Here is a 49,326-nt window from a genome sequence, read left to right as displayed (position 1 = left end):
CGCAGGCCCCCGTTTTTCGACAGAACAAAAGACCGACCTCACCGTAGCATCTGGTCTACTACATAGTTGATTGCGAAGGCGGGGGAACATTTTTCCTGCCACCTATACATGACTATCTTACATACTTATTTAGGTGGCTTGTGCTGACCGTAACTGTAGGCTTAGGTATGGACAAGAAAAACATATGGGCAATTTAAATGAGTTGTTATTGACTGTGAGGAAGCCCGCCAGATATATCGGTGGGGAGTGGAACTCCGTTAAGAAGGAGTGGACGCCTGATAAGGTGAAGGTGCTGCTCGCGTTCCCGGAAGTTTATGAAGTCGGGATGAGCTACCTGGGTTTGAAGATCTTGTACGGTATTCTGAATAAACGCGATGACTGTCTCGCCGAAAGAGTGTTTTCTCCGTGGCCGGATTTCGAAAAGGTCCTGCGCGATAACAATATAAGCCTCTTCAGCCTCGAATCGAGAAGGCCGATAAAGGAATTTGATATTATCGGATTCAGCCTTGCCTATGAACTTAATTATACAAATGTATTGAACCTTATAGGTCTCGGCAATATCCCTTTAAGATCCTCGGAAAGGTCAGATGGCGATCCGCTGATAATTGCCGGAGGCCCTGCATCTTTCAATCCTGAACCGATGGCGGAATTTATTGACGCGTTTGTGATAGGTGACGGCGAAGGGGCAATAGGCGAGATTGTAGAAGCGTACAAAGCAGGAGCCGGAGGCCGTAAGCAAATATTGCGTGAGCTCGCAAAAATACAGGGTGTTTATGTGCCGTCACTATACGAAGTTAAATATAACGATGACTGTACAATAAAAAGTTTTTTACCTAAGCATGAAGGCGTGCCCCAGAAAGTTCGCAAAGCCCTTATAGAAGATTTGGATGATTCTTTTTATCCCACGGATCAGATAGTTCCGCATATACAGATAGTTCATGACCGTATAATGCTCGAGATAATGCGCGGATGCAAGCATGTATGCAAGTTTTGCCAGGCCGGCACAACATACAGGCCCCGCCGTGAAAGATCGAAAGAGAAGGTTCTTGAGCTTGCGCGCGAAACATACGCTAATACAGGCTACGAGGAGATATCACTTTTATCTCTATCGAGTGGTGACCATTCCGGGATTAAAGAGATAATCGAAGGCTTAAATGAAATATTTAAAGATAAGGCTGTGTCGATATCCGTACCATCCCTAAGGATAGAAGACACGCTGAATAAGCTGCCCGTCCTGATAGCGCAGGTGAAAAAGTCGGGCCTCACATTCGCCCCGGAGGCCGGAAGCGAATGTTTAAGAAAAGCCATAAATAAAAATATAGATATAGAAAAACTATTATCAGCGCTTAGAGAATCTTTTAAAGCGGGTTGGCGAAAAGTGAAACTGTATTTTATGATAGGGCTGCCCACAGAAAAAGAAGAGGACCTTGTCGCGATGACAGAGCTTCTTTACAAAATTTCTAATTCAAGGCGTGAAATAGATAAGAAAGACGCTCATGTTACCGCAAGTATTAACGCGTTCGTGCCGCGGCCACATACACCTTTTCAATGGCAGGCCATGGAAAGCATAGACTCCCTGAATAAAAAGAAATACCAGTTAAGGAAGCAGATGAAATCCAGGATGATTGAACTGGATTTTCACTCATTTCAGATGGGATACCTTGAAGCGGTCTTCGCAAGAGGAGACAGGAGGTTGTCGGAGGCCATATATGAAGCATGGAAGTCGGGGCTTAAGTTTGACGGATGGAATGAATACTTCAATTTTGATTTATGGCTGCAATCTTTTAAGAAAACCGGTGTGGACCCGGATTTTTACGCCATCCGTACAAGAAGCCACGATGAGACGCTACCCTGGAGTTTTATAGACATAGGCGCGGGTTTGACAACTGTGCATTCGTAATGTATACTTAGCATAAATATAAAGTAGATTATAATATAATATTGTTATTTAAATTAATATAAGGAGGCTTAAAGATGATGGGTCTCTTCAAGAAGATGTCCCTTGCGCCAAAAGGTTTAAGATATAAACTGATAATGGCCTTCAGCCTGATGTCTATAATCCCAATATTAGCCTGCGCGTATATAATATTCTCCTACTCATTCCCCACAGCGACAGAACTTATAAGCATAGCGGCAGTTATCGCGATATCAATTGTTATAGCGATGTTGGGCCTTATTCTTGCCAGGGGCCTTGTGGATCCCGTAATAGACATGGCCATAGAAGCAAAGATGATAGCAAACGGCGAATTCGGCAGAGAGATATCCGTGTCGAGTCCGGATGAAATAGGCATACTTGGAGAGTCCATCAATTCGATGACGCAGAAGATACGGCTTAATCTCGACGAGCTGAAGAGTTTCGGCCAGAGAACCAAAGAATTAAATATTGAAATACATAAAAAAGTGCTGGCGCTGTCCAGCCTGCTTCAGATAGGCGACCTCGTCGCGTCCGGATCCACGGAGTTGGACGCTATACTGGAACTTTCGGCTCAGAAGGTATCGATGCTCTTCGACGGCGGCTTCTGCGTATTTTATATGATGCCCAAAGAGGAGAGCAGCGAGTTTTTACCTAAAGCGCACTCCAGCGTACGCGAAGAAGCCTTGCTTGATATAATCGTAAGAAAAGGAGAGGGGCTGCTGGGCAAGATAGTCCAGAATAGGACATTTCTAATAGTGGATAAATCCACCAAAATGAATAACGATATAGAAGAATTCAGGCAATCGCACAATGTAAAAAATATGGTAGTTGTGCCGATATATTCCGGGAATAAAGATTACGGCCTTTTTATTGTGGGCAATAGGCTTGATGATTACCGTTACAAGACCGACGATATAGATCTTATTAAGATATTCTCAAAGCAGGTTACTATAGCCATAGAGAATGATATCTGGATAAAGAAGACGGAGGAATTTTCGATAAAAGATGACCTTACGGATCTTTATAATAAGAATTATGTTTTGTCCAGGCTCGACGAAGAGATCCGGCGTTCCATATTTTATCAGAGGCCATGTTCCTTCCTCGTGTTCAACATAGATAATTTTAAAACTCTGCGTGACGTCAAAGGAGAGCTGGTCGCGGAGGATATTATCAAGAAAGTCGCGAAGGTGATAAAAGATAATACAACGCCTGTCGGAAAAGCGGCAAGGATAGGCGGGGATGAATTCGCGATGCTGCTGCCCGAAAAGAACAAGCGCCAGGCCGCCGAAATAGCGGAAGACTTAAGAAAGAAAATAGAGGCTACCAACTTTTCGCGTGACGGGAAATTTACGATAACGGTTTCAGGCGGAGTAAGCGAAAACCCCATAGATGGTTCAACTCAGGAAGAACTGTTTAAGAAAGCTATGGAAGCCCTGCAGAATGCCAAGTCTTTAGGCAAGAACAGGGTTGTTGCCTAAATAAGAGATAAGGAGATGATTGTATGCCCAAGGATATGAATTCCCTGCTGAAGCTGATGGTGGAAAAAGGCGCGTCGGACCTGCATATTACCGTAAAGTGGCCGGCCCAGATAAGAATAGATGAGAAACTGGTAGCTGTGGACGATCATATTCTATCGCCCGAAGAGGTAAAGAGCCTTATATACAGCATGTTGACTAAACAGCAGATAGAGAAATTTGAGAGGGATTTTGAGCTGGACATATCCTTTGAGTTGGCCGAAATAAGCCGGTTCAGGGTAAATATTTTTAAACAAAGAGGCACTGTCGGCGCCTCGATAAGGCTGATACCCTATAAGATCTGGTCTTTTGAGGAATGCGGTTTGCCGGAGAATATAGCGGTTAATTTTTGCAAAAGACCGAAAGGGTTGGTGCTTTTTACCGGAGCCACCGGAAGCGGCAAGTCAACATCTTTAGCTTCTATGATAGACTGGATAAATAATGACAGGCCGTGCCACATAGTAACGATAGAAGACCCGATAGAATTTGTCCACCAGAATAAGAAGGCCCTGGTGGATCAGAGAGAAGTTTACAGCGATACGCATACGTTTCCCGCGGCGTTAAAACATGTCTTAAGGCAGGATCCCGACGTTATACTTATAGGGGAAATGCGCGATCTGGAGACGATAGAATCAGCGTTAATAATCGCGGAGACCGGACATCTTGTATTCGCTACGCTTCATACTTCAGATTGCGTCCAGACTATAAACAGGATTGTGGATGTCTTTCCGGCGCACCAGCAGCAGCAGATAAGGACACAGCTGTCATTTGTGCTGCTTGGCGTCATATCGCAGCAGCTTATACCGAAACAGGGAGGTAAGGGGCGCGTGCTCGCGGCCGAGGTTTTAATGGTAAATCCCGCCGTCAGGAGCTTGATAAGGGAGTCGAAGGTGCACCAGATATATTCAGCAATACAGACTTCTCAAAAAGAAGGCATGAAGACGATGAACCAGGCGCTGTATGAACTTTATCAGAAGAAGTTCATAACTTACGAACAGGCAGTCGCGAGAAGTACCGATCCGGAAGATTTAGCGAGGCTATTTAAAAGGTGATTACGAATGCCGCCAACTAGACGCATCATATCAAAACAGCTGGGAGAATTGCTCTGCGAGAAGGGCATAATAAACGAGGCCCAACTCGATAAAGCCATCAAGATACAGAGTGAAAAAGGCGGGCTGATAGGCCAGATCCTTGTGATGCTTGGATACGCCAAAGAAGAAGAGATAGCCCAAGTCTTGACGGTACAATACGGATATCCGTACCTGCCGCTTCAAAGTTATGAAATAAGCGATGACATAATAAAGCTCGTGCCGGAAAATGTATGCAAGCAGTATAACCTTATAGCCATAGACAGGATAGGGAACCTTCTCACCATAACCATGTCAAACCCTCTGAACACACAGGCGGTGGAAGACGTCGAGATGCTAACCGCCTGCAAGGTTCAGATCTTCATAAGCACAATGACCGATATAAATAACGCCATAAGCAAGTATTATGGGAAAACCCAGAAATGATACTTTCGCTAAAAGAAAAGATCCTTAAGATATTCTTCGAGAAGAAGCTTATAAAAGAGGCTGACCTCGAAAAAGCGCTGAAGATACAGCGTGAAAAAGGAGGATCTTTAAGCGATATCTTAGTCGATCTCGGCCATATATCCAAAAGCGAACTTATGGTGGCATTGAGCCACGAGCTTGGCATCCCACCGATAAATCTTTCAAGATATAAGATAGACCCCAATGTTATAAAATTGATCCCGAAAAAGATCGCCAAACGGTATCAAATAATACCTATATCAAAGATGGGCAATACCCTGGTCGTGGCTATGGTCGATCCATTGAACATATTTGCGATAGACGACATAAAAGCCATTACCGGATACAATATAAGCCCTATTATAACTGCCGACGGTGATATAAAGGACGCGATAGGACAGTATTATGAAGAGAGCGCTTATACGGCTATAGAGAAGATAGTCGGCGATATGAAAGACGCTGCTGATATAAGCATGATCGAGGAGCGCTCCGCCCAGGAGGCGCAGGATTCGACGGATCTTTTTAGAATCACGCAAGATGCGCCCGTAGTCAAGATCACAAACCTGATTCTCGCGGAAGGCGTCAATGCCAGGGCGAGCGATATTTTAATAGAGCCTCTTGAGCAGGAAGTGCGTGTAAGATACAGGGTGGACGGTGTGCTTCAGGAGGCAAAGCGTCCGCCAAAGGCTCTTCACAACGCCATAATATCCAGAATAAAGGTTATGTCAAACCTTGACATAGCGGAACGCAGGCTTCCACAGGACGGAAGGTTCAAGGTCAGGCTTCATAACCGCGAAGTAGATTTCAGAATATCAGTTATACCCTCAAGTAAGGGCGAGAAGGCGGCATTAAGAGTTCTCGATAAGTCGCAGGCTATGCTGGATCTTGAAAAGCTGGGGTTTGATAAAAAGTCGATGGAAGAGATAAGGCAGGGCGCGATGAAGCCGCACGGTATGATTCTCGTGTGTGGCCCCACAGGGTGCGGCAAGACGACGACGTTATATTCGGTATTAGAATACATAAACTCTCCCGAAGATAATGTTATAACGGTTGAAGATCCTGTCGAATATGTTATAGGGGGCATAAATCAAGTTACCGCAAGGCCGGATATAGGCTTAACATTTGCGGGTGCGCTAAGATCAATATTAAGACAGGACCCCGATATAATAATGATAGGCGAGATACGCGATTTCGAAACTGTAGATATTGCGATAAAAGCGGCGCTCACAGGACATCTGGTATTAAGTACGCTGCATACTACGACAGCCGCCGGGTCGGTCACAAGACTCTTGAATATGGGCGTTGAGCCTTTCCTGATAACATCTTCGGTGATATTAGTGGCCGCCCAAAGGCTTGTAAGGAAAATATGCAATAATTGCAAGGAGCCGTATGAGCTGGATGCGGATATCGCGGGAAAATATAATATCAATAAGGATGGCAAGAAAGTTACTTTATATCACGGCAAAGGCTGTGATATTTGCCGCAAAACAGGATATAGGGGCAGGGTCGGATTGATAGAAGTGCTGACTTTAACACCTAAAATAAAGACTCTTATACTTGAAAGGGCGCAGGAGTATAAGATAATGGAGCAGGCCAGGGCGGAAGGCATGATAACGCTAAGAGAAAACGGGATCGCGCTGGCTCTGGACGGCGTTACTACGTTAGATGAAATTGTTCGCGTTACAGTCGGCGACCAGGACCTGGAAGTGGACTAATTTTATGGCAGAATCACTAAAAGACAAGCTTACAGATATACTTATAAAAGGCAACCTTCTCAAAAAGAAGGACCTTGATAAGGCGCTTGAAATCCAAAAGACGTCGGGCGGGAGCCTGGGGAAGATACTTGTAGACAAAGGGTTTGTATCTCAAAAGAGCCTCGTTGTCGCTATGAGCAGCCACCTTGATATTCCGCCGATAGATCTTGCGAAATATAAGATAGACAAAGAACTGCTTCGGCTTATACCCGAAAAGGTCGCGCGTCAGTACACGCTTTTACCTCTTTCCAAGATAGGCAATGTACTGACAGTAGTAATATCGGATCCTCTGAATGTTTTTGCCATCGATGATGTAAAGATGATGACGCATTTTAAGATAGATCTTGTTATCGCTCAGGAAAGCGAAATAAAAGACGCGATAAATTCGTATTATGGCACAACTGCGCAGACTCAGGAGATATCTAAAATACTTGAAGAGGTAAAGCCGGGTGATGACGTGGAGATCGTTGAGGAGGAGAGGATAGATGTCAGCGAGGTAACGGAAGAGAGCCAAAAGGCGCCGATAGTAAAAGTGGTGAGCCTTATTCTTAACGAAGCTATAAAGAAGAGAGCCAGTGATATACATATCGAACCAAACGAAAAATTCTTAAAGGTCAGATACAGGATAGACGGAAGCCTTCACGACGTCTTTACTTTACCTAAAAAAAACCAGAACGCGGTACTCGCGCGCCTTAAGATAATGTCTAAGCTTGACATCACTGAAACACGCCTGCCGCAGGACGGACGCTTTAAGATAAGCTTTGAAGGCAAAGAGATAGACTTCAGAGTATCGGTGCTGCCGATAACTTTTGGCGGCAAGGTGGTATTGAGGATACTGGACAAGTCGAGCATAAATATAGGGTTGGAAAAATTAGGATTTTTACCGCAGCCTTTAGAAACTTTTAAAACAGCCCTCGCCAGGCCTTATGGAATGATACTGGTTACCGGCCCGACCGGAAGCGGCAAATCTACAACGCTGTATTCAATAATAAGCCAGCTTAATGTGGCGGAGCGCAATATAATAACATTGGAAGATCCCGTCGAGTATGAAACCGAAGGGATTACACAGATACCCGCCAGGCCCGAGATAGGCCTGACGTTCGCGACGGGCTTAAAGAGCGTGTTAAGACAAAGCCCGGATATAATAATGGTGGGAGAAATACGTGATTTTGAAACAGCCGATATAGCCATTAAAGCGTCTCTTACGGGTCAACTTATATTGAGCACTTTGCATACAAATGATTCTGCCGGAGCCATAACCAGGTTGATAGATATGGGAGTAGAGCCGTTTCTTGTGGCGTCAAGCTTAATACTCGCGTCAGCGCAGCGTCTTATGAGAAAGATTTGCGAAAATTGCAAAGAGGAGATGGCGATACCCCAGGACGTTTTAGAAAGGCTGGGCCTGGAATCAGGGGAAATGAAGACCAGATCCGTAAAGACTTTTTACAAAGGCAGGGGATGTCCGCGATGTAACGACACCGGTTACTATGGGAGAATAGCCATACTCGAGGCGCTGTTAATAGATGATCCTGTAAGAAGCATGATAATGAAGAAGGCGTCGAGCGATGAAATAAAGGATTACGCGGTCAAAGAAAAAGGGATGATGACCTTGAGAGATAACGCCGTTGAAAACTGCATCATGGGTGTTACAACATTGGAAGAGGTTTTAAGAGTCACGTCGGAGGATTAAGAGGATGCCCAATTTTAAATATGCAGCTAAAGATAATTCCGGAAAAACCGTAAACGGTTCCTTTGAGGCTCCGGACCGCGCGCAGGCAGTGGATACTCTGCGTAAAAAAGGCCTTATAATAGTTTCTGTAGATGAAGCCCTCCCGAAATTTTCCAAGTCTTTTTCGCTATTCAAGGGCAAGAAGATAAAGATAGACGATCTCGTGGTCTTCTCAAGACAGCTTGCCACGATGGTCGACGCAGGTATACCTTTAGTCGGGGCGCTTGATATACTGGGCGAGCAGATGGAAAACAAAACATTTGGCGCCATGATACTTAAGATACGAAATGACATCGAAACCGGCTCCAGCTTATCGGACGCTTTATCTAAACATAAGAAAGCATTCTCGCCATTATTTGTAAGCATGGTAAAGGCGGGTGAGTCCAGCGGTATGCTTGATGAGATATTGGATAGGTTAGCCGCATATCTTGAAAAGACCAGCGCTCTGCAAAAAAAGATAGGATCGGCCCTTGTATATCCGGCTGTTGTAAGCGGCATGGCAGTAGCCATAACATTGGTTTTGCTTCTTAAGGTCATACCGATATTCAAAGAGATATTCGCGGGATTCGGCGCGGCATTGCCAAAACCAACCATGATAATGATAGGCATAAGCGATGCCATAAGATATTACTTTCCGGCTATCGTAGGTGCGGTTGTTATTATAGCTTTCTTCGCCATTAGATTCGTCAGGACCGAAAAAGGAAGGCTCGTATATGATTCGTTGCTGCTGAAAATGCCGATATTTGGCGTGTTATTTAAGAAAGTCGCGATAAGTAAGTTTACAAGAACCCTTTCCACACTGATAAAAAGCGGCGTTCCCATACTGAATTCCCTGGATATAGTGGGTAAAACAGCGGGAAATAGAGCCATAGAAATGGCCGTTGATACTGTGAAGAACAATGTTCGCGAGGGGGAAAGCGTGGCAGAGCCGTTAGCCAGGTCGAAATTATTCCCTCCCATGGTTGTCAGGATGATCTCTGTCGGAGAACAGTCGGGCCAGCTTGAGAAGATGTTGACAAAAATAGCCGATTTTTACGATGAGCAGGTTGACGCGGCTGTAAGCGGGCTTACCAGCCTGATAGAGCCTCTCATAATAGCGTTCTTAGGCATCGTAATAGGGACCGTGGTTATATGTATGTTTCTGCCTATATTTAAGGTTACATCCATAATGGGCGGCGGATAGGCATTTATTGCCTATCTTGACAAAGCGGCATTTATAGGGTATACTTCTTGTGTAAGGTCTTGAAGGGGATATTATCTTTAAAATGCCATTATATATAGTTTAATGGGAATATAAGTTCTCCAACTAGGCCTAAGTTAACAAAAAGGAAGCTTTGAAATTGGGTCTTTTTGGAGTTTTTTTTATTTATATATACTCCAAGTGCATCCTTATAAAAAGTGAAGAAGGGGGGTGAGTGACATGTTAAGAAGAAAAGGCTTTACATTAGTGGAAATAATGATAGTAGTTGCAATTATAGGTCTATTGGCGGCAATAGCCATTCCGAACTTCGTGAACGCGAGAACAACCGCACAGAGAAACGCTTGTATAGCGAACCTGAAGCAGATTCAGGGGGGCATACAGGTTGCTGCGCTTGATCTTGGTTTGGCGGTTCCTCCAACCCAGGCCCAGCTCGTGCCTGGCTATATAAGAGTATGGCCGGCATGCAACGGCGTTGCTTATGCTATTCCAGCTGCCTTAAATGCGGATCCCGTTTGTCCTAACGGAACAGCCGGGCATACGTTGTAATTTATAGACAGTTTGGAAGTTAGTACTTAAAAACCCCGTGCTTTTAAGCGCGGGGTTTTTATTTTGTTGCGTCGCCTTGACTTTTATCTTCTATCATGATAATATTGTTTTATTATTTATGCGTATTAACCCAAATAAAGGCTTCACTCTCGTAGAGATATTGTGCGTCGTGGCAATTATCGCGCTTATACTCGCCATAGCCATCCCAACCTTCATCACAATAAGAATTAACTCACAGAAGACCATATGCATAGCCAATCTCGATAAGATAAGCGGCGCAATAGACCAATGGGCACTCGAAAGACAGATACCGGCCGGAACCGCGATATCAGGTGTGGACGAAGACGATATATACAATAATTTTACGCAAGGCGGAAAAAAGGAATGCCCTGCTGGCGGGGCATATACTTTACATACCGTGGGAGAAACACCGCAAGTTTCCTGCAGCCTTGAAAGTGAAGGCCATAAATTGGCTAATTAATATGTTTAGTTTTGATTTTAAAAAAAGCTTCCAGACCAAGCCTAAGAATAGGATAGGCCTTGATATCGGAAGTTCCGCGGTAAAGATAGTCGAGATAGAAAACCTCGAAGGTAAGTCTATCTTGGCGCATATAGGCCTGAAGAAACTTCCCAACCCATCAAAAGAGACTCTCGTAGAATCCATCAAATCACTGATTGAAGAATCAAAGATATCATCTAAAGAAGTCAGTGTGTCCGTATCGGGACCTTCGACAATAGTACGGTTTGTTTCGATGCCAAAGATGAGAGAGGACGAATTAAAAGGGGCGATAAAATTCGAGGCGGAAAAGTATATCCCGTTTGCGATAGACGACTGCATAATAGATTACCAGGTTTTGAAGAAGGATGAAAAAGAGAATAAGCTTGATATGCTGCTTGTCGCTGTCAAAAAAGAACTCGTTATGGGCAAGATAGCAATTGCCGAGGCCGGTGGCCTGGACGTAAGGATCGTAGATGTGGATACATTCGCCATCGCGAATTCGTTTTTAAAAAATTTCAATAATCACGATACGAACAAGACGGCGGCGCTTCTCAACATAGGCTCGGGCCTGACAAATGTCAGTATAGTTCGAGACGGTGTGCTGCACTTCTCCAGAGACGTCGCTATAGGCGGCGCGGATTTTAATAATGTTATTTCCAAGGGCCTTAACCTTGATCCGGCAGGCGCGGAAAACATAAAGATAGCGCCCAAAGATAAGGCGCCGGATGTGGTGAGTTGCACTAAAAGCATGCTTAATAATCTTCTTGATGAGATGAGGCTCTCATTCAGTTATTATGAGAACCAGTCCGGCATGGGCATTGATGAGATATATCTTTCCGGCGGCACTTCCGATCTTGTGGGCCTGGAAGGCGCTTTCCATGAAGCATTCGAGTCAAAACCATTCTTGTGGGATCCGACGCAATTTCTCGACACATCCAGAGTAACACAGAACGCGGATCTTATAAAAAAGATGAGCAGGTCTTTTGCGGTGGCCGTCGGCCTCGCGATAAGGTAAAAATATATGATAGAGATAAATTTATTGCCGGAAGAGTTAAAAAAGAAGAAACGTTCGGCATCTAAAATAGATGTTATGAATATAGATCTCCAGAAGATCCTTTTTGTCAGGATAGCTATAGTCGCGGCGGTCATATTTGTCGCTATACAGGTGCTGGTATTCGGCTTGGGATTTCTCGGCAGTATCATTTTTAACTCAATGGAGAAGGGTTACAACAAGATGCTGCCCCAGAAGCAAGAGGCGGACAAGCTGCAGGCGCAGATATCCAAGATGAGCAGGAAAGTGTCGGCAATAGATGAATTGATGGTAAAGCGATTCAGTTGGACGAAAAAGCTGAATGACTTAAGTGATTCAACAACGCCCGGTGTATGGATCACGCAGCTGGAATACGACGAAAAGTTGGTAGAAAGGCCCAGGGCCTCCGGTAATAACACGTCGAAAGGCAAAGACGGCGCGGAAGGCAGGCAGGCTATGGAAAAAGTCGTTGAAAGATATCTCATTATATCCGGGGCGGCTTCCAGCATGGGAGAGGAAGGCACGGCCCTTATAGGGCGCTTCATAAAGAATCTCAAGGAGAACCCCTCGTTTTATTCCGATTTTAGCGATATAGAACTTGGCAGCATAAAAAGAGAGCAGGTATCCGGACAGGAAGTCATGAGTTTTAAGATAACATGCCTCTTTAAAATAAGGTAGCAGATATGGCTTTTAATATAAAAAATATAGATTTCAAAAATATCGACTTTAAGGACAAAAAGACGCAGACCACCACACTGATCATATTGCTGTCCGCCACTGTATTCATTCTTTATATATACTATGTTTTTCTACCCAGGGTTACGAATGATGTAGTTGTAATAGGAAAGACCATTGGTATGAGGACGGATCTGAAGGAAGCAAAGTCTTTGATAGCCCAAAAAGATATACTGAGAAAGAAAGTGGGGGAATACAACGAGAAGATAGAGTTATACGAAAAGAAGCTTCCTGCCCAGCAAGAGATACCGAGCCTGCTGGAAGACCTCTCGAAGATGGCCAGGAACGCCAATATAACGATTATAGGTATAACGCCCATAACTATGAAGCTTCAAAAAGAAAAGAAGATCTCCGTATATCAGGAGATACCGATTTTAATTACCGCGAAATCAGGTTATCATGAACTCGGCCGTTTCCTGAATAATCTTGAAAATGGCGACAGATTCATGAAAATAGTGGATATCAGCATAAAGGCAAACTCCGCGATGCCGAAGAGGCATGATGTGGAGTTGATGGTATATACCTATGTACTGCCTGCTGAATAATAAAGTGTGCAATGTATAAGACAATAGTGTATACTCTCTTGGTAATAGTATTTTTATCCATTCCGGCGCCATATATCTGGTGCGCGGATAGCTTAAGCGATGGATTTATTTATGATTCCAGAGGCAAGAGAGATCCGTTCGTTCCTCTAATAGGACAGGAGAGAAGCGCCGGTGCAGGCCTCGAGACTGTGGTATCCTTTGACGATTTGAGGCTCGAGGGTATAGCTACCGGTATCGGCGGTAGACAGGTGGCTATAATAAACGGCCAGATGGTCAAAGAGAAAGACAAATTTGGCGCCCTTTTGATAAAAAAGATATCCCGTAAGCAGGTGGACCTTTCGATAGAAGGCCGGGATTATGCTTTAACTTTGCAGGAACCCGAGAAAGAGAATGCGGGCAATAAAAAATAAAATATTTTTAGTTGTTTTTACATTTGTTTTAACTGTAGCCGTGCATGGCTTATTAGCGGAAGAAACCGCTAAAAATACGCCTGCTGAAGTTAAGCCTCAAGCAGAACCTGCCTCATCGGAAAAACCTAAAGATGCAGTTGCTACCGCCGCCATACCCGCGCAAGAATCTGAAGCCGAAGAAGAAGCGCTTGACGAGTCTGTTAAGATAGAACCGGGCAATGTAACCGTTAATTTCAAAGGCGCGGATATAAAGACAGTGCTGTCCTACATATCCGAAGTTGCGGGTATTGATATAGTCGCCGCTCCGGATGTCAAAGGAATTATAGATCTAAAACTTTCGAACAAACCCTGGAAGGTGGCACTCGATATAATAGTGAGAAATTACGGCTTCGCTTACGAAAGAGAAGGCGATATAATACGCGTTGTGACGATAGATAAATTAAAGCAGGAGGAAGTTACAACCCAGGCCTTTAAGGTAAATTATGGAAAGGCGAAAGATATAGTAAGTTCCGTGGAGGATATCGTAGGAGACAGAGGCAGTGTAATGCATGACGACAGGACCAATATGGTCATCGTCACCGATATACCGACGAATGTTTACAAGATAGGCCAGATAGTGCAAAGGCTCGATAAAGAGACGAGCCAGGTGCTTATAGAGGCCAGGGTTCTTGAGACTGTTTTGGGCGACAGCGAAAAGCTCGGAATAGACTGGAACATAAAGATTACCGCGAGCGGCGCCAAGAGGCCGATAACAGCGCCGTTTAATTATTATGGTGCAGACAGCCGCCTTATCGAGAATTTTTATCCTCTGACCCAGTCTGGCACAACAAATACAGTTACTACCACTACGGGCGCAAGCGGCGCTAATACCACTCCTCCATATCCAATAGACGCTTTGGGCACGGTAGGGACTCCGGGCACCGCCGGGTCTAAAGGATTCCCATACATTGATTACACCCAGGATATATTCAAGGATACTTTTACATTTGGGACGCTCGATTTTTCACAATTCAAAGCCGTGCTGGAGATGATAAAATCCAGGTCTGATACGAATATAGTTTCAAATCCGCGCATAGCGACATTAAATAATAATCCGGCAAATATTATAGTTGGACAGACGATAAATCTTCCTAAGTATGAGAGAAATTCTACGACGGGTAAAATGGAGATATCGGGTTATGACGCGAAGGATCTGGGGATAAAATTAAAAGTCGTGCCTCACATAAATGAGAAGGATGAGATAGTTGTAGAGCTCGCTCCCGAGATAAGCGATTTTGTAAGATATGATACGCTCGACGCCTCAAGCGGCATAGTTGCTCCCGTATTTTCATCGCGTCAGGCAAATACAAAGGTCATGATAAGGGACGGCGACACTATATTCATAGGCGGCATGATAAAAGAGAATATAATCGACTCAAAGAAGAAGCTTCCTTTTGTCGGAGACCTTCTCGGGGATGTTCCTTACCTGGGATTACTCTTCACGAAAAAAGATAAGATAAGGCAGAAAGTTGAATTGATATTCTTCATAACCGTAAGGCTGATGAAGCCGGGGCAAGAATTAAGTGAAGTTCCGAATCCGGAAAAAGCGTATAAACCCACTTATGAGCTTAGTCAGGACAAGAAGAGGGTTCTCTCCAAAAAGAGAAAGATTAAATAGAAGATGAAGAAGACGGCTTCAATTGTTTTAATCGCGTTATTTATTGTCAATATTTCCCTGGCAGAGGATAAGGTCCTGTCTACACAGGAGTCTGCTGTAAAGGCCCAGCAGCAGCCGCAGGCGCCGGTTGAGCAGCCCAAGGCCCAAGCGCAGTCACAAAGTGATGCTGTGCAGAAGCCTGTTGTCGAAGAAGTCAAGCCTGCCGTGCCGGCACAGGAGGAGCAGGCCATCATCGATCCCGGTAACGTGACGGTGAATTTTAAAGGCGCCGATGTAAGGACTGTGCTTGCCTACATCTCCGAAGTATCTGGTGTTGATATAGTAGCCGCTCCCGACGTCAAAGGCATAATAGATTTGAAGCTTACCAATAAGCCCTGGAAGGTGGCGCTTGATATAATAACCAGAAATTACGGCTTCGCTTACGAAAGAGAAGGCGATATAATACGCGTGGTAACGCTCGATAAATTGAAACAGGAAGAGGTTGTGACGCAGACATTCGCTTTGAATTACGGCAAAGCAAAAGATGTGGTAGCTGCTATAAAAAAGATTGTCGGCAGTAAGGGCAAGGTAAAATATGACGACAGGACAAACATAATAGTAGTTACAGATATTCCTACAAACGTTTACAAGATAGGTGAGATAATCCAGAAGTTGGATAAAGAGACCGATCAGGTTTTGATAGAAGCGCGTGTTATTGAAACCGTTTTGGGCGATGATGAAAAACTTGGCATAGACTGGAATATAAAGTTTGAAGTCAGCGGAGCCAAAAGGCCTATTACCGCTCCGTTTAATTATTTTGGCGCGGGGACAGGGCTTAAATGGCTTGACCAATATTCGCCTTTAGTGCAGACCGGAAATACAGCTACTGCCGTGACAGCGGGTGGCACCACGACCACAACCACACCTGCGGCCTATCCGGGCGGGCCGGGGTCTCTTACTCCTCCGCCAGCTACCGGCTATGCCAAAGGGTTCCCATTTGTGGACTATTCCCAGGATCTATTTAAGGACACATTCAGGTTCGGCACGCTCGATTTTTCACAATTTCAGGCCGTGCTGGAATTATTAAAACAGCGCTCCGATACCGAGGTCGTTTCAAACCCGCGCATAGCCACTCTCGACAATACCGAGGCCAATATTCTCGTCGGGCAGACTTTGAATATGCCAAAGTATGAAAGAAACGCGATAACAGGCAAGATGGAGATTACCGGTTATGAAGCGAAAGATCTCGGGGTAAAATTAAAAGTCACGCCGCATATAAACGAAAATGGTCAGATAGTCGTGGATGTCATTCCGGAAATAAGCGACCTTGTTAAGTATGACACTATAGACGCGGCAAATGGTATTGTCGCGCCGGTCTTCGCTTCGAGACAGGCGAATACAAAGGTCATGATAAGAAATAATGATACGATATTTATCGGCGGCCTTATAAAAGAGAATGTAGTTGACGTTAAAAAGCCGATCCCGTTTTTAGGGGATATGCTCGGCGATGTGCCTTTTATAGGTTTGCTTGTATGCAAGAAAGAGAAAACAAAGCAGAAGACAGAATTGATATTTTTCGTGACGGTCCGGCTCATTAAAAGAGGCGTCGACCTGCCGGATGTCCCATTGGCAAGCAGGACGTATGTGCCTAACTATAACCTGACACAGGAAGAGTGGCAGAAGACCGTCAAGAAGAGAAGAGTAAATTAGGTTTTGGCGGTTTTTGGTTTGGCAGGATAAGATTTTAAGTGCCGGTGCCGGACAAGATGGTACCGGCGATAGTATTTTCCCGCCTGTAGTATGATATCTGTATGGCGGCGGGACCCCGCCGCAAATCAAGCAGTGCATTATAGGCGGGGATGATCATGACAGGTAAATTACATGAAATTGAACGCGATATTTTCGAAGACCGGCGACATGCGCTTTATTTCTCATCTGGACCTGATGAGATTATTCGGTAGAGCGTTGCGCAGGGCCGGCCTTCCAGTGGCGATAACGCAAGGTTTTAGCCCGCATTTAAAGATAAGCATTTCAAGGGCGTTGAAATTAGGAGTAGAGAGTGAGTCCGAAGAATTGGTAGTAGATATGTCCGAAAGAATCCCCGCGGATATAATCAGGCAGTCCCTGAATAATAAATTGCCGGCAGGGGTCAGGATAAAAGAGATTAAGGAGTTTTAAGAAAATATATGCCAAAAGAAATATATATTAATGTCGACCACAATGAAAAGAGGCTGGTCGTCATCGACAACAAAAAGGTAGAAGATTACAACGTCGAGGGGCAGAATTCGGTAAACCTCGTCGGTAATATTTATAAAGGTAAAGTCGAGTCCGTGCTTCCGGGCATAGACGCGGCGTTTGTTAATATCGGTCTTGAGAAGAACGGCTTTCTCTATGTTTCGGATGTTGAAAAAGACGCTTCGAATTTTGACAGGCTTCTCGACGAAGAGGCCGGCATATTCCCGGAGAAGAAAGAAGAGAAGAAGCAGTCCATAGCCGCGGTATTAAAAAAAGGCGACGAAGTGCTCGTTCAGATAGTAAAAGAGCCCATAAGCACAAAGGGCGCGCGTCTTACCACTCATATATCTATTCCCGGCAGATTCCTTGTATTGATGCCGTTCGATAACCGTATAGGCATATCGAAGAGGATAGAGGACCACAAGGAACGTGACAGGATCCGCAAGATCATAGAAGAGCTGAAGCTGCCCCAGGACGTAGGCTTTATCGTAAGGACGGCCGCTATAGGCGCGAGTCAGAAGGATTTTTTCCGCGAGACCCGCTATTTGATAAGGCTATGGCAGAATATAAAGCATAGGGCAAAAAAAGCAAAGCCGATGCAGATAATACATGCGGAGTATGACATGGTCTTAAGGGTTGCCCGCGATATGTTTACCGAAGATGTTATAAAGCTTGAGATAGACTCGAAGAATGATTTCAGGAGAATATCGAGATTTCTCGCGATGACGTCACCCCAGCTAAGATCTCGCCTGAAATTTTATAAGGAGAGAGTCCCTCTATTCGAAAAGTATGACATAGAGAAGCATATAGAGAAGATATATTCAAGAATAGTCCATCTTAAAAGCGGCGGATATTTGGTGTTTGATGAGACCGAAAGCCTGGTGGCGATAGATGTAAACTCCGGAAAGTCCGTAGGGCATAAGAATCTGGAAGAGACCGCTTTTAAGACAAATCTTGAGGCGGCCAACGAGGTTCCCAGGCAGCTAAAACTGCGTGACATAGGCGGCATCATAATAATAGATTTTATTGATATGGAATTTTCAGGCCACAGGAAAGCTATATCCAAGGCCCTGGAGGCAGCTCTTGAGAACGACAAGGCAAAGACCAAAATACTTAATATTTCAAGCATAGGTTTGGTTGAAATGACCAGGCAGCGCGCAAGGCGCAGCGTGGAGGGCAAGAGCTATCAGAAGTGCCCATATTGTAGTGGCCGCGGCACGATAAAATCCGCGGCAACGGTTGCGGCCAACCTGACAAGGCAGCTGGCGCGCGTCTTAGCGCAGACAAGGGCAAGGGAGATATTCGTATCGCTTCACCCCACCGTGGCCTCATATGTATCCACACCCGATAAGAACATGATAAAACCGCTTGAAAGGCGTTTCCACAAGTATATCCGTATAATCGAGGACCCAAACCAGCACATGGAAGAAGTGCGTATCGACGAGAAGAGGTAAGCTCGCAGCGGCCCCTGAGGAATGGGTTACCTTGCGGGATCCAAACCTAAGCCTACAGTTACGGTCAGCACAAGCCACCTAAATAAGTATGTAAGATAGTCATGTATAGGTGGCAGGAAAAATGTTACCCTTCACTTCGTTCCGGGTCGGTCTTTTGTTCAGGATAAAAACGGGGGCCTGCGGAACTCGGCCCCTAAACGGGGCCTCGGACATCCTCGGCCCTTTTTAACCGTTTTTCGTCATCACAAAAGACCTAACATTTTTATTGTGCTTCCCATAACCGCAGGCTTAGGTTTATTATCAACTCGTACCGCATAAAACTTCCCTGTCTCATTATGGATATCAATTGCGGGTGACGCTTTGAGGATTTTTGGATATTAGGCGAGCATGGTGTATAGGGAATAGGCCGCCGCTTAGCCTGCCTACCGGCAGGCACTCGCCGCTTTATTGAACCCACCCTCAAGGCTTATCCCTCGCCACCCGTAAAGATTTTCAGCTCAATACCCCATCCCTCGGGGACCATATAGATATGGGAGAAAATTTTATTACTACATGTCGCAGGCGGAACTTTGGCGGTCTAGCCTGGAGCGACTGTTAAAAATTTTGATACCTTAGGGCGATTTAGAACGGCCGGACAAACTGCGCCAGCGTTCAAATGTTGGCAGGTTGGACGGCCATCAAAATTTTTCCACAGTCCCGCCATATGCCTAATATGGCGGGACGGCAAGCGGAAGGCGACCGCCAAAGTAACCGCCTGCATGAGAAGGAGAAATCTTTTAGTTGGCTTGTACTGACCGTAACTGTAGGCTTGGGTTAAAAAGAGGGGCCCCCTTGAAACGCTTGACGAATTAGGGCGGTTGTGATATAGTATACCGCCTAACTACAAGGAGAAATGCAATGTACGCTGTAATTGAGACAGGTTCAAAACAATACAAAGTAGCCAAAGATGACATAATTTTGGTAGAGAAACTTGATGTTAAGCAAGGTAGCCCGGTAAAGCTTGACAAGGTACTGATTGCCAAGGAAGGCAACACTGTTCACGTCGGGACGCCGTACCTAAAAGGTGCGCATGTTACCTGTGAATTTCTTGGCTTTGTCAGAGGCGACAAGTTGATCGCTTTTAAGTACAAGAAGCGTAAATCAGAAAAGAAGAAGATAGGCCATCGCCAGGATCTTTTGAGGCTTAGGGTAAAATCGATAGATATAAAGGAAGGGTGAGGATACAATGGCACATGTAGTTAATGGCCGCGACGGCCAGCCAAAGAAACTTGGTGTTAAAAAATTCAAAGGCCAGACGGTCAAAGCCGGCAATATAATTCTTAAGCAGAGGGGTATGAGTTTCAAAGCAGGCGCGAACGTTGGCGTTGCGACAGATCACACACTTTTTGCTCTTGTTGACGGCCGTGTTGAGTTCGATCCCAGAAGGATCGTAAGCGTTATATTATCGAAGAAGTCTTGATCTAAAAGCGGATAGGAACAAGTGTTCGTAGACGAGGCCAAAATCTATATCAAAGCCGGAGACGGCGGCGATGGATGTAATTCTCTGTTTCGCGACAGGTCATGCAGATATGGCCGGCCTGACGGCGGAGAAGGCGGCAAGGGCGCAGATATCGTCTTCGTGGCAGACCAGAATATTCACACACTCTTAGATTTTCAGTACCGTCAGCACTTCCAGGCCGATTCCGGCCTTCACGGAAGCTCCAATCATAAAAAAGGAAGATACGGCGAGGACCTTCGCATAAAAGTGCCGCCAGGGACGATAATAAAGGACGCTCCAAGCGGCCTTGTAATGCGTGAACTGGTGCACGTCGGCGACCATGTAATTATCGCTAAAGGCGGGTCTGGCGGCAGGGGCAACTCCCGCCATAGGGAAGCCTCCCCCGGCGCTTTAGGTGAAGAAAAGACGGTAATTCTCGAGTTAAAACTTATCGCGGACGCAGGTATCGTAGGTTACCCAAACGCGGGGAAGTCCACGCTCATATCAAAAATATCAAGCGCCAGGCCAAAGATAGCCAATTACCCATTTACAACTAAAGCCCCTGTATTAGGTGTTGTAAAAATTCATGAAGACGCCAGCCTCGTAGTCGCGGAGATCCCGGGATTGATAGAAGGCGCTCACCTGGGCAAGGGGTTGGGTGACAGATTTCTAAGACATGTGGAAAGAACGAAAGTGCTGATACGCCTGATCGATGTAGCCGGAAGCGAATGCAGGGATCCGTATAAGGATTATATAAATTTAAACAAAGAACTTAGGTTGTACAGCAAAGAACTTATAAAGAAACCGCAATTTATAGCGTTAAATAAATCAGATATTGAAGGGGCGGCGGATAATATAAAGAAGTTCAAAAAACATATACGCGGCGTTAAGGTATTCCCGATATCCGCGGTTACCGGTGAAGGCGTCAAGGAATTGTTGGCTGCCGTGTATAAAAAGGTTAAATCGTTAAAAAAAGATGGCTAAAGATAAGATAGTAGTGATAAAGATAGGCACAAAAGTCATAGCCTCGTCGGACAAGACTCTGGACAAGGATAAGCTGAAAGATGTTATCGGCCAGATCTCCGATATTCTTGATAAGGGCTTTCGCGTGATAGTTGTGACTTCCGGAGCCATAGGCGCGGGCATGGGTCTTTTAGGTTTAAAGAAGAGGCCTGTAAAATTATCCCAACTGCAGGCTACGGCTTCCATCGGCCAGGGCCACCTTATGCAATTATACAGCGGATATTTCAAAGAGCGAGGATATCTCGTAGGACAAATTCTGCTTACACAGGAAGATTTTAACGATAGAGTCAGATACCTCAACATAAAATACACCATACAGACTCTTCTTGATCACAAAGCAGTCCCTGTCATAAATGAAAATGATACTATATCCACCGAAGAGATAAAGTGCGGAGACAATGACAGGCTGTCGAGCCTGGTCGGCGATCTTTGCCATGCGAATATGCTCATACTTTTGACCGATGTGGGCGGACTGCTGGACGAGAAGTGCAATGTTATAAACTTTGTGGATGAGATCACGCCAAGAATATTGAAGCTTACCAGGTCGAGCCAGTGCGAGCTTGGCACAGGCGGCATGGCGTCGAAGCTTGACGCGATAAGAAAGGCGGCCGCGTCCGGCATAGAGTGTGTCATTGCTAACGGCAAAACCAAAAATATACTTGTGGATATAATCGACGGCAAGAGTGTCGGGACAAAATTTAAGGCCTCGGTCTCCAAATTGCTCGCGAAGAAGCGATGGATAGCTTTTTCTTCTAAGGCCAAGGGCGCAATAGTTGTTGATTCAGGCGCCAAAGAGGCGTTGTTGCATAAAGACAAGAGCCTTCTGGCTTCCGGTATAGTCGAAGTCGACGGGAATTTTACCGCCGGAGATGTGGTAAAGGTGACTGATAAGACATTCAGAGAATTTGCCAAAGGGCTGGCCAACTATTCGTCGTCGGAGCTTTTAAAGATAAAGGGATTGAAGACCGGCGAAATAAAGAGCGTATTAGGGTATAAAGGCGCGGATGAAGTTATACACAAGGACAATCTGGCGATAATATGATAGCGGACATAAAAAATATATGCATTAAAGCTAAAGACGCTTCCCGTAAGCTTGCCTTGATGGACTCCGTATCGAAAGAAAAGATCCTGCGGTCGATGGCGGGCGCTTTAAAGAAAAATATCCATTACATTATAGAAGAAAATGAAAAAGATATCAGGGCAGCCGAAAAGTCCGGACTTTCCGATGCGATGATAGACAGGCTGGAACTTGACGAAAAACGTCTGAAGAACATATCGGATTCGCTTATCGAGATATCCAGGCTTGAAGATCCCGTAGCCGAAGTATTTGAGACGAGGAAGAGGCCGAATGGTCTTTTGATAAAAAAAGTAAGAGTCCCGATAGGTGTCGTATTGATAATATACGAATCCCGTCCTAATGTAACGAGTGACTGCGTGGGTCTGTGCCTTAAGTCGGGCAATGCCTGCGTATTAAGAGGCGGAAGCGAAGCTATAAATTCGAATACCGCCATCTTTGATATTTTAAACAAAGAGGGACTTGCGCAGGGTATGCCCGAAGGCGCGATAACGATGATAAAGGATACGGACAGAAGTATTATCAATGACCTGCTTGTCCAGGAAGGGCTGATAGACCTTGTAATACCCAGGGGAGGCGAGTCGCTTATAAGAGAAGTTACCAAGAATTCAAAGATCCCGGTCATGAAACATTATAAAGGCGTGTGTCATACATATGTCGATGATTCCGCTAATCTGGAGATGGCCTATGATATATGTTTTAACGCGAAAGTGCAGCGGCCCGGTGTATGCAACTCCATGGAGACTATGCTCGTCAGTAAAAAGATAGCGGCAAAATTTTTGCCGGAGATGATACGAAGATTTAGGGATGCCGGCGTAGAGATACGCGGATGCGATGAAACAAAGAAGATATCCGGTGATGTAAAGAAAGCGACCGAAGAGGACTGGCATACAGAGTATTCGGATCTGATACTATCGGTCAGGATCGTTGGGGGCGTGGACGAAGCGATAGCGCATATAATGAAGTACGGCTCATACCATTCCGACGCGATAGTTACCAAAACCAAGCAGAATGCCGAAAAGTTCTTGAGCCAGGTTGATTCGGCCTGTGTGTATGTAAATGCATCCACGCGTTTTACCGACGGAGGCGAGTTTGGCAAGGGCGCCGAGATAGGCATATCTACGGATAAGATACACGCACGCGGGCCCGTAGGCGTCGAAGAGCTGACTTCGTATAAATATATAATATACGGCAAGGGGCAGGTAAGGAGTTAGGTGCGGATATGCGAATAGGAATACTTGGCGGGACGTTCAATCCGATACATATAGGGCATCTGATATTGGCCGAAGAGGCCTATTTTAAGCTTAAGCTCGACAAGCTGATATTCGTGCCGGCGTTTATCCCTCCGCATAAAGATACGAATGAAGTGATAAGCGCCAGGGATAGGCTGGCGATGGTAAAGCTCGCCATAGAGGATAATCCGGCGTTTGACGTGTCAACATATGAGGTGGATTCAAAGAAAAAATCATATTCTATAGATACTCTTAAAGAGTTCCGCTCTATCTATGGAGACGAGGCCCAACTATGCTTTATTACCGGCTCCGATTCGCTTAAGGACCTTTTTTCATGGAAGAATATAAATGATATATTCAAAATATCAAAGTTTATAGTGGCCAATAGGCCCGGTTATCCCATTAAAGATATACCGAAGGAGGCGGATACCGTGGTAATAACGCCTATAGAGGTATCCAGCGAGGATATAAGAAAACGCCTAAAGGAGCACAGATCTATAAGGTATCTTGTTCCGGATAAAGTAAGAAAATATATACTCGATAACAAACTTTATCGGTAATGCCCTTGACCGGGCACATTTTGTAGTGTATAATTTTAAGCAAATTATAATATATGGGGAGGTGATTTGAATGGCAGAGATAGGGTATTGCGTAAAGTGCAAGTCCAAGAAAGAGATGAAGGACACATCTAAGGTTGTAATGAAGAACAAGCGTCAGGCAATGAAGGGCAAATGCACCACTTGCGGCACCGGAATGTATAAGATAATGAAGTAAGTAGTACCTTCATTGTAGAAAGAGGTGAAGTTTTATAGAATCCAAGTCTAAGGCCTTGGCCATTGCCCGGGCCGCTTCGGACAAGAAGGCGCTCGATATATTGATGTTGGACATGAGGAAGATACCGAGCGTCTGTGACTATTTTGTAATCGCAAGCGGTACATCCACCACGCAGGTCAGGGCTATATCAGATAGCATAATCGAGAAGCTGAAGCTGGAGGGCGAACGTGTATGGCATACAGAAGGAGAGCGCGAAGCCCTCTGGATACTCCTTGATTACGGCGATGTTGTAGTCCATATATTTCAGGAAGATACCAGGCGTTTCTATGAGCTTGAGAAGTTATGGGGCGATGTTCCCGTAAAGAAGTTTAAGGAAAAGACTCATAAGGTCAGGCGCTCTCGCAAGAAGACCCGCACTACTACCAGAGTCACCAGTAAGAAGAAAAAGAAGCGCTAAAACAAATTTTAAGACGAGATTGTTCCTTAAATAGCTTGGGAGCAATCTCGTCTTTTAGAATCGATAGTGGGTATACTATGTATTACGGCGGTATCGAAAGAGAGATAATATCTTTTATAGAGTCATCGGTTAAGAGTGTCTTAAAAGACGCTGGCAAGCCTTTAAGCCGCCCCGAAGACGTTATCCCCCAGCTGGAAATCCCCAAGGAAAAATCGCACGGCGATATATCCACAAATATCGCGATGAAGTCATCAAAACTCGCGGCAATGCCTCCGATAAAATTCGCCCAGCTTATTTCAGATAAGATGAATGAAACTATTTCCGGATCGTCTCTTAAAGACAGCGTTGAGAAGATAGAGGTGAAAGCTCCGGGATTTATAAATTTATTCCTTAGCAAAGCATATTTATATAAAGTGGTTCTTGATATACAGCGCGAGAAGAATAGTTACGGCAGAATAAGCCTGTGCCGCAGTAAAAAGATGCAGGTGGAATTTGTAAGCGCCAATCCTACGGGCCCTCTTACCATAGCGCATGGCAGGCAGGCGGCGATAGGTGACTCTCTTGCCAGGATACTTGCGTTCGTCGGGTGCAATGTAAAAAAAGAGTATTACGTCAATGACGAAGGCACGCAGATGAATATTCTGGGGAATTCGATAAGGGTAAGATATCGTGAACTATTGGGCAAGATCGAGGAATTTCCGCAGGATGGATACAAAGGGGCTTATGTAACCGATATAGCGAAAGATTTCAGAAAAAGATATGGCGATAAATTTTCAGACGAAACCGACATAGCGCCATTTCGCGAATTTGGCCTTAAATGGATATTGAACGGCATAAAAAAGGACCTAAAAGATTTTGGCGTGGAGTTTGATCTTTGGTATAGTCAGAAATCCTTGAGAAAGTCAGGCAAGATAGATAAGGCGCTTAAGGCTATAGAGGGCAAGGGTTATATATTTAAGCAGGAAGGCGCTACGTGGTTCCGTTCCACCGATTTTGGCGATGATAAGGATAGAGTGGTAGTAAAATCGGATGGGTCGTACACCTATCTGGCGCCCGACATATCCTATCATCTTGATAAGTACAGAAGGGGCTTTAAGAAGATAATAGATATATGGGGGCCGGACCACCATGGCTATATACCGCGTATAACTGCCGCGGTGCAGGCGCTTGGATATGAAAAGAGCTCTCTTTCGGTGCTGATAGCTCAGCTCGCGACATTATACAGGGCAGGCAAAGTCGTGCCGATGTCTACGAGGGCCGGAGAATTCATAACATTGCGCGAAGTGATGGACGAAGTAGGCAAGGACGCGGGACGGTTCTGTTTTATAATGAGGCGGATTTCGAGCCATCTGGATTTTGACCTGGAAAAGGCAAAAGAGCAGTCGATGGAAAACCCTGTCTATTATATACAATACGCGCACGCCAGGATATGGTCCATACTGGACTTTAGTAAAAGCGCGAAGCTGGCTTCAAGATACGATTCCAGCGCCCTGAAAGAGGAAGAAGAGCTCGATCTGTTAAGGATGCTGCGGCAGTTTCCCCTTATAGTATCTTTAAGCGCGGACGCGCTTGAGCCGTATATAGTTTTGCAGTATCTGCAGGATCTCGCTAAAGCATTTCATTCTTTTTATACCAAGCACAGAGTGGTCTGTGATGACCCGGTGTTATCAAAGGCGCGGCTCGTGCTTATCGATTGCGTCAGAATGATACTGGCGAACGGCCTTAATCTTTTAGGAGTGTCCCTACCCAAAAAGATGTAATTAATGTTCGATACCATAAGGATATACCTCAAAGAAGAAGTAGATCTTGAGAAGCTCTCGCTTAATCTTGTCGAATATGGATATCGCGCATGTAAACGCGTTTCAGAAGAAGGCGACTTCGCTCTTCTGGGCGATACAATTTCGATATACCCGCTCACTTTCGCCTATCCGCTAAGAATAGAACTCGAAGGCTCATCGGTAAAAAGAATCCGCTCGCTCGATCCCGTTACATATGACCCCATAGAAGACCATCAAGCCGCGATAATACTTCCTATAAAAGGAATAGCGAAGAAGAAGCTGCAGAAAAGGCTCATCGAATCCGGTGAAGAGAGCCCTATAGATAATTTTGTCGATATAGAATCGGGTGATTACGTCGTCCATATAGATCATGGCGTCGGCGTATACAAAGGCATCGAAAGGGTAAAGATAGATAAGAAATACGTCGAGCATTATGTTGTGGAGTACGCCGACGGTGATAAATTATATGTTCCTTATGAAGATCTTAATAAAATACAGAAGTATGTAGGCTTTGAAAGAAAACCGCCGAAGCTTTATAAGCTGGGTTCGAAGCTGTGGAAGAGCGTAAAAGAGCGCGCGAAGGAGGGCGTAAACAAAGTCGCGCTGGAACTTTTGGAGTTGCAGGTAAAGCGTTCCGAAGCCGTAGGCTTTAAATATTCACCGGATAAGGAATGGCAGAAGGATTTTGAGAAAGAATTTCCTTATAAAGAGACGCCGGACCAGGCTCGATCCGCCGCGGAAGTTAAGCGGGATATGGAATCCTCGAAGCCTATGGACCGCTTATTGTGCGGCGACGTCGGATACGGGAAGACAGAGGTGGCGCTGCGCGCGGCATTTAAAGCGGTGATGGACAATAAGCAGGTCGCTATACTCGTCCCGACGACAATTTTAGCGGAACAGCACTATAATACATTTTCTACCAGAATGAAAAAATATCCGGTGAGAGTCGAGATGCTCTCCCGTTTCAAGACGAAGTCGCAGCAGGAAGAGATAATAGAGGGCATCGCCAAGGGCGCCGTAGATGTAGTTATAGGCACGCACCGTCTTGTGTCGGGAGATATTAAGTTTAAGGACCTCGGTCTTGTGGTTATAGACGAGGAGCAGCGTTTCGGCGTGCGGCACAAAGAGTATTTAAAGAGCCTGCGCTTAAGCACAGATGTGCTTACGTTGACGGCAACGCCTATACCCAGGACATTATATCTGGCTCTTATGGGAGGCCGTGATATATCCATTATAAATACGCCGCCTTCGGACAGGCTCCCGGTAGAGACCTACGTAACTTATTATGACGATAATTTGATAAAGAACGCCATGCTGAAAGAAAAGAACAGGTCGGGTCAGATATTTTTTGTGCATAACAGGATAGAGGATATTGAGAAGATAGCGAAAAAAATATCCGAACTTGTGCCTCAGATAAAGATAGCCGTGGCGCACGGAAGGATGCATGAGAAGTCACTCGAAGAGACGATGATGAAATTTATGACAGGCCAGATAGACTGCCTTATTTCCACCACGATAATAGAGTCCGGCATAGACATTCCCAACGCTAATACCCTTATAATAAACAGGGCAGATATGTTCGGCCTGGCGGACCTATACCAATTAAGAGGCCGCGTCGGACGTTTTTCACGCGGGGCATACGCGTACCTTCTAATACCCAAACAATTTGTTCTCACATCCGATTCCCAGAAGAGGCTGCAGGCTATAATGAAGTTTAAAGAGCTGGGTTCCGGTTTTAAACTCGCCATGGAGGATCTCGAATTAAGAGGTGCCGGCAACCTTTTGGGAATGGAACAGAGCGGATACATCTATTCTGTGGGATTCGATCTCTATTGCAGGTTATTGAAAAGCGCGATAGAAAGCTATAGGTCAAAGAAAAGTTGAAAAGAACTCTTTTTATATGATACAATATATCAAAATTATGAATACGAAAATTTTTATAGTACTCTTGATAGTATTCTCGCCGGCATTTCTGGCAGGATGTGATTCAAGGCCTTCGGGGCAGGATAAGATTCTGGTCACTGTAGGAAATAAATTCATCACTTTAAACGATTTTAAGCAGAAGCTCTCCAAGCTCCCTTCTTATTACCAGGGCATGGCCCAAAAGAATAAAAAGACTTTGCTCGATGATATGGTGGTGGAGTCCCTCTTTCTTGAAGACGCCGTAAGAAAAGGCGTGGATAAAGACAAGGAAGTGCGTGAGATACTTGAAGAAGCCAGGAAGAAGATAGTCATAGCGAAATTTGTTAAGATGGAAGTAGATGACAAGATAAAGATTTCCGAAGAGGAAATGAAGAATTATTACGAAGATCATAAGGATGAATTTAAGAAGCCCGAGATGTGGCGAGCGTCGCATATCCTCGTGGCAAGCGAAGGTGAGGCAAAGAATATTTTATCGGCGCTTTCAGGCGGCAAAGGTTTTCAGGAACTCGCTATGGAAAAATCCATTGACGCGACAGCTTCCAGGGGGGGCGATGTAGGATATTTTAGAAAAGGGCAGGTTACGCCGGAGTTTGAGAGCGCGTGCCTTGAGCTTAAAGTCGGACAGATAAGCCCCATAATCCGCACGCAGTTCGGTTATCATATAATAAAACTGACGGATATAAAGCCCGAAACTATCCAGTCTTTCGAAGAGGCGAGGCCGGTGATCGAAAATGAGCTTAAGATGGGCAAACGCAACGAAACCTTCGATAAATTGGTGATAGACCTTAAGAATAAATATCGCGTCCGAGTAGAGGACGACGCGGTGAAGGCCATGGAAGCTATCAACTCGAAAAAAGAAGATCAGCGGAAATAATTAAATTATGAAAAGATATCTACAGATAGCGGCCTTAATTTTAGCATGCACGTTTTTTATAAATCTGCCGGACAGCGCGAAAGCCGCGGTTGTGGATAAAATTGTCGTAGTTGTCAATAGTGAGATCATAACGCAGCGCGAAATAGACATAATGCTTTCGCCGGTATACGCGCAGTACAGGACGATGTATAAAGGCGAAGAACTTATAAGAAGGCTCGAAGAAGTCCGCGAAGGTATTATAAAACAGCTTATAGAAGACAGGCTTATCTTTAGCGAGGCAAAAAAAGCCAATATAACTGTCGAAGAAAAAGAGATTAATGTCAGAATAGAAGAGATACAGAGAAAAATAGGCAGCGAAAAAGAGCTCGAAGATATGCTGAATCAGCAGAATCTTACATTAAACGAGCTTCGCGCGAGATATAAAGAAAAGATAATGATTCGAAAATTGATAGACCAGAAAGTGGGAGCCAGGATCATAATCACCCCGCTGGAGGTAAAGAACTATTATAGTGAAAATAAGGATCAATTTTTGCAGTCGGAAGAGATACAGTTAAGGCAGATATTGATAAAACCCAAACAACAGGATAAAGCCAGCCAGGACGAGGCGTTGAGAATTACCCGCGAAATCGTGAAGAGAATTCAAGATGGATGCGATTTTGCCGGGTTAGCCAAGGAGTATTCCAGCGGGCCCGCTACGGAATCGGGCGGGCTAATGGGGTATGTGAAAAAAGGCGATCTGATGCCGCAGATAGAAGAGATAGCGTTCAACCTTAAAGACGGCGAAACGTCCGGTATCATCCAGACGCCGCTGGGATATCATCTCTTTAAAGTCGAACAGAGAAAATTTCGCAGAACCAAAGAATTGTCCGAGGTCCGTCAGGAAATCGAAGAATATCTTTATCGCCAGAAAGCCGACCAGAGGCTTAGAGGCTGGATAGACTCGCTCGCCAAGAATGCCTACATTGAGTTCAAATAAGAGCCGCGTCATCATAACTATGGGTGATCCCTCCGGCGTAGGGCCGGAAGTCCTGGTCAAAGCCCTTTGCGACAAAGAACTGTGCCGCGCGGCGCATATCACGGTAATAGGCGATTATTTCATAATAAACAGAGTAAAAAAAGATCTGAAACTGAATCCTGAATTTTCCCTCGTGGACCTTTCCAATGTTCCCCAAAATAATTTCTGTTACGGCAAAGAGTCTCCGTCTTTTGGTAAGGCATCGATAGAATATGTGGATAGAGCGCTGGATATTTTGAAAAAAGGCGACGCCGACTGTCTGGTCACAGCGCCGGTAAACAAATCATCCGTCCGCGATGGAGGTATAAAAAATTTTGAAGGGCACACAGAGTATATAGCGCAAAAGACATCTTCAAAAGATTTCTCGATGATGTTTGTGGGGAAAAAATTAAAAGTCTCGCTGGTTACAAGGCACGTGGCGCTGAAGGATGTCGCAGGCTCCGTCAATATCGACAATGTATATAGAACCATAATTCTTACCGCGGATTGCCTAAGAAGATTTTTTGGCGTGGAAAATCCGAGAATAGGCGTAGCGGGCTTGAATCCGCATGCCGGAGATAATGGCTTATTCGGCGACGAAGAGGCTAAAAAAATAGTTCCCGCGATAAAGAAGGCTTTAGAATATGTCAAAGCTCTTTACGGGCCAATACCCGCCGACGCGATATTCCATGAAGCGTTGAATGGAAAGTTCGACGCGGTCATTTCGATGTACCATGATCAGGCATTGGCGCCGTTCAAGATGCTATATTTTAATGACGGTGTCAACCTGACTTTAGGGCTTCCATTTGTGAGGACATCTCCCGACCACGGCACCGCATTTGATATAGCCGGTAAAGGTATCGCCGAAGCCACATCCATGCGGGAAGCGATAAAGCTGGCCGATATCCTTTCCAAGAAGAAATAAGATGCTTACACAATCCCAACTAAAAACTATCTTTTTAAAATATAACTTCGCGCCCCTAAAGAGGCTGGGCGAGAACTATCTTATAGACGCTAATGTGAAGGATAAGATAGTGGCGCAGGCAGGTGTCGGCAAGGATGATATTGTTTTAGAAATAGGCCCCGGTTTTGGCGCGCTTACTATAGATTTAGCGGCGACAGGCGCCAGGGTATTTGCGGTAGAAAAAGACAAAAAAGCGTATTCTATTTTTTCGGATATGGTCCGCGACGAATTTCCGAATATTAAATTGTTCAATGAAGATATATTGGATTTTGACATAAAGCAAAAAATAGCGCCCGCAAAACACATGAAAGTCATTGGTAATCTCCCATATTACGTGACAACCCCTATAATAGAATACCTGATAGAAAATAGAATGTTTATGGAATCCGCGTTGATCGTTGTGCAGAAGGAAGTGGCCAACCGGTTTATCGCGTCCGCCGGCACCCAGGGTTATGGCTCGATAAGCTGTTTCGTCCAATATTACATGAAAGTTTCATATATTCACACAATAAAAAGCAGCGCTTTTTATCCTGAGCCGGAAGTCGATTCGAGCCTTGTGCGGTTCGATATTTTGGATGAGCCTTCGGTAAAAGTGGCCGACGAAGGGCTGCTTTTCAAGATAATAAGAGGCGCCTTCAATCAAAGGCGGAAGACTATCATGAATTCACTCTCCAGAGAAGCTGTTTTAGACATCTCTAAAGAGGATTTGGCCAAGATTTTAGATAAAGTCGGCATAGATCCGCTATCACGGCCGGAAGACTTGAGTCTAAGCGCATTCGCGAATTTGACAAACGCTATATAGTGTGATAACTTATATCATAATAGGGACTTACATTAAATGAGTATAGATAAAAAAGACGTATTGCATGTCGCGCTTCTTTCCCGCCTGAAATTAGACGAGAAGGACCTGGATATCTATTCTAAACAGCTCGCCTCAATATTATCATATATAAGCAAATTAAATGAAATAGATACTAATAATGTCCACCCTACAAGCCATCCGTTGACCACGCTCAAAAATGTCTTCAGAAGCGATGTATTAAAAAAGTCTCTTGAGGCAGAAGAAGCGCTTAAAAACGCGCCTTCTAAAGAGGGAGATTCTTTTAAGGTTCCCCAAGTCATAGAGGGTAAATAGATGAGCGACCTCTTTCGTCTGACAGCCCACGAATTGGCCGAGAAGAGTATCAAATCGGCGGATATCCTCAATTCCGTATTTGAAAGAATAGACAGTATAGACAAAGATGTCAAAGCGTTTGTTCTGGTGAATAAAAATGCGGATCCTAAGAACAAAACCGGTAAATTGGCGGGAATACCAGTCCTTGTAAAAGATAATATCTGCGTTAAGGACGAAGATATGACATGCGGTTCGAAAATATTAAAAGGTTTTAAGCCGCCATACGACGCCACAGTCACAAAAAAACTTAAGTCCGAAGGCGCGGTGCTTATAGGCAAAGCCAATATGGATGAATTCGCGTTCGGCTCGTCCTGTGAAACCTCATGTTATGGCGCCACAAAGAACCCATGGGATCTTAAAAGAATACCCGGTGGTTCGAGCGGAGGCTCCGCCGCCGCGATAGCGGCTGACGAGACGATATTGGCGCTTGGGTCAGATACCGGCGGGTCTATAAGACAGCCCGCAAGTCTGTGCGGTGTAGTAGGGCTCAAGCCCACATATGGCAGGGTTTCGAGATATGGATTGATAGCATTCGCGTCCAGTCTTGATCAGATAGGCCCCATTACCAAGGATGTTTTGGACGCCGCGCTTATGCTTAACGTAATAGCCGGATATGACGAAATGGATTCCACGTCTGTCGACATGCCCGTGCCTGACTACACGAAATTTTTAACAAAAGATGTAAAGGGGCTGCGCATAGGTGTTCCGAAGGAATATTTTATAGAGGGTATCGACAAAGAGGTGGAGGCGAGCGTAAGGAAATCCATAGATCTTTTAAAGGACCTGGGCGCAGAAGTCGTGCAGATATCATTGCCCCATACCCAGTATGCCGTAAGCACATACTATATCGTCGCGCCGGCTGAAGCCAGTTCCAACCTCGCGCGCTTCGACGGAGTCCAGTATGGTTTAAGAGCCGAAGGCGCGAATGACCTTATAGACATGTATATAAAGACCCGGTCAGAAGGATTCGGCAATGAGGCAAAGAGAAGGATACTCTTAGGCACTTATTGTCTTTCAACCGGTTACTATGACGCTTACTATCTAAAAGCCCAGAAGGTCAGGACGAAGATAAAAGAGGACTTTGATAACGCGTTTAAAATTTGTGACTGTATAATAACTCCGACATCTCCTACGCCCGCCTTTAAGATAGGCGAGAAGACTGACGACCCCTTGAGCATGTATTTATCTGACATATTTACGATATCCGCGAATCTCGCGGGCCTTCCCGCGATATCTATTCCCTGCGGGTTTTCAAAAAATAATCTGCCCATAGGGCTTCACATCTTAGCGAAGCCGTTTGACGAGGAGACTATATTCAGGGTTGCCTATACTTTTGAGCAGAATACAGACTATCATACCAAGAGGCCAAAGATATGAGCGCGGCATACGAAACAGTGGTAGGGCTGGAGGTCCATCTGCAGCTTGCTACCGAGACAAAGGCGTTTTGCGGATGTTCTACAAAGTTTGGCCAGAGGCCGAATAGCCAGACGTGCCCCGTATGCCTTGGATTTCCGGGCTCGCTGCCCGTCTTAAATGAAAAGGCTTTCTTTTACGCGATAAAAGTAGCTCTCGCGCTTAATTGCAAAATACAGAATATTATAAAGTTCGACAGAAAAAACTATTATTATCCGGATCTACCGAAAAATTTCCAGATATCTCAATATGATATGCCTTTATCGTATGACGGCTTTGTCGATATAAACTCCGGCGGCGCCAGAAAAAGGATAAAGATAAAAAGGGTCCATCTTGAAGAAGACGCGGGCAAGCTTGTTCATCCGGCCAAGGCAAATTACAGCCTCGTGGATTTTAACAGGTCCGGAATGCCGCTGCTGGAAATAGTTACCGAGCCGGATATAAGCTCCCCGCAGGAAGCGTATGACTATTTAACCGCGCTAAAGGCCATATTGCAGTATCTTAAAGTAAGCGATTGCGATATGGAGAAAGGCAGCCTGCGCTGCGACGCCAATATATCGTTAAAGAAAAAAGAAGACGAAAAACTCGGCGTAAAGGTCGAGATAAAGAATATGAACTCTTTCAGGTGGGTAAGAGAGGGGCTGCAATACGAAGTCCAGAGGCAGACATCCGCGCTGGGAGCTAAAGAAAGAATATTCCAGGAGACGAGGTTGTGGGACGCCCAGAAGCTCGTCACCATCTCGATGCGTTCCAAGGAAGAGGCGCAGGATTACAGATATTTTCCCGAACCTGACTTGGTCCCATTTGTGGTAGATAAGAAGGTCATCGAAGATATGCGCAACTCGCTTCCGGAGCTTCCGCAGGCAAGGGCGAAAAGGTTTGTAGAATCCTACGGCATGACAGAGTACGACGCAGGTGTGCTTACCAGTGACAGCTCTATAGCCGATTATTTCGAAGAGTGTGTGAAAAACTACGCAAATAAAAAAGCGGTTGCCAATTGGATAATAGGGGATATCATGGCAGCGATGAACCTTAAAAATGTATCTATTTCGGAATTGGCCGTGGCGCCGGCTGCTTTGGTGGAGTTGCTAAAGATGATCGATAGCCAGGCGATAAGCGGCAAAATGGCCAAGGATGTTTTACTTGAGATGATCGAGACCAAGTCGATGCCGCAGGATATAGTCAGGTCGAAAGGCCTGTCGCAGATAAGCGACAAAGGGTCCCTGGAGAATGCGATAAAAGAGGTGCTCACCACCAACGAGAAGTCGGTGAATGACTACAAGGGCGGCAAAAAGACCGCGTTAACGTATCTTGTCGGGCAAGTCATGAAACAGACTAAGGGCAAGGCAAATCCGGCACTTGTCAATCAAATGCTGAAAGAACATTTGGGGGAATAGACATGTTAAAAAGACTGAAGATCCCTTTATTGGCGCTGGCGCTTATTTTAACAACTTCCCTGGTTATGGGAGGTTATGATGCCCAGAAGGCAGGCAAAGCGCAGTCCAAAGACGATCTCTATAGCCAGATAGAGCTGTTTAGCGACGCGATAAGCGCGATCCGCAGTGACTATGTCACAGAAGTAGATTCCAAAAAAATGATATACGGCTCGTTGAAAGGGATGCTCTCTTCGCTGGATGACTTCAGCGCGTTTCTTGATCCGGATGAATATAAAGAGATATCTGTCGAGACTAAAGGAGAGTTTGGAGGCATAGGAGTTGAAATAGTCCTAAGAGACGGCATCATCACTATAATAACTCCGATAGCCGGAACACCCGCTGACAGCGCTGGCCTGAAACCCCAGGATAAGATTGTCAGGATAAATGGCAAGACTACGAAGAATATAACATTGAACGACGCGGTAAAGATGATGCGCGGAGAGCCGGGGACCTCGCTTACACTGACGATATGGAGGGAAAAAGAAGAGAAGGTCCTGGATGTCCCGATAAAACGCGCAGTGATAAACGTGACGAGCGTCAAAGACGCGTATTTATTGGAGGACAAAATAGGCTATATAAGGCTTATCGAATTTCAGCAGAAAGCTGCCCGTGAGCTGGAAGACAACTTGAAAAAACTCGAAGGCCAGGGTATGGACGCGCTGATATTGGACTTGAGAAATAATCCCGGAGGGCTTTTAGATTCCGCGATAGAGATATCGGAGAAATTTCTTCCGAAGGACCATACAATAGTTTCTACTAAGAGTAAGAATCAGTCGCAGAACACGATATTTAAATCAAAGGGCCAGTCCCAGCATCCGCAGTATCCTATAATAGTTCTTGTCAATGAAGGTTCCGCCAGCGCTTCCGAGATAGTTGCCGGCGCATTGAGAGATAATAAGCGCGCTATACTTCTCGGGGCCAAGACATTCGGCAAGGGCTCGGTGCAGACCGTGATACCGTTAAAGGACGGATCCGCGTTGAGGCTTACGACAGCGTCCTATTATACGCCAAGCGGCAAGAGCATAATGAACGAAGGGGTTGCACCCGATGTTGTCGTAGAACAGGAAGAGTTGAAAGATAAGAAAAAATCTCCTACGGATATATTTGAAAAGATAGAAGAAGACAAGGATGTAAAGAAGGTTGGGAAGACAGGAAAGCCTAAAGAGATAATAGAGCGCGACAATCAACTGCAGTCGGCGCTGAATCTTTTGAAGGCAATAAAGGTTTACAAGGCGCAATCTTAAAATTATGAAATCGAAGATCATTTTGATTATCGCGGCAGGGGCGGGGATATTTCTAATAGCGGCCGGTATGTTTTTATACTGGAAGTCCGCGTATGTGCCCAAAAAGAGGATAATAGTGCAGAAGCGGGCCGTTTTAAAAGTTCCCGCAAAGAAAAAAGCGTTGCCCGCAGTGCAGAAAAAATTCTCAAATCCAAAGATAGCGATAGTAATGGATGATTTTGGCTATAATATGAACAATACCGACAACTTGTTCGCTGCGGGCCAGCCGGTAACTTTGTCGATATTGCCGAATCTGCCATATTCGCGCCGCGTGGCCCAGCTGGCTCATTCCAAAAAATACGAAATAATACTTCACCTGCCGCTTGAGTCGAATGACAAGTCGGCGCCCAAGGAACTGGGCACTATCAGGACCGACATGGATAACAAAAAAATATCTTCGATACTCGGCGAAGATATAGCCAGCGTGCCGGGTTTAAAAGGAATATCGAATCATCAGGGCTCTAAGGCTACTGAAGATAAGGCTACAATGTCCGTAATCTTAGCTGATTTAAAAAGTAGAAATTTGTATTTTTTCGACAGCCTTGTTACCGACAAATCCGTATGTATGGAGGCGGCGAAGAATGCCGGTGTGCCATACGCAAAGCGTGACATGTTTCTTGATAATGATTCATCGCCGGATTACATAGAGAAGCAAGTGCTTTCTCTGCGCAGATTAGCTTTTAGAAAAGGCAGCGCTATAGGTGTCTGTCATGACAGAAAAAACACAGTAGCTGTATTAAGCAGGATGATGCCGGAACTGTCCGCTGAAGGCATTGAATTTGTGCCCCTGTCGGAGATGGTAAGATAATGTTAACGCTGGGCATAGAAAGCTCATGTGATGAGACGAGCGTTTCGGTTACTTCAGGCAGAACCGTTCTTTCAAATATAGTTTCATCCAGCGTGCACCTTCATAAGAAGTATGGAGGTGTCGTGCCGGAGATAGCGTCAAGGTTCCATGTGGAGTTTATACTGGAGGTGCTTGAAAAAGCGCTGAAGGACTCGCGTAAGAAGCTAAAAGACGTGGAACTGATAGCCGTTACCAATGGGCCGGGGTTGGTCGGCGCCTTACTTATAGGCGTATCGTTAGCAAAAAGCTTAAGCTATAGCCTTAAGGTTCCGCTTATTGGCGTGAATCACGTGCTTGCGCATCTATACAGCGCGTTTTTGAGCGGCGAAGATATCCCCGATTTTCCATTTGCAGGCCTGGTGGTATCCGGCGGGCATACGGCATTGTTTCTTTGTGATAAAAGTTATAAACAAAAACTTCTTGGGCAGACACAGGACGACGCGGCAGGTGAGGCGTTCGATAAAGTCGCGAAGATATTAAAGCTGGGCTATCCGGGCGGGCCCGCGATAGAAAAAAGGGCGCGGCTGGCGAAAAATAAAGGCAGTATTAAATTTCCCAGGACATTTTTAGGGAAAGATTCGCTGGACTTCAGTTTCAGCGGCATAAAGACAGCGGTCTTGTATTACGTGAGAAATAGGGATAGTGGGCCTTCGGAAATAAATGATATATGTTACGCTTTTCAGGAGAACGCGCTCGATACGCTGGTTGAGAAAGCGTTTTTGGCGGCAAGGCTCTGTAAGGTGAAAAATATAATAGTTGGCGGTGGAGTAGCTGCAAATTCGAGATTGAGGGAGAAGTTTTTGGATGCGTCGAAATTCTCCGGCGGGGTCAGGACATATTTTCCAAAGATGGAGTATTGTATGGACAATGCGGCTATGGTGGGCGTGTTGGGCGAGGAATTGTATAAAAGGGGCCATAGGTCCGATCTTTACTTAAGCGCCCAGCCTAATCTGGAGGTAGTAAATGCTTAACGAATGGACTATAGTATTTCGTCTTATCTTGGCCGCTATATTAAGCGGTATAGTAGGTTTCGAAAGAGAATTTCACGGCCGGGCCGCAGGTTTTAGGACTCATATACTTTTGTGCGTTGGCACGACCCTGATAATGATTACATCGGTGCACATATTCGATGTGTATTCCGGAAGGACTCCGATAGACCCCGCAAGACTCGCGGCTGGCGTAGTTACGGGCATAGGGTTTTTGGGAGCCGGCACAATAATGCGTTACAAAGCTTCGGTGAGAGGGTTGACCACCGCGGCCAGCCTGTGGGTCGTTACCGGCATAGGGCTTGCGGTAGGGTCGGGGCTTTATTTTGGTTCGATATTAACTACAGCGCTTGCGGTAATCACGCTTATGTTATTCGGAAGATTAGAACACGCGATGATACGCAAGGATTGGTACAAGACGATCGTAATAGAGTCGAAAGACGGCTTTGATCAGTTAAAACGGATCAGGGATGTATTGGGCGAATATGGCGCTGTAATTACCGATTTTGAAGTGGAGCGGTCCGAAGACGGGTCGCTGATGGTCCTGAAGATAGGATTGAAACTCTCCACATCCCATAACATAGCGGCGCTGATGCGGGATGTAAGCCATTTGGAAGGCGTCAGTCACGCGAAGTGGGAGGCGGAGTAAGTCAAAGAGAGGGAGGTGGTTGTATGATGATGAAAAAGGACAAGAGGCACGAAGTCGAAAAGGTACTCGACGTAGACGCTTCCATGCAGGGCACTCTCATCTTTAAAGATTCTGTCAACCTTCGAATTAATGGCAGGTTCGAAGGCGTATTAAATACCAGGGGCAGTCTTATGATCGGCGAACGGGCCGTTGTAAATGCCGACATCACGGGCGAGTCTATAGTCGTGGCCGGAAAAGTGAACGGTAACATAACCGCTCTTAAGGAGTTGAAGCTCATCGCGCCGGGGTGCGTAGTAGGGGACATAAGAACGCCGCTATTAAGCATAGCCCAGGGCGCGATATTCGACGGTAACTCAAAAATGCTCACCGAGACGAAAGATTATCTCGAAAATATTATGAATGCCGAGGACCTGGCCAAATATTTGGAGATAGATATGAATCTTGTCCATGAGTGGGCAAATGCAGGCAGGCTTCCGGGCGCCAAAGATGGTAATGCCTGGAAGTTTGAGCGCTCAAAGATAGACGAATGGGTGGCTCAAGGAAAGATAAAGTAAAAATATGCCGGAACATTTATTGAATATAAAAGAAGTCGCGGATTATCTCGGCGTCTCCGAGGAAGAGGTGAAGCGCCTTGTCGATATGGGCGAAATACCCGCCTATAAGATAGGCGACAGCTTCTTGAGGTTCCGCAAAGAGCAGATAGACGCCGTAAAATCCGAGATAGGCGATGTGGAAAAGAAGGATCCGAACCGTGTCGAGATAAAACTGGACGACAAGGGTAAGCCGACTCATCCATATACTGATCTCGAAAACGACATTAAGCTCAAAGAGCCTGTGATAAGCCAGTATGATTACACCGTAGCGGAAAAGGCGCGGGACTTTTTCTACTACAACGATTTTTACATACTGTCGGCCGTTGTTGTCGCGGTCCTTCTCGCGATAATTTTGAGATCTTAAAAATCCATGTCGCAAAAACTTAAAAGTCTTCTGAAGCGCGTTAAGTCGGGCGAGATGTCGTCGGCCAGGGCGCTTGGTGTTTTGAAAGATCTGCCTTACAAGGATCTGGGGTTCGCCAAGGTAGACTGTCACAGGCGGCTGCGCCGCGGTTTTCCCGAAGTGATATTCGGTTCGGGCAAAACGCCCGAGCAGATAGTCAAGATAGCCGGAAATATCATATCGCACGACGGGACATTACTCATTACGCGTACGGATAAGAAAGTATTCTCCAGGATAAAGAAGATCTGTCCAGGGGCGAAGTTTGACGAAAAAGCGAAGATAATATATTTTGTAAAAGAGAAGAGCTCTTTTAAAAAAGGAACGGTTTTAGTGGTGACGGCCGGCACAGGTGATTTGCCTGTTGCGCAGGAAGCCAGGATCACCCTTGAAGTAATGGGCAATAAAGTTCAGATGCTGTATGATGTGGGAGTGGCGGGAGTGCACAGGCTTTTGGATAGTAAAGATACGCTGGAGAAGGCGAATGTTATCATCGTCATCGCAGGCATGGAAGGTGCGCTGGCCAGTGTCGTAAGCGGCCTTGTGTCGAGGCCTGTCATAGCCGTGCCTACAAGCGTTGGTTATGGCGCGTCGTTTTCGGGGCTTGCGCCGTTGCTCACAATGATGAATTCATGTTCTCCGGGTGTGGCAGTGGTTAATATAGATAATGGTTTTGGCGCCGGATATATGGCGTCGATGATAAATAGTTAAACTCTATGAAAAAGATAGCTTATTTTGATTGTTTCAGCGGAATAGCGGGCGATATGGTGCTTGGCGCCTTGATAGACGCCGGCCTTGATATAAAATTTCTGGCAAAAGAACTTAAGAAGCTCAAAATAAAAGGATATGAACTCAAAAAGAGCAAGGTGCGCCGTGGCGGGCTTATCGGGACAAAATTCACCGTTGTGGTGAAAGATAGTCCGTCCGCCCATACCCACAGGCCTCTTGGTGAAATACTTAAGATCATAGACGAAAGCTCTCTAAGTCATAATGTAAAAGATGTTGCCAAGAATATTTTCAATAATATAGGCGGAGTTGAAGCTAAGATTCATGGTATTTCCGATAAAAAAGATCTCTCTCTTCATGAGCTTGGCGACGTAGATTCGATAGTGGATATCGTCGGCACCGCGATAGCTCTTGATAAGATGGAGATCGAAGAGATATATTCATCGCCTGTACATTTCGGCAGGACTCTTGTAAGCACAAGGCACGGCGTATTGCCGACGCCCGCGCCGGCGAGCCTGGAATTGCTCAAAGGCGTTCCGGCGAAAATTTCAAATATCGACGCGGAGCTCGTTACGCCTACCGGAGCGGGGATCTTAAAGACGCTTGTGAAAAATTTCGGCGAGATGCCCCAGATGAAGGTGTCTCATATAGGCCACGGCGCGGGAACCCAGGAATTAAGCGAGTTGCCTAACATGTTGAGAATAATGATAGGCGAAAGGCACGCGGCGTTCAAGAAGGACAGGATATTTGTGATAGAGACAAATATAGACGATATGAACCCGCAGCATTTTAATTATCTATTCGAAAAATTATTCAAAGAAGGCGCTTTAGACGCCTATACGACGTCAATACAAATGAAGAAGACGCGTCCCGCGTTTAAACTTACCGTATTATCAGCTCCTTCCATATTCGATAAGCTATGTTCAATAATATTCAAAGAGACCTCATCGATAGGATTGAGATATCATGAGCAGAACAGGTATAAGCTCGATAGAGAGATCGTAAAAGTCGATACAGGATATGGCAGGGTAAGGGTAAAGTTAAGCCGCGGACCGGATGACATACTGACGGTTTCGCCGGAATATGAAGACTGTGCCAAATTGGCAAGATTAAAAAAAGTGCCGCTGAAGACGGTGTGTGACGCGGCAAAAAGAGCGGTCGAGGTGTAAATGAAGAAGATGTTTTTTCTGTTTATAATTTTTACAGCTTACAGCTTACAGTTTGCAACTTATGCGGTCGCCGACACAATCTATACCAAAGATAATAAAGAGATCAAGGGCATAATAATCGAAGAGTATAAGGACAGAGTCCTTATGTCTACGGTGGACGGCGAGCGCACATTGATGAAGCCAGATATTAAAGAGTTGTATTTTGATACGGAAGAACAGAACCTTGTGAAATTGGCGGAGCAGGCAAGAGACAGAGGCGACCTGATAAAAGCCTTTGTATATTACGATAAAGCGTTCAAGGTAAACCCCGATTCGAAAGCGGCCAAGGACGGTATAGTATTTTTGCAGGGATATCTCTTTAAGAAAGATATGGCCAAAAAGGAAGAAGATGTGAACCGCCGTAATGAGTTTGAAGCAAGAGGAACGGGGCCCATAAGTATAAAGACCGAAGAAGAGAAGTTCAATGAAAGTCTTGAAAAATTAAAGAAGACAGCCGGGATTGTATTAAAGTCGGATCCATCCGGCACTAAAATCAGCAGTGTTGCCATAGGTTCTCCCTCCTATGAAGCAGGAATGGAAACAGGCGATATCCTTATAGCGATATGGGGCAGGCTGGTAGGATATCTTTCGCTTCCGGAAGTCGTGGAAACCCTTCTTGAAAAGACGTCTTTAGAGACAAAATGCACTATAGAGCGCAATGTTGAGGTAAGTGCCGGCGACATCGGAGCGGAGTTTAAAATGCAATTCGATGGATTGACGATATCGGACGTTAAAAACGGCTCCTTTGCTCAAGGGGCGGGCTTAAGGCCCAACGATCTGGTAACATATATAAACGGCCAGAGCACGCGCTATATGCCGATCAAAAAAGCTTCAGAGCTTATTAAAAGATCAAAGGACGGTATTATTAGGTTAACTATAAGAAGAGAAATAGTTATGTGGGGTAAAGAAGGAGGATAGTTATGCCGATGGCGCCCAGATACAAAAGAAAGCAGTATATTGTTGCCGCTAAGTTTCAGTTAAAGTATGTAGGGCTCATACTTATATTGGTATTTCTAACAGGCATATTATGTTCATACGTGGTGTATTATACCTCTATGCTTTTATTGGGGGATAAACTGGCAAATGTCTATCCGCAGGGCCGTCTTATTTCGATAGTTAATATGGTGAATGTCAGGATACTCTTGAGCTTGCTCTTGATAACGCCGCTTGTATTTATAATAGGTATTTACGCCTCCCACAAGATAGCGGGTCCCATATACAGAATAGAAAAGTTCCTTAAAGCTATGGCTTCCGGTGAGCTTTCGGAGCCCCTGACATTAAGAAAGAATGATGAGCTTGTAGCGCTTGCCGAAGGCATAAATAACGTGGCGGAAAGCATAAAGGCTACCATAAGGCAGGAGAGGGAACATCTGGCGAAATCGGCGGTATCAGTGGATGCTTTAAGAAGGCTCGCGCAGTCAAAGTCTGTAGATCATCATACGCTTGAAAATACCGTAGAGAAGCTGGGTGATGAGATTAGTAAGGCAAGCTTAGAGCTGAACAGATATAAAGTATAATCTTCGCCGGCCTGTTACTTTCTATCGAAGAATGGATTTTTGCCCGTAACACTTAAAGGTATTCCAAGGGCCTGCTTAACGGTTTGAGAGAATAATTTCAGATCGAGGCAGGCTCTTCCTATCGAATACATTATTCTATTGTCCGCATGAAATGAGCTCGCGGCCGCGACCGCCGAATCTACCGCTATCCCCAGATCTATTGAATTGTAGGAGCATATGCCGGATGTTTTCTGCAGCTGGCCGCATGTAGGATATCCGCAGAATCCGCAGTTAAGTCCCGCGGGGTTTGATTTTACGCCTATGACCAGCAGAATTGGCGACGCTTCTATAGAACTGGCGTCGCGCTCGAAGCTGGGCCTGGCCTCTTTTTTCGAGACTTCTTTCATCTTCTCGATGACCTTCTTCTTTGTGGCATCATCGTCTATAGCGAAGACTTCGATATTGTCTATGCCTCGGGTCTTCGGCGCTGTCCTCGCTGAAACAGCCATAAATTCCGCCGCATCCTTTATCGCCGCGCTTTCCAATTCACTCGATTTTTTCATATGGTCACCTCGTATCAAGAATATCACGCCACACAGGCAGGGTCAACATTTTTTCTTCGCCCCAAAGCGGAGACGCTTTCCAAGTTAATCGGGAAGCTGCCCCCTATAAGGGGCACGGAGAAAATTTATCTGTAAAATTATACGCATGTGCGGTATAATTTTGACTTCAAATTGAAAGGATCGGTAAGATGAATAGATTTAAGACAAAATCGCTTGAGGCGATAGAAGAGAAGATGACGGGCATGGATACGGAATCCCTAAGATTCCAGATCCTGCAGAACGCGAAGAGTTTCAAGACATCGTGGATAGGCCTTGGCCAGGCGCTCTACAGCGTGTGGAAGGACAAGCTTTTCAAGGATTGGGGCTTTCTCACGTTCGACGCTTATACCTCCAAGGAGATAGGCATAAGAAAGAATACCGCGCTGAAGCTTCTGAAGACGTATTATTTCCTCGAAAAAGAAGAGCCGCATCTCATTAATAAAGACTATGTGAATACAAAAGACGCCGCCGAAGTGCCGAGCTATGAGTCTGTAGATGTGCTTCGCATGGCCAAGAAGAAGCAGCTGCTGGATGAAGATGACTATAAAAGATTCAGGAAAGACATCCTGGAAAAAGGCAGGGATGGAAGGGAAGTCAAAAAAGACCTGACAGCGCTTATAAAGCAGCGCGAAGAGCTTGAGCCGGAAGAGGCCCGCAAAAAGAAGAGAGAAGCGACTATAAGACGGCTCTTGACCACATTGAGGTCGCTTAAGACAGAGATAGAAGTGACAAAAGTATTGCCCTCGGATATATTAAAACAGACCAAGATGCTTATAGACAGGATAGAAGCGGAGGCAGGGTAAGTATGCGTTATTCCAAAGGCAGTGTAGGCAGGATATTCTTATTAAAGTTCGATAACGATGATATTGTCTTAAAAGAGATAGATAAATTCGCCAGGCACGAGAAGCTGAAATGCGCTACACTGATCTTTTTGGGCGCGCTTAAAGAAGGCCATATCGTTACCGGCCCCAAGAAACCCGTGATCCCTCCGGAACCTAATTGGAAAAAATTCAAAGACGGCTGGGAAGTGATGGGCATAGGCACGATATTTACTAATAAGAAGGGCCCGCAGATACATATTCACACTTCGATGGGAAAGAAGAACAATACCCTTACCGGCTGTGTGCGTAAAGATTCTAAAGTATTTTTTGTAGTCGAAGCGATAGTCTTTGAGATAAAGGGCGTTAAGGCGACAAAGGATATAGATCCGGAGACAGGACTTAATTTACTGAAGATATTGTAGCAAGGATCTCTTCGTAGTTTTTAGCCGATGTTATCTTCTCGCGCAGGCGGGGAGCTCCAGGGACGCCTTTCAGATACCAGATAGCGATTTTTTTCATAAATCCCGTTTTCCCGTTATTACTCATATCCCTGTATTTATCCACGTATGAAAGGTGTTTTTTCAAGACTTTCTTTTTCTCTTCCAGTGAAACCATTTTGTGCAACTTGCCGTGTTTTAGGTAATCGTCTATCTGTTTGAATATCCATGGATTTCCGAGCGCCCCGCGCGCTACCAGCACACCGTCACAGGCCGTTTCGTCGAGCATCTTCTTGGCAAGCTCCGGCGAGAATATATTGCCCGAGCCAATGACGGGAATACGCACCGCTTCTTTTATATTTTTTATCATAGAATAATCCACATCGCCGGCGTAGCCCTGATTAGCCAATCTGCCGTGGGCAAATATGGCGGCCACCCCTATATCTTCGCATTGTTTTACCATATTGGCTAATTGCCGCGGGTCCTTTTTATCATAACCTATGCGCACTTTTATCGTTATAGGCAGCGGCAGGTTAGGGATGAGTTTTTTCAATATGGCGTATAATTGAGGCGTGTCGCGCAACAGGTGCGCGCCCGCCTTCTTTTTTATGACTTTTTTGACAGGGCACGCGCAGTTTATATCAAGAAACGATAGCTTCACTCTGTCCAGGATCCTACCCGCGGCATCCAGCATGTGCGAGGGATCCGATCCCAGCAACTGTCCTGCAATAGGCGAGTCCTTTTTTTCGGTTTCGAGTATAGAAAATGACTGTCGGCGGTTATGTGTCAGTGAGTTCGAATCTGACATCTCGAAGAAACAGAAGCCCGCGCCATGTTCACGCGCTATTAATCTAAAGTGAAGATCCGTGCATCCCGATAGAGGCGCTAAGATTATATTTGTCTTTATGTTTGCGTTGCCGATTTTGATCATGTCCGTATTGTAGCATGCTTAACATAGCCCTGTCAATTTGCAACTTATAGGCTGTTATGGGCCTATATTTACATGATAAAATAAATATCATACTTGACAATATTTAGTTTATCATGTATACTTTATGTGTTATGGAAGACACTACGGGAAAAGTTATTATTGAGCGCAACAAGGCGTTAAAGGCATTAGCGGGCAAAATAGACGGCCTGTATTTAGCCGGCGGCACAGCCTTATCTGTATTTTATTTTCATCACAGGGAGTCTTACGATCTGGATATATTCACCAAAAAATTTTCCCGCCTTAAAATAGAGGCGATTGTTTCGGATCTGGCAAAAGCGACCGGCCGGAAGATAGAATTAATTAAGACTCAGGAAAAAAAAGAGTTTGTGCAGATGATGATCTATTATTTATATGTAAACAAAGATGAAACCTTGAAAATAGATTTTGTGGAAGATGTATATGATCTTCTTAAGCCGGTTAAAATAATAGATGGCACTCCAGTCCTTTCTATAGAGGATATCTACATAAGAAAAATATTGGCCGCCTGCGGCAGCGACAAAGCGGTTGATGTAATAGGGCGAGAAATATTTAAAGGCGGCAGGCAGGAGGCCAGAGATTTTTTTGATCTGTACTTTCTTTCAACAACTTTCATGCCGTTATCGAAATTTGCGCTTGAACACTGTTCTTATCCACAGAGAGAAAGTCTATCGGTATGGTATAGGACATATAGCAGGAGTTCTATGCAGATGGGCGTACTGGATATAGTGACAGATAAAAATATATCCTTCAAGGATATGGACAATCATTTCAAGCGGGAAATAGAACAGATGGTGAGGAAGGAATTCGAATAATATGACTGCCGATATTTTCTGGGACAGAAAGACAACAAAAAAAGAAGCGCAGGCTATATTAAATAACGATTCGGACCCGAGATTTCCCGAATTTGCGTCCTTGGTACTTTCGCGCGCGGGAAAACCAAGAGAGGTTTTTGATATATATATGGATAAGATAACCTTTCTCAAAAATTGGAGAAAGATAAAAAGAAAAATGCGTAAAGACAGCTGGAATAATAAAAGGATAATTTTTTGGGACGAGGTCTATGATGTTCTTTCGCAGGATGTTGACAAGAGTGAGTTAAAAGAGAAGCGCAAGCCTGTTTCCGAAGAGGCGAAGGTGATCGGTAGTATAATAAGGGCCGCCCGGCAGAAAAGACAGCTGAGCCAGAAAGAATTCGCGCAATCCGCGGATATGTCCCAGCAGTTTGTCTCTTTTCTGGAAAACGGATACCTTAATATATCCTTAAGTACGCTAAAAAAAGTTTTAGATGTTTTGGGGTTGGAGTTATCCATAATACAAAAACAAAAGGCATAACAGATGAAGATAGGAATAATCGGGTTACCGCAGGTTGGGAAGAAGGCTTTATTCGAATTACTCACAGGGCACAAGCCCTCGGAGAATGAAGTCGCGTCTGGCAAGCCTGTACACGGTGTTGCCGAGATACGCGACAGCCGGTTCGACTTTCTCGTTGGGATTTACACTCCTAAGAAAAATGTCAGGGCAAGGATTGAAATTGAGCTACTGCCTAAGATAGAGAAGGACGCTATAGCGCAGGGCGGTATATTCGAGGATATAGCCGAGGTCGACGCCCTGTGCCATGTCGTCAGGGCCTTCAAAGATGATTCTATATACCATGTAAACGGCTCTGTCGATCCGAAGCGCGATATCGATATGGTGAATTCGGAGTTATTGCTCCACGACCTGATATTTATAGAAAAGAGGTTTGAACGGCTCGATAAGAAGGTAAAGCAAACCAAGGAAGAAGCTTCTGTTAAGGAAAGAGATATACTCATTAAGCTGAAGGCCCACCTTGATAAAGAATTGCCCTTGAGGACGCTTGAGCTTAGCGCGGATGAAAAGAAGGCGCTGTCGAGCTATCCACTGCTGACGCGCAAAGATATTATAATTGCGCTTAATGTGGGAGAGAGCCAGCTTAAAGAAAAACCTCAAGTCGAAGGTCCGAATATAATGCAGGTATCCGCCAAAGTCGAGGCCGAGATAGAAGCGCTCGAATCAGAAGAAGAGAAGGATGCATTTCTTTCAGATATAGGCATAACCGAGCCCGCGATAAATATATTGACCACGCTCCTGCTTAAGACGCTCAATCTCATATCATTTTTTACAGTCGGGTCTGATGAAGTCCGCCAGTGGACCGTTAAGGCCGGCTCTGCCGCTCCCGAGGCCGCGGGAGCTATACATTCGGATCTGCAGAAAGGCTTTATCAGGGCGGAGGTCATTAAGTTTAATGACATCAAGGCGTCAGGCAGCGAAGACACATTAAAATCCCAGGGCAAATTCTACCTGAAGGGCAAGGATTATATAGTAGAAGACGCCGACATCCTCACCATACGTTTCAACGTATAACCGTTTTACCCACCGGGTGGGTATAAATGGTTTTTGATTAAAAATCAAATTATTCTTGACAAATAGATAAATCAATGGTACGCTCTTCTTTAATAGTTATTAAGGAGGGTATGCCATGGTATTACCAAAAAAATTTAATGTAGCATTCAAAGTAATCTCAGCTTTAATAGCCGGGATTTTTTTATTTGAACAGATAGCCTGGGCAGGCGCCGCCAGTCAGGAGCAGAGTAACCCTCATTATTATAAACCCCTTCTCTTAGCCGATATTAATTTAGACGGAGTCGTTAGTGACGTAGACGTTGATTTTTTAAGCGCATACTACGGCATGACAGGCAAGTCATACCTTGAAGGGGACATGGACGGTGATGGCGCGGTGTATGATACAGAGGTAGATATATTAAGCGCGAACTATGGCCAGAATCAGCGTGCGGCAGGAGCCGACACTTCTTTTTGCGACACTATGGGGAATTTAGTTGTAACGATCTATCCGGACGGACACAGAGAGATACATATCTCCATAAACGGATTATTTACGAAGGAACAGCTTCTCAATTCTTTTATACTACAAGATGGCGATATCATAATCGATGACACGGC

General features: G+C 45.1%; 52 protein-coding genes. 50 read left to right on the top strand and 2 right to left on the bottom strand.

The features are described 5' to 3' along the window. Positions 1–184: 184 nt before the first annotated feature. From Q8R38_07300 to Q8R38_07085, 44 genes are all read left to right on the top strand, one after another. Positions 185–1,900 carry a TIGR03960 family B12-binding radical SAM protein gene (locus tag Q8R38_07300; protein ID MDP3791831.1) on the top strand — a complete coding sequence of 572 codons (1,716 nt, stop codon included), beginning with the start codon at positions 185–187 and terminating at the stop codon, positions 1,898–1,900. 74 nt (positions 1,901–1,974) lie between these two features. Then, entirely contained in the window at positions 1,975–3,393 is a 1,419-nt protein-coding gene (locus Q8R38_07295) for a diguanylate cyclase (protein ID MDP3791830.1), read from the top strand. A gap of 23 nt (positions 3,394–3,416) precedes the next feature. Further along, positions 3,417–4,481, top strand: a complete 1,065-nt coding sequence (locus Q8R38_07290; GenBank protein MDP3791829.1) for a type IV pilus twitching motility protein PilT — start codon at positions 3,417–3,419, stop codon at positions 4,479–4,481. Positions 4,482–4,487: 6 nt separating this feature from the next. Continuing rightward, a complete protein-coding gene (locus Q8R38_07285) occupies positions 4,488–4,943 on the top strand; it encodes a hypothetical protein (GenBank protein ID MDP3791828.1) in 456 nt (151 codons plus the stop codon). Next, on the top strand, positions 4,940–6,676 hold the full coding sequence (locus tag Q8R38_07280; GenBank protein ID MDP3791827.1) for an ATPase, T2SS/T4P/T4SS family: 1,737 nt from the start codon (positions 4,940–4,942) through the stop codon (positions 6,674–6,676). The genes Q8R38_07285 and Q8R38_07280 overlap by 4 nt, the downstream gene beginning before the upstream one ends. Positions 6,677–6,680: 4 nt before the next feature. Beyond that, positions 6,681–8,405 (top strand): GspE/PulE family protein, encoded by a 1,725-nt coding sequence (locus tag Q8R38_07275; protein ID MDP3791826.1) that lies wholly within the window; start codon positions 6,681–6,683, stop codon positions 8,403–8,405. Between the two features lie 4 nt (positions 8,406–8,409). Beyond that, positions 8,410–9,627: a type II secretion system F family protein gene (locus Q8R38_07270; GenBank protein ID MDP3791825.1), complete on the top strand. Its 1,218-nt coding sequence runs from the start codon at positions 8,410–8,412 to the stop codon at positions 9,625–9,627. 237 nt (positions 9,628–9,864) lie between these two features. Next, positions 9,865–10,191, top strand: coding sequence for a prepilin-type N-terminal cleavage/methylation domain-containing protein (locus tag Q8R38_07265; GenBank protein MDP3791824.1), 327 nt, complete (start codon positions 9,865–9,867; stop codon positions 10,189–10,191). A 118-nt stretch (positions 10,192–10,309) separates the two neighbouring features. Then, complete coding sequence (locus Q8R38_07260; protein ID MDP3791823.1) at positions 10,310–10,672, top strand: prepilin-type N-terminal cleavage/methylation domain-containing protein; 363 nt, start codon at positions 10,310–10,312, stop codon at positions 10,670–10,672. 1 nt (position 10,673) lies between these two features. Further along, the gene (gene pilM / locus Q8R38_07255; GenBank protein MDP3791822.1) at positions 10,674–11,705 is read left to right on the top strand and encodes a type IV pilus assembly protein PilM; all 1,032 of its coding nucleotides are present in this window, start codon (positions 10,674–10,676) and stop codon (positions 11,703–11,705) included. Positions 11,706–11,711: 6 nt separating this feature from the next. Beyond that, positions 11,712–12,398: a hypothetical protein gene (locus tag Q8R38_07250; protein MDP3791821.1), complete on the top strand. Its 687-nt coding sequence runs from the start codon at positions 11,712–11,714 to the stop codon at positions 12,396–12,398. A gap of 5 nt (positions 12,399–12,403) precedes the next feature. Further along, entirely contained in the window at positions 12,404–13,000 is a 597-nt protein-coding gene (pilO, locus tag Q8R38_07245) for a type 4a pilus biogenesis protein PilO (protein MDP3791820.1), read from the top strand. 11 nt (positions 13,001–13,011) lie between these two features. Beyond that, complete coding sequence (locus tag Q8R38_07240) at positions 13,012–13,410, top strand: hypothetical protein (GenBank protein MDP3791819.1); 399 nt, start codon at positions 13,012–13,014, stop codon at positions 13,408–13,410. Beyond that, on the top strand, positions 13,391–15,067 hold the full coding sequence (locus Q8R38_07235) for a secretin N-terminal domain-containing protein (GenBank protein MDP3791818.1): 1,677 nt from the start codon (positions 13,391–13,393) through the stop codon (positions 15,065–15,067). The genes Q8R38_07240 and Q8R38_07235 overlap by 20 nt, the downstream gene beginning before the upstream one ends. A gap of 3 nt (positions 15,068–15,070) precedes the next feature. Continuing rightward, positions 15,071–16,756: a secretin N-terminal domain-containing protein gene (locus tag Q8R38_07230; GenBank protein ID MDP3791817.1), complete on the top strand. Its 1,686-nt coding sequence runs from the start codon at positions 15,071–15,073 to the stop codon at positions 16,754–16,756. 171 nt (positions 16,757–16,927) lie between these two features. Next, positions 16,928–17,224: a TIGR03936 family radical SAM-associated protein gene (locus tag Q8R38_07225; protein MDP3791816.1), complete on the top strand. Its 297-nt coding sequence runs from the start codon at positions 16,928–16,930 to the stop codon at positions 17,222–17,224. A gap of 8 nt (positions 17,225–17,232) precedes the next feature. After that, the gene (locus Q8R38_07220) at positions 17,233–18,735 is read left to right on the top strand and encodes an Rne/Rng family ribonuclease (protein ID MDP3791815.1); all 1,503 of its coding nucleotides are present in this window, start codon (positions 17,233–17,235) and stop codon (positions 18,733–18,735) included. An 897-nt stretch (positions 18,736–19,632) separates the two neighbouring features. Next, a complete protein-coding gene (gene rplU / locus Q8R38_07215) occupies positions 19,633–19,953 on the top strand; it encodes a 50S ribosomal protein L21 (GenBank protein ID MDP3791814.1) in 321 nt (106 codons plus the stop codon). Between the two features lie 7 nt (positions 19,954–19,960). Then, positions 19,961–20,194 carry a 50S ribosomal protein L27 gene (locus Q8R38_07210; GenBank protein MDP3791813.1) on the top strand — a complete coding sequence of 78 codons (234 nt, stop codon included), beginning with the start codon at positions 19,961–19,963 and terminating at the stop codon, positions 20,192–20,194. Between the two features lie 21 nt (positions 20,195–20,215). Further along, on the top strand, positions 20,216–21,196 hold the full coding sequence (gene obgE, locus Q8R38_07205) for a GTPase ObgE (protein ID MDP3791812.1): 981 nt from the start codon (positions 20,216–20,218) through the stop codon (positions 21,194–21,196). Further along, positions 21,189–22,277 (top strand): glutamate 5-kinase, encoded by a 1,089-nt coding sequence (proB, locus tag Q8R38_07200; GenBank protein MDP3791811.1) that lies wholly within the window; start codon positions 21,189–21,191, stop codon positions 22,275–22,277. Before obgE ends, proB begins: the two co-directional genes overlap by 8 nt. Further along, complete coding sequence (locus Q8R38_07195) at positions 22,274–23,524, top strand: glutamate-5-semialdehyde dehydrogenase (protein ID MDP3791810.1); 1,251 nt, start codon at positions 22,274–22,276, stop codon at positions 23,522–23,524. Before proB ends, Q8R38_07195 begins: the two co-directional genes overlap by 4 nt. A gap of 8 nt (positions 23,525–23,532) precedes the next feature. After that, positions 23,533–24,102: a nicotinate-nucleotide adenylyltransferase gene (nadD, locus tag Q8R38_07190; protein MDP3791809.1), complete on the top strand. Its 570-nt coding sequence runs from the start codon at positions 23,533–23,535 to the stop codon at positions 24,100–24,102. Between the two features lie 70 nt (positions 24,103–24,172). Beyond that, on the top strand, positions 24,173–24,316 hold the full coding sequence (locus Q8R38_07185; GenBank protein ID MDP3791808.1) for a DUF5679 domain-containing protein: 144 nt from the start codon (positions 24,173–24,175) through the stop codon (positions 24,314–24,316). 34 nt (positions 24,317–24,350) lie between these two features. Beyond that, positions 24,351–24,773: a ribosome silencing factor gene (gene rsfS, locus Q8R38_07180; GenBank protein MDP3791807.1), complete on the top strand. Its 423-nt coding sequence runs from the start codon at positions 24,351–24,353 to the stop codon at positions 24,771–24,773. Positions 24,774–24,850: 77 nt separating this feature from the next. Then, a complete protein-coding gene (gene argS / locus Q8R38_07175; protein MDP3791806.1) occupies positions 24,851–26,533 on the top strand; it encodes an arginine--tRNA ligase in 1,683 nt (560 codons plus the stop codon). A gap of 3 nt (positions 26,534–26,536) precedes the next feature. Next, positions 26,537–28,435, top strand: coding sequence for a transcription-repair coupling factor (gene mfd / locus Q8R38_07170; protein ID MDP3791805.1), 1,899 nt, complete (start codon positions 26,537–26,539; stop codon positions 28,433–28,435). 16 nt (positions 28,436–28,451) lie between these two features. Further along, positions 28,452–29,348 (top strand): peptidyl-prolyl cis-trans isomerase, encoded by an 897-nt coding sequence (locus tag Q8R38_07165; GenBank protein MDP3791804.1) that lies wholly within the window; start codon positions 28,452–28,454, stop codon positions 29,346–29,348. Between the two features lie 7 nt (positions 29,349–29,355). Further along, positions 29,356–30,324, top strand: a complete 969-nt coding sequence (locus tag Q8R38_07160) for a peptidylprolyl isomerase (GenBank protein MDP3791803.1) — start codon at positions 29,356–29,358, stop codon at positions 30,322–30,324. Next, positions 30,311–31,267 (top strand): 4-hydroxythreonine-4-phosphate dehydrogenase PdxA, encoded by a 957-nt coding sequence (gene pdxA / locus Q8R38_07155; GenBank protein MDP3791802.1) that lies wholly within the window; start codon positions 30,311–30,313, stop codon positions 31,265–31,267. Before Q8R38_07160 ends, pdxA begins: the two co-directional genes overlap by 14 nt. Before the next feature lies 1 nt (position 31,268). Further along, positions 31,269–32,108, top strand: a complete 840-nt coding sequence (gene rsmA, locus Q8R38_07150; GenBank protein ID MDP3791801.1) for a 16S rRNA (adenine(1518)-N(6)/adenine(1519)-N(6))-dimethyltransferase RsmA — start codon at positions 31,269–31,271, stop codon at positions 32,106–32,108. 36 nt (positions 32,109–32,144) lie between these two features. Next, positions 32,145–32,441, top strand: a complete 297-nt coding sequence (gatC, locus tag Q8R38_07145; protein MDP3791800.1) for an Asp-tRNA(Asn)/Glu-tRNA(Gln) amidotransferase subunit GatC — start codon at positions 32,145–32,147, stop codon at positions 32,439–32,441. Beyond that, entirely contained in the window at positions 32,442–33,857 is a 1,416-nt protein-coding gene (gatA, locus tag Q8R38_07140; protein ID MDP3791799.1) for an Asp-tRNA(Asn)/Glu-tRNA(Gln) amidotransferase subunit GatA, read from the top strand. Then, positions 33,854–35,290, top strand: a complete 1,437-nt coding sequence (gatB, locus tag Q8R38_07135; GenBank protein ID MDP3791798.1) for an Asp-tRNA(Asn)/Glu-tRNA(Gln) amidotransferase subunit GatB — start codon at positions 33,854–33,856, stop codon at positions 35,288–35,290. The genes gatA and gatB overlap by 4 nt, the downstream gene beginning before the upstream one ends. Before the next feature lie 2 nt (positions 35,291–35,292). Next, positions 35,293–36,573 (top strand): S41 family peptidase, encoded by a 1,281-nt coding sequence (locus tag Q8R38_07130; protein ID MDP3791797.1) that lies wholly within the window; start codon positions 35,293–35,295, stop codon positions 36,571–36,573. 4 nt (positions 36,574–36,577) lie between these two features. After that, positions 36,578–37,420: a divergent polysaccharide deacetylase family protein gene (locus Q8R38_07125; GenBank protein ID MDP3791796.1), complete on the top strand. Its 843-nt coding sequence runs from the start codon at positions 36,578–36,580 to the stop codon at positions 37,418–37,420. After that, positions 37,420–38,430, top strand: a complete 1,011-nt coding sequence (tsaD, locus tag Q8R38_07120) for a tRNA (adenosine(37)-N6)-threonylcarbamoyltransferase complex transferase subunit TsaD (protein MDP3791795.1) — start codon at positions 37,420–37,422, stop codon at positions 38,428–38,430. Before Q8R38_07125 ends, tsaD begins: the two co-directional genes overlap by 1 nt. Further along, the gene (locus tag Q8R38_07115; protein ID MDP3791794.1) at positions 38,423–39,094 is read left to right on the top strand and encodes an MgtC/SapB family protein; all 672 of its coding nucleotides are present in this window, start codon (positions 38,423–38,425) and stop codon (positions 39,092–39,094) included. Before tsaD ends, Q8R38_07115 begins: the two co-directional genes overlap by 8 nt. Before the next feature lie 23 nt (positions 39,095–39,117). Beyond that, positions 39,118–39,648, top strand: a complete 531-nt coding sequence (locus Q8R38_07110) for a polymer-forming cytoskeletal protein (protein MDP3791793.1) — start codon at positions 39,118–39,120, stop codon at positions 39,646–39,648. Between the two features lie 4 nt (positions 39,649–39,652). Continuing rightward, positions 39,653–40,051 (top strand): helix-turn-helix domain-containing protein, encoded by a 399-nt coding sequence (locus Q8R38_07105; protein ID MDP3791792.1) that lies wholly within the window; start codon positions 39,653–39,655, stop codon positions 40,049–40,051. A 6-nt stretch (positions 40,052–40,057) separates the two neighbouring features. Next, positions 40,058–40,798 (top strand): nickel pincer cofactor biosynthesis protein LarB, encoded by a 741-nt coding sequence (gene larB, locus Q8R38_07100; GenBank protein ID MDP3791791.1) that lies wholly within the window; start codon positions 40,058–40,060, stop codon positions 40,796–40,798. Positions 40,799–40,803: 5 nt separating this feature from the next. Then, the gene (gene larC / locus Q8R38_07095) at positions 40,804–41,982 is read left to right on the top strand and encodes a nickel pincer cofactor biosynthesis protein LarC (protein MDP3791790.1); all 1,179 of its coding nucleotides are present in this window, start codon (positions 40,804–40,806) and stop codon (positions 41,980–41,982) included. Then, positions 41,983–42,939, top strand: a complete 957-nt coding sequence (locus tag Q8R38_07090; GenBank protein ID MDP3791789.1) for a PDZ domain-containing protein — start codon at positions 41,983–41,985, stop codon at positions 42,937–42,939. Positions 42,940–42,941: 2 nt separating this feature from the next. Then, a complete protein-coding gene (locus tag Q8R38_07085; protein MDP3791788.1) occupies positions 42,942–43,538 on the top strand; it encodes a methyl-accepting chemotaxis protein in 597 nt (198 codons plus the stop codon). A gap of 14 nt (positions 43,539–43,552) precedes the next feature. Here Q8R38_07085 and Q8R38_07080 read toward each other — a convergent pair whose 3' ends face one another. Next, a complete protein-coding gene (locus Q8R38_07080) occupies positions 43,553–44,080 on the bottom strand; it encodes a DUF2148 domain-containing protein (GenBank protein ID MDP3791787.1) in 528 nt (175 codons plus the stop codon). A 188-nt stretch (positions 44,081–44,268) separates the two neighbouring features. Here Q8R38_07080 and Q8R38_07075 point away from each other — a divergent pair, with 188 nt between their 5' ends. Both Q8R38_07075 and Q8R38_07070 read left to right on the top strand, forming a co-directional pair. Next, positions 44,269–44,922: a hypothetical protein gene (locus tag Q8R38_07075; GenBank protein ID MDP3791786.1), complete on the top strand. Its 654-nt coding sequence runs from the start codon at positions 44,269–44,271 to the stop codon at positions 44,920–44,922. 2 nt (positions 44,923–44,924) lie between these two features. After that, positions 44,925–45,362 carry a DUF296 domain-containing protein gene (locus tag Q8R38_07070; protein MDP3791785.1) on the top strand — a complete coding sequence of 146 codons (438 nt, stop codon included), beginning with the start codon at positions 44,925–44,927 and terminating at the stop codon, positions 45,360–45,362. Here the strand turns inward: Q8R38_07070 and dusB are convergent. Beyond that, a complete protein-coding gene (gene dusB, locus Q8R38_07065; GenBank protein MDP3791784.1) occupies positions 45,340–46,308 on the bottom strand; it encodes a tRNA dihydrouridine synthase DusB in 969 nt (322 codons plus the stop codon). The two genes, Q8R38_07070 and dusB, sit on opposite strands and share 23 nt — an antisense overlap. Before the next feature lie 131 nt (positions 46,309–46,439). Between dusB and Q8R38_07060 the strand changes: the two genes are divergently transcribed. The 4 genes from Q8R38_07060 to Q8R38_07045 form a co-directional block, all read left to right on the top strand. Next, positions 46,440–47,159 (top strand): nucleotidyl transferase AbiEii/AbiGii toxin family protein, encoded by a 720-nt coding sequence (locus tag Q8R38_07060; GenBank protein MDP3791783.1) that lies wholly within the window; start codon positions 46,440–46,442, stop codon positions 47,157–47,159. A gap of 1 nt (position 47,160) precedes the next feature. Next, complete coding sequence (locus tag Q8R38_07055) at positions 47,161–47,679, top strand: helix-turn-helix domain-containing protein (GenBank protein ID MDP3791782.1); 519 nt, start codon at positions 47,161–47,163, stop codon at positions 47,677–47,679. 3 nt (positions 47,680–47,682) lie between these two features. After that, the gene (gene ychF / locus Q8R38_07050) at positions 47,683–48,729 is read left to right on the top strand and encodes a redox-regulated ATPase YchF (protein ID MDP3791781.1); all 1,047 of its coding nucleotides are present in this window, start codon (positions 47,683–47,685) and stop codon (positions 48,727–48,729) included. A gap of 115 nt (positions 48,730–48,844) precedes the next feature. Continuing rightward, the coding region (locus Q8R38_07045; protein ID MDP3791780.1) for a hypothetical protein at positions 48,845–49,326 on the top strand (482 nt) is incomplete at its 3' end.

Source organism: Candidatus Omnitrophota bacterium (assembly GCA_030695905.1).
In the GTDB taxonomy this organism is placed as follows: domain Bacteria; phylum Omnitrophota; class Gorgyraeia; order 2-01-FULL-45-10; family 2-01-FULL-45-10; genus CAZHPY01.
This window is presented reverse-complemented; position numbering and strand designations above follow the sequence as displayed.

What these genes read in the sequence shown, in the direction of transcription:
- Q8R38_07300 (MDP3791831.1), top strand. Translation starts at nt 185, where the DNA reads ATGGGCAATTTAAATGAGTTGTTATTGACTGTGAGGAAGCCCGCCAGA.
- Q8R38_07295 (MDP3791830.1), top strand. Translation starts at nt 1,975, where the DNA reads ATGATGGGTCTCTTCAAGAAGATGTCCCTTGCGCCAAAAGGTTTAAGA.
- Q8R38_07290 (MDP3791829.1), top strand. Translation starts at nt 3,417, where the DNA reads ATGCCCAAGGATATGAATTCCCTGCTGAAGCTGATGGTGGAAAAAGGC.
- Q8R38_07285 (MDP3791828.1), top strand. Translation starts at nt 4,488, where the DNA reads ATGCCGCCAACTAGACGCATCATATCAAAACAGCTGGGAGAATTGCTC.
- Q8R38_07280 (MDP3791827.1), top strand. Translation starts at nt 4,940, where the DNA reads ATGATACTTTCGCTAAAAGAAAAGATCCTTAAGATATTCTTCGAGAAG.
- Q8R38_07275 (MDP3791826.1), top strand. Translation starts at nt 6,681, where the DNA reads ATGGCAGAATCACTAAAAGACAAGCTTACAGATATACTTATAAAAGGC.
- Q8R38_07270 (MDP3791825.1), top strand. Translation starts at nt 8,410, where the DNA reads ATGCCCAATTTTAAATATGCAGCTAAAGATAATTCCGGAAAAACCGTA.
- Q8R38_07265 (MDP3791824.1), top strand. Translation starts at nt 9,865, where the DNA reads ATGTTAAGAAGAAAAGGCTTTACATTAGTGGAAATAATGATAGTAGTT.
- Q8R38_07260 (MDP3791823.1), top strand. Translation starts at nt 10,310, where the DNA reads ATGCGTATTAACCCAAATAAAGGCTTCACTCTCGTAGAGATATTGTGC.
- pilM (MDP3791822.1), top strand. Translation starts at nt 10,674, where the DNA reads ATGTTTAGTTTTGATTTTAAAAAAAGCTTCCAGACCAAGCCTAAGAAT.
- Q8R38_07250 (MDP3791821.1), top strand. Translation starts at nt 11,712, where the DNA reads ATGATAGAGATAAATTTATTGCCGGAAGAGTTAAAAAAGAAGAAACGT.
- pilO (MDP3791820.1), top strand. Translation starts at nt 12,404, where the DNA reads ATGGCTTTTAATATAAAAAATATAGATTTCAAAAATATCGACTTTAAG.
- Q8R38_07240 (MDP3791819.1), top strand. Translation starts at nt 13,012, where the DNA reads ATGTATAAGACAATAGTGTATACTCTCTTGGTAATAGTATTTTTATCC.
- Q8R38_07235 (MDP3791818.1), top strand. Translation starts at nt 13,391, where the DNA reads ATGCGGGCAATAAAAAATAAAATATTTTTAGTTGTTTTTACATTTGTT.
- Q8R38_07230 (MDP3791817.1), top strand. Translation starts at nt 15,071, where the DNA reads ATGAAGAAGACGGCTTCAATTGTTTTAATCGCGTTATTTATTGTCAAT.
- Q8R38_07225 (MDP3791816.1), top strand. Translation starts at nt 16,928, where the DNA reads ATGAAATTGAACGCGATATTTTCGAAGACCGGCGACATGCGCTTTATT.
- Q8R38_07220 (MDP3791815.1), top strand. Translation starts at nt 17,233, where the DNA reads ATGCCAAAAGAAATATATATTAATGTCGACCACAATGAAAAGAGGCTG.
- rplU (MDP3791814.1), top strand. Translation starts at nt 19,633, where the DNA reads ATGTACGCTGTAATTGAGACAGGTTCAAAACAATACAAAGTAGCCAAA.
- Q8R38_07210 (MDP3791813.1), top strand. Translation starts at nt 19,961, where the DNA reads ATGGCACATGTAGTTAATGGCCGCGACGGCCAGCCAAAGAAACTTGGT.
- proB (MDP3791811.1), top strand. Translation starts at nt 21,189, where the DNA reads ATGGCTAAAGATAAGATAGTAGTGATAAAGATAGGCACAAAAGTCATA.
- Q8R38_07195 (MDP3791810.1), top strand. Translation starts at nt 22,274, where the DNA reads ATGATAGCGGACATAAAAAATATATGCATTAAAGCTAAAGACGCTTCC.
- nadD (MDP3791809.1), top strand. Translation starts at nt 23,533, where the DNA reads ATGCGAATAGGAATACTTGGCGGGACGTTCAATCCGATACATATAGGG.
- Q8R38_07185 (MDP3791808.1), top strand. Translation starts at nt 24,173, where the DNA reads ATGGCAGAGATAGGGTATTGCGTAAAGTGCAAGTCCAAGAAAGAGATG.
- argS (MDP3791806.1), top strand. Translation starts at nt 24,851, where the DNA reads ATGTATTACGGCGGTATCGAAAGAGAGATAATATCTTTTATAGAGTCA.
- mfd (MDP3791805.1), top strand. Translation starts at nt 26,537, where the DNA reads ATGTTCGATACCATAAGGATATACCTCAAAGAAGAAGTAGATCTTGAG.
- Q8R38_07165 (MDP3791804.1), top strand. Translation starts at nt 28,452, where the DNA reads ATGATACAATATATCAAAATTATGAATACGAAAATTTTTATAGTACTC.
- Q8R38_07160 (MDP3791803.1), top strand. Translation starts at nt 29,356, where the DNA reads ATGAAAAGATATCTACAGATAGCGGCCTTAATTTTAGCATGCACGTTT.
- rsmA (MDP3791801.1), top strand. Translation starts at nt 31,269, where the DNA reads ATGCTTACACAATCCCAACTAAAAACTATCTTTTTAAAATATAACTTC.
- gatC (MDP3791800.1), top strand. Translation starts at nt 32,145, where the DNA reads ATGAGTATAGATAAAAAAGACGTATTGCATGTCGCGCTTCTTTCCCGC.
- gatA (MDP3791799.1), top strand. Translation starts at nt 32,442, where the DNA reads ATGAGCGACCTCTTTCGTCTGACAGCCCACGAATTGGCCGAGAAGAGT.
- gatB (MDP3791798.1), top strand. Translation starts at nt 33,854, where the DNA reads ATGAGCGCGGCATACGAAACAGTGGTAGGGCTGGAGGTCCATCTGCAG.
- Q8R38_07130 (MDP3791797.1), top strand. Translation starts at nt 35,293, where the DNA reads ATGTTAAAAAGACTGAAGATCCCTTTATTGGCGCTGGCGCTTATTTTA.
- Q8R38_07125 (MDP3791796.1), top strand. Translation starts at nt 36,578, where the DNA reads ATGAAATCGAAGATCATTTTGATTATCGCGGCAGGGGCGGGGATATTT.
- tsaD (MDP3791795.1), top strand. Translation starts at nt 37,420, where the DNA reads ATGTTAACGCTGGGCATAGAAAGCTCATGTGATGAGACGAGCGTTTCG.
- Q8R38_07115 (MDP3791794.1), top strand. Translation starts at nt 38,423, where the DNA reads ATGCTTAACGAATGGACTATAGTATTTCGTCTTATCTTGGCCGCTATA.
- Q8R38_07110 (MDP3791793.1), top strand. Translation starts at nt 39,118, where the DNA reads ATGATGATGAAAAAGGACAAGAGGCACGAAGTCGAAAAGGTACTCGAC.
- Q8R38_07105 (MDP3791792.1), top strand. Translation starts at nt 39,653, where the DNA reads ATGCCGGAACATTTATTGAATATAAAAGAAGTCGCGGATTATCTCGGC.
- larB (MDP3791791.1), top strand. Translation starts at nt 40,058, where the DNA reads ATGTCGCAAAAACTTAAAAGTCTTCTGAAGCGCGTTAAGTCGGGCGAG.
- larC (MDP3791790.1), top strand. Translation starts at nt 40,804, where the DNA reads ATGAAAAAGATAGCTTATTTTGATTGTTTCAGCGGAATAGCGGGCGAT.
- Q8R38_07090 (MDP3791789.1), top strand. Translation starts at nt 41,983, where the DNA reads ATGAAGAAGATGTTTTTTCTGTTTATAATTTTTACAGCTTACAGCTTA.
- Q8R38_07085 (MDP3791788.1), top strand. Translation starts at nt 42,942, where the DNA reads ATGCCGATGGCGCCCAGATACAAAAGAAAGCAGTATATTGTTGCCGCT.
- Q8R38_07080 (MDP3791787.1), bottom strand. Translation starts at nt 44,080, where the DNA reads ATGAAAAAATCGAGTGAATTGGAAAGCGCGGCGATAAAGGATGCGGCG.
- Q8R38_07075 (MDP3791786.1), top strand. Translation starts at nt 44,269, where the DNA reads ATGAATAGATTTAAGACAAAATCGCTTGAGGCGATAGAAGAGAAGATG.
- Q8R38_07070 (MDP3791785.1), top strand. Translation starts at nt 44,925, where the DNA reads ATGCGTTATTCCAAAGGCAGTGTAGGCAGGATATTCTTATTAAAGTTC.
- dusB (MDP3791784.1), bottom strand. Translation starts at nt 46,308, where the DNA reads ATGATCAAAATCGGCAACGCAAACATAAAGACAAATATAATCTTAGCG.
- Q8R38_07060 (MDP3791783.1), top strand. Translation starts at nt 46,440, where the DNA reads ATGGAAGACACTACGGGAAAAGTTATTATTGAGCGCAACAAGGCGTTA.
- Q8R38_07055 (MDP3791782.1), top strand. Translation starts at nt 47,161, where the DNA reads ATGACTGCCGATATTTTCTGGGACAGAAAGACAACAAAAAAAGAAGCG.
- ychF (MDP3791781.1), top strand. Translation starts at nt 47,683, where the DNA reads ATGAAGATAGGAATAATCGGGTTACCGCAGGTTGGGAAGAAGGCTTTA.